53 protein-coding genes (1 of these 53 running past the window's edge) are annotated in these 57671 nt (G+C 62.6%); 44 read left to right on the top strand and 9 right to left on the bottom strand.

All coding sequences use genetic code 11. The features are described from left to right. The 6 genes from hpaR to C0Z18_RS21420 all read left to right on the top strand — a co-directional run. On the top strand, positions 1-135 hold the 3' portion of the coding sequence (hpaR, locus tag C0Z18_RS21445; protein ID WP_233217417.1) for a homoprotocatechuate degradation operon regulator HpaR. Its footprint begins 312 nt before the window's first position; 135 of the gene's 447 nt are visible here — the last part of the coding sequence; its start codon lies beyond the left edge, outside the window; its stop codon occupies positions 133-135. 130 nt (positions 136-265) lie between these two features. Then, positions 266-1165, top strand: a complete 900-nt coding sequence (locus tag C0Z18_RS21440) for a LysR substrate-binding domain-containing protein (protein WP_102647449.1) — start codon at positions 266-268, stop codon at positions 1163-1165. A gap of 248 nt (positions 1166-1413) precedes the next feature. Then, positions 1414-2277: a fumarylacetoacetate hydrolase family protein gene (locus tag C0Z18_RS21435; RefSeq protein ID WP_102647448.1), complete on the top strand. Its 864-nt coding sequence runs from the start codon at positions 1414-1416 to the stop codon at positions 2275-2277. Beyond that, the gene (locus C0Z18_RS21430; RefSeq protein ID WP_102647447.1) at positions 2274-3026 is read left to right on the top strand and encodes an SDR family NAD(P)-dependent oxidoreductase; all 753 of its coding nucleotides are present in this window, start codon (positions 2274-2276) and stop codon (positions 3024-3026) included. The genes C0Z18_RS21435 and C0Z18_RS21430 overlap by 4 nt, the downstream gene beginning before the upstream one ends. Before the next feature lie 49 nt (positions 3027-3075). Then, the gene (rhmD, locus tag C0Z18_RS21425) at positions 3076-4254 is read left to right on the top strand and encodes an L-rhamnonate dehydratase (protein ID WP_102647446.1); all 1179 of its coding nucleotides are present in this window, start codon (positions 3076-3078) and stop codon (positions 4252-4254) included. Between the two features lie 22 nt (positions 4255-4276). Beyond that, positions 4277-5059, top strand: coding sequence for an SDR family NAD(P)-dependent oxidoreductase (locus C0Z18_RS21420; RefSeq protein ID WP_102647528.1), 783 nt, complete (start codon positions 4277-4279; stop codon positions 5057-5059). Here the strand turns inward: C0Z18_RS21420 and C0Z18_RS21415 are convergent. After that, on the bottom strand, positions 5053-6018 hold the full coding sequence (locus tag C0Z18_RS21415) for a LysR family transcriptional regulator (RefSeq protein WP_102647527.1): 966 nt from the start codon (positions 6016-6018) through the stop codon (positions 5053-5055). The genes C0Z18_RS21420 and C0Z18_RS21415 overlap by 7 nt on opposite strands. Before the next feature lie 151 nt (positions 6019-6169). Between C0Z18_RS21415 and C0Z18_RS21410 the strand changes: the two genes are divergently transcribed. The 8 genes from C0Z18_RS21410 to C0Z18_RS21375 all read left to right on the top strand — a co-directional run bounded on the left by C0Z18_RS21410 (position 6170) and on the right by C0Z18_RS21375 (position 14751). Further along, positions 6170-7066: an amidohydrolase family protein gene (locus tag C0Z18_RS21410; RefSeq protein ID WP_102647445.1), complete on the top strand. Its 897-nt coding sequence runs from the start codon at positions 6170-6172 to the stop codon at positions 7064-7066. Positions 7067-7119: 53 nt separating this feature from the next. After that, positions 7120-8655, top strand: coding sequence for a sugar ABC transporter ATP-binding protein (locus C0Z18_RS21405; protein WP_102647526.1), 1536 nt, complete (start codon positions 7120-7122; stop codon positions 8653-8655). Further along, entirely contained in the window at positions 8652-9695 is a 1044-nt protein-coding gene (locus tag C0Z18_RS21400) for an ABC transporter permease (protein ID WP_102647444.1), read from the top strand. Before C0Z18_RS21405 ends, C0Z18_RS21400 begins: the two co-directional genes overlap by 4 nt. A 55-nt stretch (positions 9696-9750) precedes the next feature. Beyond that, positions 9751-10695 carry an ABC transporter permease gene (locus C0Z18_RS21395; RefSeq protein WP_408647087.1) on the top strand — a complete coding sequence of 315 codons (945 nt, stop codon included), beginning with the start codon at positions 9751-9753 and terminating at the stop codon, positions 10693-10695. Between the two features lie 94 nt (positions 10696-10789). After that, positions 10790-11797 carry a rhamnose ABC transporter substrate-binding protein gene (gene rhaS / locus C0Z18_RS21390; protein WP_102647525.1) on the top strand — a complete coding sequence of 336 codons (1008 nt, stop codon included), beginning with the start codon at positions 10790-10792 and terminating at the stop codon, positions 11795-11797. 380 nt (positions 11798-12177) lie between these two features. Beyond that, positions 12178-13023 (top strand): oxidoreductase, encoded by an 846-nt coding sequence (locus C0Z18_RS21385; protein WP_102647442.1) that lies wholly within the window; start codon positions 12178-12180, stop codon positions 13021-13023. 163 nt (positions 13024-13186) lie between these two features. Further along, positions 13187-13630: a DUF3331 domain-containing protein gene (locus C0Z18_RS21380; RefSeq protein WP_158244271.1), complete on the top strand. Its 444-nt coding sequence runs from the start codon at positions 13187-13189 to the stop codon at positions 13628-13630. Positions 13631-13707: 77 nt separating this feature from the next. Beyond that, positions 13708-14751 (top strand): alpha/beta fold hydrolase, encoded by a 1044-nt coding sequence (locus tag C0Z18_RS21375; protein WP_102647440.1) that lies wholly within the window; start codon positions 13708-13710, stop codon positions 14749-14751. 54 nt (positions 14752-14805) lie between these two features. Here the strand turns inward: C0Z18_RS21375 and C0Z18_RS21370 are convergent, their stop codons facing one another. Continuing rightward, positions 14806-15354 (bottom strand): thioredoxin family protein, encoded by a 549-nt coding sequence (locus C0Z18_RS21370; protein WP_102647439.1) that lies wholly within the window; start codon positions 15352-15354, stop codon positions 14806-14808. 326 nt (positions 15355-15680) lie between these two features. On the opposite strand from C0Z18_RS21370, the gene C0Z18_RS21365 reads away from it, so the two are divergent. The 5 genes from C0Z18_RS21365 (at position 15681) to C0Z18_RS21345 (ending at position 21005) form a co-directional block, all read left to right on the top strand. Further along, the gene (locus C0Z18_RS21365) at positions 15681-17441 is read left to right on the top strand and encodes a cytochrome c biogenesis protein DipZ (RefSeq protein ID WP_102647524.1); all 1761 of its coding nucleotides are present in this window, start codon (positions 15681-15683) and stop codon (positions 17439-17441) included. Between the two features lie 77 nt (positions 17442-17518). After that, a complete protein-coding gene (locus C0Z18_RS21360) occupies positions 17519-18310 on the top strand; it encodes an alpha/beta fold hydrolase (protein WP_102647523.1) in 792 nt (263 codons plus the stop codon). A gap of 115 nt (positions 18311-18425) precedes the next feature. Next, positions 18426-18800 carry a GFA family protein gene (locus C0Z18_RS21355; RefSeq protein WP_102647438.1) on the top strand — a complete coding sequence of 125 codons (375 nt, stop codon included), beginning with the start codon at positions 18426-18428 and terminating at the stop codon, positions 18798-18800. 124 nt (positions 18801-18924) lie between these two features. Further along, positions 18925-19668, top strand: a complete 744-nt coding sequence (locus C0Z18_RS21350; RefSeq protein WP_102647437.1) for a response regulator — start codon at positions 18925-18927, stop codon at positions 19666-19668. After that, positions 19665-21005: an ATP-binding protein gene (locus C0Z18_RS21345; RefSeq protein ID WP_102647436.1), complete on the top strand. Its 1341-nt coding sequence runs from the start codon at positions 19665-19667 to the stop codon at positions 21003-21005. The genes C0Z18_RS21350 and C0Z18_RS21345 overlap by 4 nt, the downstream gene beginning before the upstream one ends. A gap of 19 nt (positions 21006-21024) precedes the next feature. Here the strand turns inward: C0Z18_RS21345 and C0Z18_RS21340 are convergent, their stop codons facing one another. Then, positions 21025-22044: a hypothetical protein gene (locus C0Z18_RS21340; RefSeq protein WP_102647435.1), complete on the bottom strand. Its 1020-nt coding sequence runs from the start codon at positions 22042-22044 to the stop codon at positions 21025-21027. Positions 22045-22516: 472 nt separating this feature from the next. Between C0Z18_RS21340 and C0Z18_RS21335 the strand changes: the two genes are divergently transcribed. From C0Z18_RS21335 to C0Z18_RS21295, 9 genes are all read left to right on the top strand, one after another. Further along, positions 22517-23107 (top strand): EboA domain-containing protein, encoded by a 591-nt coding sequence (locus C0Z18_RS21335; RefSeq protein ID WP_146014065.1) that lies wholly within the window; start codon positions 22517-22519, stop codon positions 23105-23107. Then, complete coding sequence (locus C0Z18_RS21330; protein ID WP_199189513.1) at positions 23104-24000, top strand: TatD family hydrolase; 897 nt, start codon at positions 23104-23106, stop codon at positions 23998-24000. Before C0Z18_RS21335 ends, C0Z18_RS21330 begins: the two co-directional genes overlap by 4 nt. Before the next feature lie 58 nt (positions 24001-24058). After that, positions 24059-25267 (top strand): 3-dehydroquinate synthase, encoded by a 1209-nt coding sequence (locus C0Z18_RS21325; RefSeq protein WP_102647432.1) that lies wholly within the window; start codon positions 24059-24061, stop codon positions 25265-25267. Beyond that, positions 25264-26388, top strand: coding sequence for a metabolite traffic protein EboE (eboE, locus tag C0Z18_RS21320; protein WP_102647522.1), 1125 nt, complete (start codon positions 25264-25266; stop codon positions 26386-26388). The genes C0Z18_RS21325 and eboE overlap by 4 nt, the downstream gene beginning before the upstream one ends. Next, positions 26366-27733: an alkaline phosphatase family protein gene (locus C0Z18_RS21315; RefSeq protein WP_102647431.1), complete on the top strand. Its 1368-nt coding sequence runs from the start codon at positions 26366-26368 to the stop codon at positions 27731-27733. Before eboE ends, C0Z18_RS21315 begins: the two co-directional genes overlap by 23 nt. Then, positions 27730-28467 carry a UbiA family prenyltransferase gene (locus C0Z18_RS21310; RefSeq protein WP_102647430.1) on the top strand — a complete coding sequence of 246 codons (738 nt, stop codon included), beginning with the start codon at positions 27730-27732 and terminating at the stop codon, positions 28465-28467. The genes C0Z18_RS21315 and C0Z18_RS21310 overlap by 4 nt, the downstream gene beginning before the upstream one ends. 92 nt (positions 28468-28559) lie before the next feature. Continuing rightward, positions 28560-29354, top strand: a complete 795-nt coding sequence (locus C0Z18_RS21305) for an antibiotic biosynthesis monooxygenase (protein ID WP_102647429.1) — start codon at positions 28560-28562, stop codon at positions 29352-29354. A 91-nt stretch (positions 29355-29445) separates the two neighbouring features. After that, positions 29446-31431 carry a hypothetical protein gene (locus tag C0Z18_RS21300; RefSeq protein ID WP_102647428.1) on the top strand — a complete coding sequence of 662 codons (1986 nt, stop codon included), beginning with the start codon at positions 29446-29448 and terminating at the stop codon, positions 31429-31431. 50 nt (positions 31432-31481) lie between these two features. Continuing rightward, positions 31482-32579: a ferritin-like domain-containing protein gene (locus C0Z18_RS21295; RefSeq protein WP_158244270.1), complete on the top strand. Its 1098-nt coding sequence runs from the start codon at positions 31482-31484 to the stop codon at positions 32577-32579. Between the two features lie 53 nt (positions 32580-32632). Here C0Z18_RS21295 and C0Z18_RS21290 read toward each other — a convergent pair whose 3' ends face one another. After that, positions 32633-33748, bottom strand: coding sequence for a succinylglutamate desuccinylase/aspartoacylase family protein (locus C0Z18_RS21290; RefSeq protein ID WP_102647426.1), 1116 nt, complete (start codon positions 33746-33748; stop codon positions 32633-32635). Between the two features lie 162 nt (positions 33749-33910). On the opposite strand from C0Z18_RS21290, the gene C0Z18_RS33245 reads away from it, so the two are divergent. The 3 genes from C0Z18_RS33245 to C0Z18_RS33795 all read left to right on the top strand — a co-directional run bounded on the left by C0Z18_RS33245 (position 33911) and on the right by C0Z18_RS33795 (position 37423). After that, positions 33911-36502, top strand: coding sequence for an EndoU domain-containing protein (locus C0Z18_RS33245; protein WP_199189512.1), 2592 nt, complete (start codon positions 33911-33913; stop codon positions 36500-36502). A 10-nt stretch (positions 36503-36512) separates the two neighbouring features. After that, on the top strand, positions 36513-36899 hold the full coding sequence (locus C0Z18_RS21275; protein ID WP_102647425.1) for a hypothetical protein: 387 nt from the start codon (positions 36513-36515) through the stop codon (positions 36897-36899). A 392-nt stretch (positions 36900-37291) separates the two neighbouring features. Beyond that, the gene (locus C0Z18_RS33795) at positions 37292-37423 is read left to right on the top strand and encodes a hypothetical protein (protein WP_269845327.1); all 132 of its coding nucleotides are present in this window, start codon (positions 37292-37294) and stop codon (positions 37421-37423) included. A gap of 82 nt (positions 37424-37505) precedes the next feature. Here C0Z18_RS33795 and C0Z18_RS21270 read toward each other — a convergent pair whose 3' ends face one another. The 3 genes from C0Z18_RS21270 to gabT all read right to left on the bottom strand — a co-directional run bounded on the left by C0Z18_RS21270 (position 37506) and on the right by gabT (position 41408). Beyond that, the gene (locus tag C0Z18_RS21270; RefSeq protein WP_102647424.1) at positions 37506-38276 is read right to left on the bottom strand and encodes an ABC transporter substrate-binding protein; all 771 of its coding nucleotides are present in this window, start codon (positions 38274-38276) and stop codon (positions 37506-37508) included. A gap of 336 nt (positions 38277-38612) precedes the next feature. Further along, positions 38613-40082 (bottom strand): NAD-dependent succinate-semialdehyde dehydrogenase, encoded by a 1470-nt coding sequence (locus C0Z18_RS21265; RefSeq protein WP_102647423.1) that lies wholly within the window; start codon positions 40080-40082, stop codon positions 38613-38615. Between the two features lie 42 nt (positions 40083-40124). After that, positions 40125-41408, bottom strand: a complete 1284-nt coding sequence (gene gabT / locus C0Z18_RS21260; RefSeq protein WP_102647520.1) for a 4-aminobutyrate--2-oxoglutarate transaminase — start codon at positions 41406-41408, stop codon at positions 40125-40127. Between the two features lie 220 nt (positions 41409-41628). Here gabT and C0Z18_RS21255 point away from each other — a divergent pair, with 220 nt between their 5' ends. The 13 genes from C0Z18_RS21255 to C0Z18_RS21195 all read left to right on the top strand — a co-directional run bounded on the left by C0Z18_RS21255 (position 41629) and on the right by C0Z18_RS21195 (position 56013). Then, on the top strand, positions 41629-42669 hold the full coding sequence (locus C0Z18_RS21255; protein WP_102647422.1) for a M14 family zinc carboxypeptidase: 1041 nt from the start codon (positions 41629-41631) through the stop codon (positions 42667-42669). After that, positions 42666-43454, top strand: coding sequence for an alpha/beta fold hydrolase (locus C0Z18_RS21250; protein ID WP_102647421.1), 789 nt, complete (start codon positions 42666-42668; stop codon positions 43452-43454). Before C0Z18_RS21255 ends, C0Z18_RS21250 begins: the two co-directional genes overlap by 4 nt. A 57-nt stretch (positions 43455-43511) precedes the next feature. Continuing rightward, a complete protein-coding gene (locus C0Z18_RS21245) occupies positions 43512-48371 on the top strand; it encodes an NAD-glutamate dehydrogenase (RefSeq protein WP_102647420.1) in 4860 nt (1619 codons plus the stop codon). Continuing rightward, positions 48368-49441 carry a selenide, water dikinase SelD gene (gene selD / locus C0Z18_RS21240; protein ID WP_102647419.1) on the top strand — a complete coding sequence of 358 codons (1074 nt, stop codon included), beginning with the start codon at positions 48368-48370 and terminating at the stop codon, positions 49439-49441. The genes C0Z18_RS21245 and selD overlap by 4 nt, the downstream gene beginning before the upstream one ends. A 130-nt stretch (positions 49442-49571) precedes the next feature. Continuing rightward, on the top strand, positions 49572-52046 hold the full coding sequence (locus C0Z18_RS21235; protein ID WP_102647418.1) for a mechanosensitive ion channel family protein: 2475 nt from the start codon (positions 49572-49574) through the stop codon (positions 52044-52046). A gap of 103 nt (positions 52047-52149) precedes the next feature. Continuing rightward, entirely contained in the window at positions 52150-53214 is a 1065-nt protein-coding gene (locus C0Z18_RS21230) for a purine-nucleoside phosphorylase (protein WP_102647417.1), read from the top strand. A gap of 137 nt (positions 53215-53351) precedes the next feature. Next, positions 53352-53612 carry a type II toxin-antitoxin system Phd/YefM family antitoxin gene (locus C0Z18_RS21225; protein ID WP_102647416.1) on the top strand — a complete coding sequence of 87 codons (261 nt, stop codon included), beginning with the start codon at positions 53352-53354 and terminating at the stop codon, positions 53610-53612. Beyond that, positions 53609-53875: a Txe/YoeB family addiction module toxin gene (locus tag C0Z18_RS21220; RefSeq protein ID WP_102647415.1), complete on the top strand. Its 267-nt coding sequence runs from the start codon at positions 53609-53611 to the stop codon at positions 53873-53875. The genes C0Z18_RS21225 and C0Z18_RS21220 overlap by 4 nt, the downstream gene beginning before the upstream one ends. Positions 53876-53950: 75 nt before the next feature. Further along, positions 53951-54241, top strand: coding sequence for a nucleotidyltransferase family protein (locus tag C0Z18_RS21215; RefSeq protein ID WP_102647414.1), 291 nt, complete (start codon positions 53951-53953; stop codon positions 54239-54241). Further along, a complete protein-coding gene (locus C0Z18_RS21210) occupies positions 54238-54618 on the top strand; it encodes a HepT-like ribonuclease domain-containing protein (RefSeq protein ID WP_102647413.1) in 381 nt (126 codons plus the stop codon). Before C0Z18_RS21215 ends, C0Z18_RS21210 begins: the two co-directional genes overlap by 4 nt. Before the next feature lie 37 nt (positions 54619-54655). Continuing rightward, positions 54656-55108: a hypothetical protein gene (locus C0Z18_RS21205; RefSeq protein WP_102647412.1), complete on the top strand. Its 453-nt coding sequence runs from the start codon at positions 54656-54658 to the stop codon at positions 55106-55108. A 17-nt stretch (positions 55109-55125) separates the two neighbouring features. Next, a complete protein-coding gene (locus C0Z18_RS21200; RefSeq protein WP_102647411.1) occupies positions 55126-55458 on the top strand; it encodes a DUF2314 domain-containing protein in 333 nt (110 codons plus the stop codon). A gap of 54 nt (positions 55459-55512) precedes the next feature. Beyond that, on the top strand, positions 55513-56013 hold the full coding sequence (locus tag C0Z18_RS21195) for a hypothetical protein (RefSeq protein ID WP_146014064.1): 501 nt from the start codon (positions 55513-55515) through the stop codon (positions 56011-56013). Between the two features lie 171 nt (positions 56014-56184). On the opposite strand, the gene C0Z18_RS21190 is transcribed toward C0Z18_RS21195, so the two are convergent. Next, the gene (locus tag C0Z18_RS21190) at positions 56185-56472 is read right to left on the bottom strand and encodes a PAAR domain-containing protein (RefSeq protein ID WP_102647409.1); all 288 of its coding nucleotides are present in this window, start codon (positions 56470-56472) and stop codon (positions 56185-56187) included. Between the two features lie 12 nt (positions 56473-56484). Then, positions 56485-57522 carry a T6SS immunity protein Tli4 family protein gene (locus tag C0Z18_RS33000; protein WP_332888220.1) on the bottom strand — a complete coding sequence of 346 codons (1038 nt, stop codon included), beginning with the start codon at positions 57520-57522 and terminating at the stop codon, positions 56485-56487. Positions 57523-57671 lie beyond the last annotated feature (149 nt).

The following is a 57671-nucleotide window of genomic DNA, read 5'->3' as shown; positions in this document are numbered from 1 at the left end:
GCGGCGTTGGTGCGTGCGTTGTCGAAAGATCTCGAGCGCCAATACCGGTTGCTCGAGCAACAAGTCGGGCCGGACGTGGTCGCCGCCGTCTATGGCGCCGTCGATGCGCTGCTGGCCGGGCTCGAGAAAGCGTGAGCGGCGCGGCCACGCTCGTTGCCGCGCTTGTGCTCGTAGTATTGTTTCGTTTGCGAATCAGTGAGTTATACGATGAGCCAGCAAGTTACCCACAAGCTTGCTCACAAAATCTGGGGATAACCCTAGCCTCATGCGAAGACTTCCTCCGTTAGGCACCCTTCAGGTATTCGAGGTGGTGGCCCGCCACCGCAGCTTTACACGTGCCGCCGAACAGTTGTGTCTCACGCAAGGGGCCGTCAGCCGGCAGATCCTTGCGCTCGAAGAACACTACAAATGCGCGCTCTTCGTACGCGGGAGCAAAGGGCTGACGTTGACGGTGGAGGGCGAGATCTTGTTGCCCGTCGTCAAGGAGAGCCTGGCCAGGATCGAGGAAGTCTCGCTTCGTTTGACCCGGCAGCGCACCGATCTTGCCCTGAAGGTGCCCACCTGCATCATGCGCTGGATGCTCCCGAAGATCCTGCGCTTTCAGAGCGACCATCCGCAATTGCAGGTCAAGACCACGACGACCTGGCAGCATCACGTCGATTTCACGTCCGAGCCGTTCGATGCCGCGATCATCTACGGATCTTCGCCCGGCGCGCAGGTGCACGCGATCGCGCTGTTCGACGAGCAACTCATTCCGGTTTGCGTGCCCGAATTGATCGAGGAGCGGCCGCTCGAGGCGGTGGACGACTTGGCACACCACACGCTGCTGCATCCGACTCGAGATCATCGGGATTGGAAGCTGTGGCTCGGCCACGCGGGCGCGAACCGAGTCGATCCTGACCTTGGCTTGAGCTTCGAAAGCTTGGATCTAGCGACCAATGCGGCGATGCAAAGGCTCGGTGTCGCGATCAGCGATAAAACGCTCGTGAGCGAAGACATTGCCGCGAAGCGCCTCGCGACGCCGTTCGATAGGGCGGTCGAAACGGGGTTTCGTTATTACTTCGTCTACCCGGACAGCGTGGCGCACCAACCCAAGGTCCAGCTTTTTCGCGATTGGATTACACGGCTGCGCGACAGCGGTTATGCCGAGCCTACCGGGCGGTGAAGCGCACGGTCTTGCCCGGCCGCTGCCAACCTTGTGTTCCCGAGCGCCTTCGCCCGCCAAATCAGTGACTTAGGTCGTTAGCCCGCAAGTTACCCACAAGCTTGCTCACAAAATCTGGGGATAACCCAAAGCTAGGGCGGCTAGCGATTCGCTCTCGATATCGGTCCATGTGAATTTCGAATTGTTCGGCTATCGGATTCGCTTCAAGATCCGATGCACAGACATTTCGACGCGAGAGGAGACGCCGCATGAAGTTGGTACGCTTTGGTGCGCGAGGCCAGGAGCGGCCCGGCATCGTGGATACGCTGGGCCGGATTCGCGACCTGTCCGGTCATGTGGCGGACGTATCGGCCGGCGCGCTGTCCGACGCGACGTTGCGCGCGCTTGCCGCGCTCGATATCGATACATTGCCGCTGGTGCCGGAAGGCACGCGCCTCGGCCCCTGCGTCGGGCGTGTCGGCAAGATGATTTGCGTCGGCCTGAACTACTCCGATCATGCTGCCGAATCGAACATGCCCGTGCCGACCGAGCCCGTCTTGTTCATGAAGGCTACGAGTGCGATCGTCGGCCCCGACGATGACGTCCACATTCCCCCAGGTGCCGAAAAAGTCGATTGGGAAGTCGAGCTTGGCGTGGTCATCGGCCGCGAAGCGCGCTATGTCTCGCGCGAGCGGGCGTTGGAACATGTCGCCGGTTATTGCGTCGTCAACGACGTGTCCGAACGCGCTTATCAACTCGAACGCGGCGGGCAATGGGACAAGGGCAAGGGGTGCGACACGTTCGGCCCTCTGGGCCCGTGGCTCGTGACGCGCGACGAGGTGCCCGATCCGCAAGCGTTGCGGCTATGGCTGGACGTGGACGGTCATCGCTATCAAGACGGCAATACGCGCACGATGATTTTCGACGTCGCCACGCTCGTGGCGTACATCAGCCGGTTCATGAGTTTGCAGCCGGGCGACGTCATCTCCACCGGCACGCCGCCGGGCGTGGGGATGGGCCGCAAGCCCGAGCCCGTCTATCTGCGCGCGGGACAGACCATGCGGCTCGGCATCGACGGGCTCGGCGAACAGCGGCAGCGCGTGGTGGCCGCGACGACGGCGGAGGCGCCATGAATGCCATCGATTTGAGCGGACGCAGCGTCGTCATCACGGGCGGCGCGCGCGGCATCGGCTATGCGGTGGCGCAACGCGCGTTGCGCTCGGGCGCGGCCGTGTCGCTATGGGACGTGGATGCCGAGCGGCTCGCGCGCAGCGAGCGCGAACTCGCCGAACTCGGCACTGTGTCGTCGGTCGTCGTCGAACTGACCGACGAAGGCTCGGTCGATGCGGCCGCGGCTGACACGGTAGCGCGGCACGGCGCCATCGACGTGCTGGTCAACAGCGCCGGCATCACGGGCGGCAACGGCTTCACGTGGGAGTTGAGCCCCGACGTATGGCGCCGCGTGATCGAGGTGAATTTGATCGGTTCGTATCTGACTTGCCGCGCTGTGGTGCCGCGCATGCTCGAGAAAGGTTACGGCCGCATCGTCAACATCGCATCGGTCGCGGGCAAGGAAGGCAATCCGAACGCCTCCCACTACAGCGCTTCGAAGGCCGGCCTGATCGGGCTGACCAAGTCGCTCGGGAAGGAACTCGCCACGCGCGGCATCCTCGTGAACGCAGTGACGCCCGCGGCGGCGAAGACGGAAATTTTCGATTCGATGTCGCAACAGCACATCGACTACATGCTCGCGAAGATCCCGATGAATCGTTTTTTACTGCCGGACGAAGCGGCATCGATGATTCTCTGGCTCGCATCCGAGGATTGCGCATTCAGCACGGGCGCCGTATTCGATCTGTCGGGCGGCCGCGCTACCTACTAACGCGCCGGCGCAAGCAGTAACCGAGTCAATCAACGGGAGTTCAATCGTCATGGCCATGCCCAAGATCAAGCATGTGCGCGCGTTTACCGTTCGCGGCGGCGGCGCCGACTATCACGACCAGGCGAACGGACACTGGATCGACGATCACATCGCGACGCCCATGGCGCGCTATCCGGAGTATCGGCGCAGCCGGCAATCGTTCGGTATCAACGTGCTTGGCACGCTCGTCGTCGAAATCGAGGCGAGCGACGGGACCGTCGGTTTCGCCGTGACGACGGGCGGCGAAATCGGCGCGTTCATCGTGGAGAAGCACCTCGCGCGATTCTTGGAGGGACAGTGCGTGACCGACATCGAGAAGATGTGGGATCAGATGTATTACGCAACGCTCTACTACGGACGCAAGGGCATCGTGCTGAACACGATCTCCGGTGTCGATCTCGCGCTGTGGGACCTGCTGGCCAAGGTGCGTGCGGAGCCCGTCTATCAGTTGCTCGGCGGGCCGGTGCGCGACGAGCTGCAGTTTTATGCAACGGGCGCACGGCCCGATCTCGCGAAACAGATGGGCTTTATCGGCGGCAAGCTCCCGTTGCAGCACGGACCGGCCGAAGGAGAGGACGGGCTCGCGGCGAACTTGGCCAAGCTGGCCGATATGCGCGCGAAAGTGGGCGAGGACTTCTGGCTCATGTACGACTGCTGGATGAGCCTCGATGTGACGTACGCCAAGCGCTTGGCGCAAGGCGCGGCGCCTCTGGGTTTGAAGTGGATCGAAGAAGCGCTCTCGCCCGACGATTACTGGGGATATGCCGACCTGCGCCGCGCCGTGCCGCCTGGCATGATGGTGTCCACCGGCGAACACGAGGCCACGCGCTGGGGGTTCAGGATGTTGCTCGAGATGCAATGTTGCGACCTGATTCAGCCGGATGTGGGCTGGTGCGGCGGCATCACCGAGCTCATCAAGATCTCCGCATTGGCCGACGCGCACAACGTCATGGTCGTGCCGCACGGCTCGTCCGTTTATAGCTACCACTTCGTCGTCACGCGTCACAACTCGCCGTTTGCGGAGTTCTTGATGATGGCGCCGAACGCCGACGAGGTCGTGCCGATGTTCACGCCGCTTTTGCTCGACGAGCCGATCCCGGTCAACGGCCGCATGAAGGTGCCCGATCGGCCCGGCTTCGGCGTGCGGCTCAATCCCGAATGCGCGCTCGTTCGTCCGTACACGCACTGAGCGCAAGGTGAGGAGAACCGAAGTGTTGCTCAACGACAAAGTAGCGATCGTGACCGGCGGCTCGCGCGGGATCGGGCGCGCGATTGCGGTGGCCTGCGCCCGCGAAGGCGCCGACGTGGTCATCAACTACTGGGGCGAGAACGACGCATCGTACGGCCGCCGGTCGGCGATCGACGAGGTGCTCGCGCAGATCGAATGGCACGGGCGCCGGGCGATCGCCGTCGAAGGCAACGTCGCGCTGCCGCAAACGGGCATCGATCTCGTGCGTCACGCCGTCGATGCGTTCGGGAAAGTAGACGTACTGGCGAGCAACGCGGGAATTTGCCCGTTTCACGCGTTCCTCGACATGCCGCCCTCGGTATTGGAGCGCACGGTCGGCGTGAACTTGAACGGCGCGTTTTATGTGACGCAGGCGGTCGCGAGACAGATGAAAGAGCAGGGAACGGGCGGGGCGATCGTCGCGACGAGTTCGATCAGCGCGCTGGTGGGCGGCGGCATGCAAACGCATTACACCCCGACCAAAGCCGGGGTGCATTCGCTCATGCAGTCATGCGCGATTGCGCTCGGCCCGTATGGCATTCGCTGCAATTCGGTGATGCCGGGCACGATCGCCACCGATCTGAATGCGCAAGATCTGGCCGACGGGGAGAAGCGCGCCTATTTCGAGCGCCGCATCCCGCTCGGCCGGTTAGGCGCACCGGAGGACGTGGCCGACTGCGTGGTGTTCCTCGCGTCGGACATGGCGCGCTATGTGACGGGCGCCGCGCTGCTCGTGGATGGGGGCTTGTTCGTCAACCTTCAGTGACGCGCCCGAGCGGGGATGTCCGCAATCGGTTGGGAGAAACGGCGCAGCAGCCCGACGAAGTGATGCGCCGCCTCGGGAAGCGGCTCCTCTTTGCGCGTCACGATGCCATAGCCGGGCAGGCTTTTGCCGATCTCGAGCGGCAACTCGACGAGAAGTTTTCCGCGAACGTGATCGCGTACGACCGATTCGGGCAGCATCGCGATCGCATCGTAGGTTTCGATGAGCTGCAGGGTCGCGAAGATGGAGCCGCACTCGATCATGTTGGCCGGCGTATTGAGCCCGGCTCGCGCGAGTTCTTCCTCGAACAGGACACGCGCTGGACTCGTGACCGGTTGCGCGACCCACGGCCATTGAACGAGTTCGGCGAGCGAGACCGACTCGCGGCGCGCAAGCGGATGGTGCGTTCGTACGACGAGAACCAATGTTTCGCGGGCCAGCGGTTCGAAGTGAAAGTCGTTGTGTTGCAGGGACGTGGTGAGCCGGGCCAGCGCGAGATCGATCTCGCGGCGATACAGCAGTTGCACGATTTGGTCGCTCGTCTCGCCGAGGATGCGCACGTTCAAAAGCGGACGCTCCGTCTTCAATGCGGCGACGGCAAGCGCGAGTACGTCGGGCGCGGCGCCCATGATGGCGCCGACCGTCAACTGGCCGTGCCCACCCTTGCGTTTCACGTCGAGATCCTCGGCGAACCGAGTCAGTTCGGCGAGCGCGCGGCGGGCATAGGCCAGTACGACCGCGCCGAGCGTGGTAGGCGTCATGCCGCGGGCGTTGCGTTCGAATAGCTGAAAGCCGAACGCCTCTTCCACGTCGCCGAGCATACGGCTCGCGCTGGGCTGCGCGACGTTGATTTGGTCGGCGGCTTGGTGCACGTTGCGCATGTCGTCGAGTGCCACGAGCAGAGCGAGGTGCTTGAACTTGAGCCGATTGACGAGGGAGAGGACGACGGCTGGTGAAGGCATGAAGTGATTCGCTTTTTGGATCACCCAATGATGATAACGGATTGGTTTGTTATCGCTCGGCGAATTATAGTCGCAGCGACACGCCAACGTAGCGCAAATCAATAGGCTGACAATGAGCGGAGACACGAAGACGGGCCCAAGGAGCGCCACGATGCAAGTGGTCGATCCGCACGTGCATTTCTGGGATCTGCGCACGCATCGGTATCCGTGGCTCGAGCGTCCCGGCACATCGTTCGTCGGTGACGCCATCGCACTGAAGCACGACTATTTGCCGGATACGTTCCTGCACGAGGCCGGTGCGATCGACGTGGTCAAAGTGGTTCATGTCGAAGCCAATCACGATCCGGCCGATCCTGTCGAGGAGACGCGTTGGCTCCAGTCGCTGACGGATCACGCGGCCGGTCCCCGCAAGCTGCCCGACGCGATCGTCGCATGGGCCGACCTGAGCGCACCCGATGCGCACGCGACGCTCGCCGCCCATGCGGCATTCCCCAACACCCGGGGCATTCGGCAAATCTTGAACGTCCATAGCGATCCGCTCTATGGATACGTCGATCGGCATTTCATGCGCGACCCCGTTTGGCTCGAGAATTTTGGATTGCTCGCGCGATACGGTTTCTCCTTCGATCTCCAACTCTATCCGTCGCAGATGCGGGAAGCGGCGCAGCTTGCGCAACGGTATCCGGACGTGCAGTTCGTGCTCAATCACGCCGGAATGTTCGTCGATCGCGACAGCCCCGCCGGGTACCGCGCTTGGCGCGATGGGCTGCGCCTGCTTTCTTCGTGTCCGAACGTCGCGGTGAAAATCAGCGGCCTCGCCATGTTCGATCATGCATGGACCGTCGAGAGCTTGAGGCCCTACGTGTTGGAGACGATCGACGCGTTCGGCGTCGAGCGCGCGATGTTCGCCTCGAATTTTCCCGTCGATCGCTTGTTTGGCGGTTACGAGGCGCTATGGCGTGCGTATGCGCGCGTCGTCGCGGGCACCAGCGAGGCGGAGCGGACGGCGCTCATGCGCGGCAACGCCGAGCGCATCTATCGCATATAGACGCGGCTTTGCGCGAACCATCGACGATTCGAACCATGGAGACGAACTTGAGTATGGACAGGGACACCGCCTCGCCGCGCATGCCGCGTCTCGCCTTGCTTGGTGCGAGCAAGTCGTTCGGACAGGTGCGCGCGCTGATCGACGGCAATCTCGAACTGATGCCGGGCGAAGTGCATGCGCTGCTCGGCGAAAACGGCGCGGGTAAATCGACGCTGGTCAAAATCCTGGCCGGCGTCCATGCACCCGATAGCGGCGAGTTGAAAGTGGATGGCGTCGCGCGACGCTTCTCGTCGCCTGCCGACGCGCGCGATGCCGGCATTGCGGTGATCTATCAAGAGCCGACGCTGTTCTTCGATTTGTCGATTGCCGAGAACATTTACATGGGTCGGCAGCCCGTGGATCGAATCGGCCGCATCGACTACGAGACGATGCATCGCGAGGTGGCGGATCTGCTCGAATCGCTCGGTGTCGATTTGAAGCCTCGGCAACTGGTGCGTGGTTTGTCGATCGCCGATCAACAGGTGATCGAAATCGCGAAGGCGCTCTCGTTGAACGCGAACGTGCTGATTATGGACGAGCCCACGGCGGCGCTGTCGCTGCCCGAAGTGGAGCGCTTGTTTGCAATCGTGCGCGCGTTGCGAGAACGCGGTGCGGCGATCCTGTTCATCACGCATCGGCTCGAAGAGGTATTCGCGTTGACGCAGCACGTGACCATCATGCGCGACGGCGCCAAGGTGTGCGACGCTCCCACCACCGAGATGACGACGGCTGCATTGGTCGCCAAGATGGTCGGTCGGGACCTCGAAACGTTTTATCCAAAGGCGGAGGTGGTGCCCGGCGAGATCAAGCTTTCGGTGCGAGGCCTGACTCGTACCGGCGTATTCAAGGACATCTCGTTCGATGTGCGCGCGGGGGAGATCGTCGCGCTCGCCGGGCTGGTCGGTGCCGGGCGCAGTGAGGTGGCGCGCGCGATCTTCGGCATCGATCGCCCCGACGCGGGCGAAGTGCGCGTGGCGGGCCGGCGGCTCGCGCCGGGCCGCCCGGCCCTGGCGGTCAAGGCCGGCCTCGCGATGGTGCCGGAAGACCGGCGTCAGCAAGGGCTCGCGCTCGAGCTCAGCATTGCCCGCAATGCCTCGATGACGGTGCTTGGCCGCCTGACGCGCTTCGGCCTCATCTCGGGCGCGCGCGAAGCGGCGCTGGCTCGCGATTGGGGCGCGCGTTTGCGGCTGAAAGCCGGCGATATGGGCGCGGCCGTCGGCACGCTCTCCGGCGGCAATCAACAGAAAGTCGTGCTCGGTAAATGGCTGGCGACGGGCCCGCAGGTGCTCATCATCGACGAGCCGACGCGCGGTATCGACGTGGGCGCGAAGGCCGAGGTCTACGCGGCGCTATCGGATCTCGTGCGCGAAGGGATGGCGGTCTTGATGATATCGAGCGAGATGCCGGAAGTGCTCGGCATGGCCGATCGCGTGCTCGTGATGCACGAGGGGCGGATCAGCGCCGAAATCGATCGGGCGCACGCGAGCGAGCAGCGCATCATGAGCGCGGCGCTCGGGCAAGCGGACATACACCTGGGGCAAGCAGCATGACGACGCGCGCCGATACGATCCGCCACCCTACCGCCGCGGCCGCCCCCGCCATTCCGGGCTGGCTTGCGCATTTGGCCCGGCGCCGTGAAACGGCATTGTTCCTTGTGTTGATCGTGCTCGTCGTAGGTACGGGACTCGCCCGTCCGCAATTTCTGAACCTGCAGAACTTGCGCGACGTCTTGCTCAACGTCTCGATCGTCGGCTTGCTGACGGCAGGGATGACGGTCGTCATGCTGATGCGGCACATCGATCTGTCCATCGGATCGGTGCTCGGCGTGAGCGCCTATGGGGTGGGGTGTCTGTACGTCGCGTTTCCGCACATGCCTGTTCCCTTGGCGCTGGCGGCGGGCGTAGCGATCGGGCTTGCCGGGGGCTTCATCAATGCGGTACTCGTCGCACTCGGGCGCGTCCCCTCGCTCGTCGCGACGCTCTCCACGCTGTACGTATTCCGCGGCGCGGACTACGCGTGGGTCAACGGCGGCCAGATCAACGCGAGCAGCCTACCCGAAGCCTTTTCGCGGCTCGCGACGGGCTCGGTCTTCGGCATTCCGACGCTCGTCTCGATCGCCGTGTTCGTTCTCGCCGGCCTCGGCTGGTATTTGAAGTCGTTCCGCGGCGGCCGCGAGCACTATGCGATCGGCTCCAATCCGGAGGCTGCGCGCCTGGCCGGCATTCAGGTCGAACGCCGCGTGATGGCCGGCTTTTTGATCTCGGGGGCCATCGCCGGCCTCGCGGGCGGGTTGTGGCTAGCCCGCTTCGGCACCGTCGATGCGAGCACGGCCAAAGGCATCGAGCTGCAGGTCGTGGCCGCAGCCGTCGTGGGCAGCGTGGCCATCAACGGCGGCGCCGGCACGATTCTCGGTGCGACGCTCGGTGCGCTCGTGCTGGGGGTGATCAATATCGCGCTGGTGGTATTGCGCATCTCTCCGTTCTGGGAGCAAGCCATTCAAGGTGCGCTGATCGTCGCGGCCGTGGCTGCCGATACGCTGCTTGCCCGTTCCTTCGCTAAACGCATGATGAGAAAGCGCGACCATGGCTGATACCGTTCCGTCGGCAGTGCCTCGCAGACGCCCCGTTCACGTGGGCTGGGAGACGATGCTCGCCGTCATTCTCGCGGGTTCGATCGCATTGGGACGCCTGTTGTCTCCCGTGTTCCTCCAGACTGACAACCTCAGCAACATCTTGCTCGATATCACCGAGATCTCGCTGATGGCGCTGCCGATGACGCTCATCATCGTAACGGGAGAAATCGATCTATCGGTGGCATCTGTGCTCGGTGCATCGAGCGCGTTGATGGGCGTGGTCTGGCACGCGGGCTTGCCGATGCCGCTCGTCATCGCGCTCGTCGTTGCGGGCGGCGCCGCGGCCGGCGCGCTGAACGGATGGCTCGTGGTGGGGCTGGAGCTACCCTCGCTGGCCGTCACCATCGGCACGCTCGCGCTCTTTCGCGGCCTCGCCTACGTCTTGCTCGGCGATCAGGCCGTGGCCGATTTCCCGGCTTCCTATACGGCGTTCGGCATGAGTACGCTCGGCGCCACCTTCGTGCCCGAACCGTTTGCGATCGTCATCGTCGGCGCCGTGCTGTTCGCCGTCGTGCTGCATGCTACGCCGTTCGGACGCAGCTTGTACGCGATTGGCGCCAACGCGTCGGCGGCGCGCTTCTCGGGCATCGACGTGCGCAACGCCAAGTTCCGGCTGTTCGTGCTGTCGGGGCTCGTCAGCGCCGTCGCCGGGATTATTTTTACGCTGCGCTTCACGAGTGCGCGCGGCGACAACGGCGAAGGCTTCGAGCTAGCCGTCATCGCGGCGGTGCTGTTCGGCGGCGTCAGCATCTTCGGCGGACGCGGTTCGCTCTACGGCGTCTTGCTGTCGCTCGCGATCGTCGGCGTGCTCCGAAACGCGCTGACGCTCGTGGATGTATCGAGCGAAACGCTGACTATCGTGACCGGCTTGCTGTTGCTGTCGTCCGTCCTGATCCCGAATCTGTTGACGGGCTGGCGCGCGCGGCGGGAGAAGCGGCTCGTCGTGGCCAGGCGCTGAGCGCGCCGCGTTCGTATCGGTAAGCGGCGTTGATCGAAGCGGCCGGATGCGCTGTCCGGTCATTTAAGTGAAAGAAGTCATGAGGAGACAAACGATGCGCGCAACGTTACGCGCCGCGGTCGCGGCGACCTATGTCGGCTTGCTGTTCGGACTCGCGTCCACGGCAGGCGCGGCGGATATCAAGGACGGTTTGAAAATCGCATTCGTGCCCAAGCAGATCAACAACCCCTACGAGGTGACGGCGGACAACGGCGGATTGGCGGCAATCAAGGATTTCAAGGGCGACGGTAAGGTGGTCGGCCCATCGGATGCCGGGGCGTCCTCGCAAGTCCAATACATCAACACGCTGACGACGCAGCACGTCGATGCGATCGTGATTGCCGCGAACGATCCCAATGCGCTCGTTCCGTATCTGAAGCGCGCGATGGCGCGCGGCATCAAGGTGGTGACGTTCGATTCGGATACCGCGCCGGCGGGCCGGCAAATCTTCGTGAATCAAACGAACGCGGAAAATATCGGCCGTGGGCAAATCCAATTGGCGGCCAGTATGATCGGAAACGAGGGCGAATTCGCGATCTTGTCGGCCACGCCGAACGCGACGAATCAGAACACGTGGATCGGCTGGATGAAGGAGGAACTGAAGAAGCCCGAGTACGCGAAGATGAAGCTCGTGAAGATCGCTTACGGCAACGACGACGATCAACAATCGTTCGTGGAAACGCAAGGGCTGCTGCAAGCGTATCCGAACTTGAAGGCGATCATCGCCCCGACCTCCGTCGGGCTCGCGGCGGCGGCCCGGTATATCTCGTCGTCGCCGAGCAAGGGCAAGGTCGTGGTGACGGGCTTGGGTACGCCGAATCAGATGCGAGAGTTCGTCAAGAACGGCACCGTGAAGGCGTTCCAACTGTGGGACCCGGGCCAACTCGGGTATCTCGCGGCTTACGCTGCGGCGAACCTCGCATCGGGGGCGATCAGCGGTAAGCCCGGGGAGACGTTCTCGGCGGGCAAGCTCGGCTCGCGCACGATCGGTAAGGATGGGGAGGTCATTCTCGGGCCGCCTCAAACCTTTAACGCCGGCAATATCGATCAATTCAACTTCTAAGCGGTTCATCCGGCGCGCGGTGGCGGATCGAGGTTGCCGCCCTAGCGCGCCCGCGCATTTTCACCTTCCGAATCAGCGCCTTAGCTCGCAAGTTCCCAGGTTACCCACAACCTTGCCAACAAAATCTGGGGATAACCGGCCGGGCCAACCGGCGTTCGAGGCCCCTTCGCGAGCCGGCCCGAAGCCCATCTCCATTCCGTCGCATTGCTACAACTCGATACATAGCGGAAACAAGCACGATACGTGTGCGGTTTCAAATCGTCCCTGGCTGCTGACCGCGCATACGTTGCGTCGCGCTTGGCGCCGAGCGGGGCCGGGCGAGCCGGCTTGCTTGGAGCCGACCGTGGACGCGGAACCCCGTTCGATGTGGAGAGTTGAAAATGAGCGATCGAAAGACTTGGTTGATATCAGGATGTTCAGGTGGGTTGGGGCGCGCACTCGCGCATGCCGTGCTGCAAAGCGGCGACCGGCTCGTGGCTGCCGCGCGCGACGCATCGCGCCTTGCCGATCTGGTTCAAGCTCACGGCGAGGCCGTTCGCACGATCGCGCTCGATGTGGCCGACCCGCATGCCGCGCGCGAGGCGGCCGCGTACGCGGCGAGGGAGTTCGGCTCGCTGGACGTCCTCGTCAACAACGCGGGCTACGCCGACGTTGCCTCGATCGAAGACATGACCGAGCGCGCGTTTCGCGACCAGATCGACATCAACTTCTTCGGCGTGGTCAATCTGACGCGTGCGGCATTGCCGATCATGCGTGCTCAAGGCTCCGGCCACATCATCCAAATTTCGTCGGTGGGAGGCCGCGTCGGCGGCCCGGGATTGAGCGCTTACCAGAGTGCGAAGTGGGCCGTCGGCGGGTTTTCCGAGGTATTGGCGAAAGAGGTGCGCGGTTTCGGCATCCGAGTGACCGTGGCGGAGCCTGGCGGCATGCGCACGCACTGGGCCGGCGCCTCGATGACGATTCCCGAAATCAGCGAGCCGTACCGGCGCGTCATCGAGCCGGTCGTGCGGCGCATGCGCGAAGCGGACGGCAAGCAACCGGGCGATCCGGCCCGCATCGCTCGCGTGCTGCTTGACGTTGCGGCATCGCCCACGCCCCCGTTGCGCCTGCTCCTGGGCAGCGACGCGGTGGCCGTGGCGCGGGAAGCGGTGAAAGTGCGTGCCGAGGAGGACGCCCAATGGCGCGAGGTCAGCGAATCGACCGCGTACCGGGCGGACGAAGCATAGCTTGGCGCCGCTCGCTCTCATACCTAGGTATGAGTCCCTCATCACAACGCGCGAGTCGACTAGCCGCTGAGCGGATATGGCGGATGAGCGCTTCTCCTTAAGCTTTACGCATTGCCAATAAGGCGACACGTCGATGGTGGTTGCCTTCAACGGGAGAGTGGTCATGGTGAACGTCGATTCGCACAACGCACTGCCGGTCCGGCCGGAGAACGCGTGGACGCATCTGGTTCGCGATCTTCTTTGCGGCCCGTCCGCCGAGCGCAAAGTGTTTCGCTCCGCTCGCGCGCGCCGCTCGCTCGGCGATTACCGGCCCGTGCAAGACGGCACGTCGCCGAACGTCACCGTCACGATCGAGGAACGTTTGGCGAGCCGGCTCATCGCGGTGACCTGGAGCGATTCGACCTGCTGTAGCTATCGCGGTCAACTTTGGCGATATGCGATAGCGAAGCAGACGGGCAAATGCGCGCTCTCCGGTGAGTCCATTAAAAGAGGCGACGCTGTGTTCCGGCCGAGGACGCGTGCACGCAACATCCCTTTGAACCGAGACGCGATGATCCTCGTCGCGTCGATCGACGCACGCTGCGCCGCCTCGGCGGAGCGTGCGTGATGAAGCCATTGCCGGGCGAGGCCCCAGTCTCCCTGCGCAGGCAAAACCGATTCATTTTCTTTCTTGGAGATACGAGTATGTCCGATCAAATCAACGAACGCCGCCGCCGCATGCTGGGTACCGGCATCGCGGGAATCGCGCTATTGGGCTCGGGCCTGAGCGAAATCGTCCACGCGCAATCATTGCCTGCCGCAACCGGCTCGGCAACGGGCGAACGCGCGAAATCGTTCGGCACGCTGCGTCAGGTTCAAGCCAATGGGCTCAGCATCGGATACGTCGAAGCGGGGGCGCCCGATGCGCCACCCGTCATCTTGCTGCACGGCTGGCCCTACGACGTCTACAGCTTTGCCGAAGTCGCGCCGTTGCTGGTATCGGCCGGCTATCGCGTGCTCGTGCCTTACCTGCGCGGCTACGGTCCCACGCGCCTTCTCTCTGCGGATGCGCCGCGCAACGGTCAGCAAGCCGTGGTCGCCGTGGACGTCATCGCGTTCATGGATGCGTTGAAGATCAAGCAGGCGGTGATCGGCGGCTTCGATTGGGGCGCGCGCACGGCCGATATCGTCGCGGCGCTCTGGCCCGAGCGCTGCAAGGCGCTCGTCTCGGTCAGCGGCTATCTGATCGGCAGCCAAGAGGCGAACAAAAAGCCGCTGCCGCCGCAGGCCGAATTGGCTTGGTGGTATCAGTTCTACTTCGCGACGGACCGCGGCGAGGTGGGCTATACGGCGAACCGGTTCGAATTCAACAAGTTGATCTGGCGGCTGGCGTCGCCGCAGTGGCGCTTCGACGATGCGACGTATGCGCGTTCGGCCGAATCGTTCGACAACCCCGATCACGTGGCGATCGTCATTCACAACTATCGGTGGCGCCTAGGCCTCGCTCAAGGCGAGCCGCAATACGACGATCTGGAAAAGAAGCTCGCCATGTCGCCCGATATCTCGGTGGCGACGATCACGATGGAAGGCGATGCGAACGGTGCGCCGCATCCGCAGCCCGCTGCTTACGCCAAGAAGTTCAAGGGCGCGTATCAGCATCGCAACATCGGCGGCGGTATCGGTCACAACTTGCCGCAAGAGGCGCCGAAAGCGTTCGCCGACGCCATCGTTCAAGTTCAAAAGCTCTAAATCGCATGTACGTCCGCTGCGGCCGAGGGCGCGCAGCGGATGGCGGCGAAGGCGCTAAGACAGGCCGAGCAACGTTCGAACCTGCGCCTCGGTTTCGGCATAGCTGCCTTCTCCGAAGTGGCTATAGACGAGGTTGCCCTTTTTGTCGAGCAGATAAACGGCCGGCCAGTATTGGTTGCCGTAGGCATTCCACGTGGCGTACTGGTTGTCTTGCGCGACGGGGTAGGTGATGCCGTAGCGTTTGATCGCGTCCGTCAGGTTCTTCGTGTCGCGCTCGAATGCATATTCGGGCGTATGTACACCGATGACGACGAGCCCCTTGTCGCGATACTTCTCGTACAAGCTTTCCACATGGGGCAGCGTATGCACGCAATTGATGCAATCGAAGGTCCAAAAGTCGACTAACACCACCTTGCCGCGCAATTGCCGAAGACTCGTGGGTGGGCCGTTCAGCCAACGTTCGATGCCGGCGAACTCGGGCGCGGGCGCGCCGGTGGCGATCGCCGCGGCACCGGGTGACGACATGCCTGCCGAGGCGTAGGCAACGAGCGCGGCCGCGGCGACGCTGGCAAAGACGGTTGCGATCTTGATCCGTTTCAACATGGTTACACCTCCAAGGAATGGGCTTCAGGTGTATTTGAGCGCCGCGACGTATGCGGCATTTGTCGGAACAAGCGGCATGCGAATCGGCGTGTATCTGAGCTTACGGCGGATACGTTCGAATACAAAACGATTCGCGGCCCGACCCGTTGTGATGGACGTGTATCGCTATGTATCCACGCGTTCGCCCGACACGTTGTGTTGCTAATCGTCGGTTTTATGAAATCTATCGGATACCTAAGGCCGTTCAAATGTGCAGGTGGCCATCAAGGCCGTTGCCATCCCGGCATCGGGCCGGGGCAACCATCGATACGCTCTAGGAGTCAATGATGCTGTTCGTCGTCATCGGGTTCTTGGGCGGGGTGCTGACCATCGCGAGTCCGTGCATCTTGCCCGTCGTACCGTTCGTGTTCGCGCGTTCGGATCGGCCGTTTTTCACGAGCCGGCTGCCGCTTTTGATCGGTCTTGCATGCACCTTCGCGCTCGTCACCGGGATCGGTATCGCTGGCGTGAGCGGCGCCGCGCAACTGGATCGCTACGGGCGGTGGGTATCGCTTGCGCTATTCGCGGTGTTCGGCGCCTCGCTCGTGTTTCCGAAGCTGGCCGCGCGATTTTCCGGGCCGTTCATCCGCGTCGGCAATCGTCTGCTCGCGCTGTCGAACGCAGGCGGCGGCCGTCATCAAGTGCTCTCGGCGCTCGTGCTGGGCGCGGCAACGGGCATGCTCTGGGCGCCGTGCGCCGGCCCGATTCTCGGCGCCATTCTCGCCGGGGCGGCGCTGCACGGGGCGAGCTGGCGAACCGCGGCCGCGCTGTGCGCCTACGCCGCCGGTGCGGCGACATCGCTTGCCGTCGTCTCTCTCGTGCAAGGCAAGGTGCTCAAGCGGATGCGTCACGTCGCGAGCGTGGGCGAGCCGGTTCGGCGCGCGATGGGCGTGCTCGTCTTGGCCGCGGTCGCCGCGATCGCATTCGGATTCGACGGCGTCGCGCTCGCGCATGTCCCATCGGCGCCGACCAACGGTATCGAAAGCAGGCTCGTTGGATGGCTCGCATCGAACGATACTCGCCGTTCGGGTTCGGCAGCGCCGCTTGCCGCCCGTGCCGAAGCGCCCACGCCGGCGCCCTTGCCGGTGGAAGGCCGCTTGCCCTCGCTCGGCGGCGCCGACGCCTGGCTCAATTCGCCGGCAATCGCGAGCGACGATTTGCGAGGCAAAGTGGTGCTCGTCAACTTTTGGACGTATTCGTGCATCAACTGCTTGCGAACGTTGCCGTATTTAAAAGCCTGGGAGAACCGCTACGCCCGCGAGGGGCTCGTGGTGATCGGCGTGCATACCCCGGAGTTCGGCTTCGAGCATGAGGCATCGAACGTCAAACGGGCGGCAGGCGATTTGGGACTTCATTACCCCATCGCGATCGACAATGGCTACCGCATTTGGCAAGCATTCGGCAATCAATATTGGCCGGCTTTCTATATCGCCGATGCGCAGGGCCGGGTTCGCTACCACCATTTTGGCGAAGGCGACTACGAGACGGCGGAGCGCCTGATTCGACAACTGCTCGCACAGGCGAACGGCGCCGAGCCGGCGCCCGGACGCGCGACGCTCGATGCAACGGGCGCGCTCGCGGCGGCGGATCAAGCCGATATCGGCTCGGGCGAAACGTATCTCGGCTATCGGGAGGGTACGGGCTTCGCGTCGCCCGAAGGCGTGAAGCAAGACACGTTGGCCGCGTACTCCGTTCCTCGGGAACTTGCGCTCGATACGTGGGCTTTCGGCGGAACGTGGAAGATCGGCGCCGAGGCCGCCGTCTCGGGGCAGGCGCATGCGCGCATCGCCTACCAGTTCCATGCAAGGGACTTGCATCTCGTGCTGGCTCCGAGTTCGAACGGAAAGCCGGTGAGGTTTCGCATTTCCATCGACGGTAAGCCGCCCGGCGCCGCGCATGGCAGCAATACGACGGCCGATGGTGACGGCACCGTGACCAGCGCGCGTCTGTATCAACTCGTGCGGCAAAGCGCGCCGGTCGAGACGCATACGTTCACGATCGAATTTATCGACCCGGGCGTCCAGGCTTATACGTTCACGTTCGGTTGATACAGGCCGGCGTTTCTCGGCAAACGAACAAAGGTTTGTTCGCTCATTTTTCCAACCCAAACGAAGGTATTCAAACCATGTCCAAGTTCCTGAACCGTCTGCTGGCGTCCACGTTGCTGACAGCCGCGGCCGCGCTCGCACCGACGGCGCACGCCGCGGCGAACGACAAGGCCGGTAACACGACGGTCGTGCTGACGCACGGCGCATTCGCCGACGGCTCGAGCTGGAGCCGCGTGATTCCGCTGCTCGAAGCGAAAGGCCTGCACGTCGTCGCCGTGCAAAACCCGTTGAGCTCGTTGAACGACGACGTGGCCGCGACCCGACGCGTGATCGAACAGCAAACGGGCCCCGTGGTGCTGGTCGGTCATTCGTGGGCCGGTGTGGTCATCAGCGAAGCGGGTAACGACGAGAAGGTGAAGGCGCTCGTCTACGTGTCGGCGTTTGCGCCGGACGCGAATCAGTCGATCGGCGACCTGATCAAAGATGCGCCGCCCGCGCCGTGGAGCCACGAATTGCAAAAGGACAGCGCAGGATTTTTGAGGCTCTCCGATAAGGCGATTCACCAGTATTTCGCCCCCGACGTATCGCCGGCCGAACAGGAGGTCATCGCGGCCGCGCAAGGTCCGTGGTTCTCCGGTTGCATCGACGAAAAGGTGACCCACGCCGCTTGGCACGATCGGCCCTCGTATTTCGTCGTCAGCACGCAAGACCGGATGATCGACCCGGCGTTGCAAGAGCGCATGGCCAAGAACATCGGCGCTACGATTACGCGTGTTCAAGGCAGTCACGTCGCACTCGTCAGCCATCCGCAAGCCGTCGCCAACGCGATCGTCGAAGCTGCGGCGCGCGTGCAACGGCAAGCCCAATAGCCGCGATTGCAATGTTTTTTGTCGGCCTCGCCCCCGGATACATTGAGACACATAAGGGGCGGGGCTTTGAGGTATAAAGCCGTTATCGTTTGAATATATTTGCAGAGGAGCCGAAATGACTGCCGCCGTATGGAAAGGATCTTGCCACTGCGGAGCCGTGAAGTTCGAAGTCCGCGCGCCTTTGTCGCCTTCGCTGCGATGCAATTGCAGCCTGTGCCGCCGCAAGGGCGCACTGATGACGCCGCCGGTACCCGTCGAGGAGTTGAACATCGTCGAAGGTCGCGAGGCGCTGACGCTCTATCAGTTCAACACCGGTGTGGCGAAGCACTATTTCTGCAGGCATTGCGGCATCCACCCGTTTCATCAGACGCTTAGGGACCCTAAGCTCTGGCGAGTGAATATCAGCTGTCTCGAGGGCGTGGACCCTTACTCGCTCGAATACTCCGTGATCGATGGGGCGAGCCTTCCCGTGGTTCAGCCGAGCCTATGAAACGGCTCATCGCTATTCTCGCTTTTGCGGTCGGCGGCCTCGCGGCCGAGCTCGCGCATCCGATCCAATGTTCGCTGCTCGCGCCAAGCGGCGTATCGGCCAGGCGCCGAAAAGGTGAGCGCGGATGAAGGACACGCTCGATCACATCCTCGTCGTCGATGACGATCGCGGGATTCGGGAATTGGTTGGGGCCTACCTCGAAAAGAACGGGATGCGGGTGTCCCTGGCGGCCAACGGTCGAGAGATGCGCGCCGCGCTGCAGTACGCCGTGCCCGATCTGATCGTGCTCGACTTGATGATGCCGGGGGACGACGGTCTCGTGCTGTGCCGCGAACTTCGCGCGGGGAAATACCGTACGGTGCCGGTCGTGATGCTGACCGCGCGCGGCGACGAAACCGATCGAATCGTCGGGCTCGAGATGGGTGCCGACGATTACGTCGCAAAGCCGTTCGCCGTGCGCGAGCTCTTCGCCCGCATTCGTTCGGTATTGCGTCGCGCGCGGATGTTGCCGCCCGGCATGCAAGTCACCGAGGTGGCGCAGATGCTGGCCTTCGGCGACTGGCGCCTCGATACGACCGCGCGCCACCTTCTCGACGAACAGGGCACCATGGTCGCGTTGAGCGGCGCCGAGTACCGCCTGCTTCGTGTCTTCGTCGATCATCCGCAACGCGTGCTGACGCGCGACCAATTGCTGAACCTGACACAAGGCCGGCAGGCCGATTCGTTCGACAGATCGATCGATTTGCTCGTGAGCCGGCTGCGTCAGCGTTTGCGCGATGGTGCGCGCGAGCCGCGCTACATCAAGACGTTGCGTAACGAAGGCTACGTTTTTTCGGCTGCGGTTACCGTGATCGAGGCATCGCAATGACATTAGGGTCGCGCTGGCATTGGCCGCGCAGCTTATTCGTGCGGCTGGCCGTCATCTTCTGCGTGGGATTGGCGGTTGCGCAGGCGATTTCGTTTTGGATCGCGGTGACCGAGCGCGACGAAGCGACGGTCGACTTGATGACGGGCTACGTCGAGCGCGAGGTTGCCAGTTCCGTGGCGCTGCTCGATCATCTGCCGCCCGGCGAACGCGAGCGGTGGCTACCCCGGCTCGCCCGGCGTAGTTACCAATTCATCCTAGGGCCGGGCGAGCCCGGCACCCCGGTCGACGCGGCACTCGCTGAGCGCTTCGCACGCTCGATCACGGACGGCCTGGCGCGAACTCACACGGTCACGACGAACGCGATCGCGGGCAGCCGCGACCACTTTCAGGCTCATTTGAAGCTGACCGACGGCACACCGCTGACGATCGATTTCCAGCCGATGTCGGGCATCCCGTTGTCGCGGTGGCTGCCGCTCGTACTGGTTTTGCAATTCGCGCTGCTGATCGGCTGTTGCTGGCTCGTGGTGCGGCTGGCGACGCGGCCGCTCGATCAATTGGCGCAAGCAGCCGATTTGCTGGGCCCCGATTTGAAGGGGGCACGCGTGCCGGAGGCCGGCCCGTCGGAAGTGATGCGCGCGGCGCGCGCGTTCAACGCCATGCAGGATCGCATCGCCACGTATACGGCGGAGCGCGTGCAAATCCTCGCGGCCATCTCGCACGATTTGCAGACGCCGATCACGCGGATGCGGCTGCGCGTCGACGTGATGGACGATACCGACGAGACGGCCAAGCTGCGCCAGGATCTGCTGGAAATGGAAAATCTCGTCAAAGAGGGCGTGACCTATGCGCGTAGCTTGCACGGTGCCAGCGAGCCCCCGTGCCGCGTCGATCTCGACGCGCTGCTCGACTCGCTCGTGTGCGATTACGCCGATGCCGGCAAAGACGTCGCGCTCGTCGAACACGTTGCGATTGCCGTGATGGCGCGCCCGCGCGCCTTGCGCCGAGTGATCGGCAATCTGGTCGACAACGCGTTGAAATTCGGCGGCGCGGCGACGATCGAGGCCACACCGTGCGCCGATGGCGGCGCGATCGTCTACGTGCGCGACAACGGCCCGGGCATTCCGCAAGCGTTGCTGGAAACCGTCTTCGAGCCGTTCTATCGCATCGAAACTTCGCGTAACCGCAGTACGGGCGGGACCGGCCTCGGGCTTGCGATTTGCCGTCAACTCGCTCAGTCGATGGACGCCGCGCTGACGCTGCGAAACCTCAGCGGCGGCGGGTTGGAGGCGATACTGACGCTCGCCGGGCGAACGCACGGTAACGCGCGGCTAGGATAGGGCGTGACGCCCGGTCTTCCTAGCTGAGCCTCAAATCGACCGAACCCAGTTCGATCAAACTCTGCATCTCGTCGGCGCCGCCGTTCGCTGCCGGTACGCGATACTGGCCGATCACATCGCTTTCCTTTTCGACGAGCTCGGGTGACTGCGCCGCGGTGGAGGGTATCTGGTAGTAGGAAAAGACGAAGTAGGCGAGGGGCGAGAACGGTTTGCCGTCCGGGGTGCTGAAGGTAAACGCCATCGTCATCAAAGGCGTGCCGTTTCCGACGTTTTTGGGTACCGTGAGGTACGTAGCGGCCGTATTGCTCGACGAGAAGGTGCCGTGATCCTTGAACGCGCCGCCCGGCAACCGGCTGTCCGTACACTGCGCTTTCCAATGCGTTTGCGGCGGGATATTGTATCCGGTGACCGTGAACAAGAAGTTGCTCGGAATGGGGTTGGCGTTGCCGAAGGTCAAGTACTCGGTGATGTCGGCATTCGAACCGGGGCGGTGCTCGATATTGCGCTGGGCAACGTTCGGATGGTACCGAACCCACTTCACGAAATCCGCGTTACTGTCGAATCGTTGCGGCACGCCGAAGGGGACGTTGTTGTTGTTGACGACGGCAATGAAGCAAAAATGCACACCCTCTTCTAGACGGTTCAACAGAAACGGCGCCTGCACCAAAGCGATGGCGCCTTCCGCAATCTGCGTGCTGCCGAAGCGGGAAACGAATGGATTGTTTGGGTTGGGCCTATCTATCTGGACCCAGGTGCTGGGCAGCAAAAACAACGATGCGTTCGCGTAGTACAGGTTGACGTTGCCGCGCATCGTCTCGTTCGAAATGTTCTTGCAGCGAACGTAGATGTTGTTGTTCAAGTTGTTGACGATCGGCTTGCCGATATCGGGCCCGCTATACGTTTCTGCGGCCCGTTCGTAGCTCAGCACGTCTTGCCCGTAGGGAATGATATCCGGCGCGGTCCAGTGGCACTCCGGTGCCGGGATCGCGCCGGTGTCGCCGAACGCCGTGCGAACCAACAACCCTTCGTATGTAGCCATGTCTCTTCTCCCGATAGTTTGATGGCCGGTGGCGGTTTTTCGCCTCTTGGCGAGCGGTGGCGGCGATACGATGCCGCTCCGCCCACACCTGTCGCCCTTGATTAATAGGGCATATGATCGAATTGTCATCTATCAAACAAGATAGGTAACTATTTGCGATAGCGGTATCGAGCGAGTTGCGAACAATCGTCATCGTCGCGGTTATGTCGTGCATTTGATTTTTGCAAACAATCGTTAAAGGGGTGAGTATCTACCAATTTTTGTAGTGTCTTATGCGAAGAAATATGGCCTAGGATGAAACGCATCAATTCAAGAAAATTGATTTAGGGGACGATGCATGAAATCTTCGCCGGACGAAGCCGCCGTTGCGGCGCTCACATGGCTTCTTGGCTTTCGTCTGACCGAGGACGGGCGCGCTTTCTTAGCCGCGGCGTCCGATGAGATTGGCAATGGCGCCTCAATGAGACGCCTGATGCAATTGCTTTCGCTTGCCAGTCGCCATGTTGGTGCCAGCATTCCGCTCAATCTAGAGCGCGATGAGATTCGCCTATTTAGGCTAAAGATCGGAGATTGCAATCCGGAGCGCTGGAGCTTGCTTGAAACGTTGCGCATTGCGTTGTTGCTTTCATTTCCCTATCTAGCGGAAGAACGTTTTGCGGCGCTATTCGAGCAGTGTTTTCGAGTCGCGGATCACGGCGAATCTTGCGCGCTGTACCGCGCGTTGCCGCTGCTGCCTCACGCCGAGCGGTTCGTCGCCCGCGCCAAGGAAGGATGCCGGTCCAACATGCGCACGATATTCGAAGCGGTCGCCTGTGACTCCGGCTTTCCGGCTCGCTACTTCGACGACATCGCGTGGCGCCAGCTCGTTCTCAAGGCCGTATTCATCGACGTGCCGCTCGCCCGCATCGTGTCGTTCGACACGAGACGCTCGCCCGAGCTTGCGCGCATGGCGCTCGATTTCGCCGACGAGCGCCGCAGCGCGGGCCGTCCGGTGCCTGCGCAGTTATGGATGTGCATCGGCGCGTCTCCTTCCCAGCCCACTCAGATGAGGACACTGTCGTGAGATTCTTCGACCCGCATATCCACATGACCTCGCGCACGACCGACGATTTGCAGGCAATGGCCGCGGCGGGTATTCGCGCCGTGATCGAGCCGGCATTCTGGCTGGGCCAGCCGCGTACGAACGTCGGCAGCTTCATCGACTATTTCTCGAGCCTCGTAGGCTGGGAGCGCTTTCGTTGCGCGCAATTCGGTGTCGCTCACTATTGTGCGATAGGCCTGAATTCGAAGGAAGCGAACAACGAAGGGTTGGCACGCGACGTTCTCGACTTGATTCCGGAGTTCGCGCTGAAGCAAGGCGTCGTAGCGATCGGAGAGATCGGCTATGACGAGATCACGGAGGCCGAGGACTTTGCTTACCGCGCACAGCTCGATTTCGCGCGCGAGCATGACATGGTCGTCATGGTGCACACGCCTCATCGCGACAAGAAGCGCGGGACGCAGCGCTCGATCGCGGTTGCGAGCGAACACGGCATACCCATGGAGAAGTTGATCGTGGATCACAACAACGAAGAGACGATCCGGGACGTGCTCGACGCGGGGGCCTGGGCCGCATTCACGATTTATCCGAACACGAAGATGAGTTCGGCGCGCATGGTCGAGATCGTTCGGCAGTATGGGCCGGAGCGGCTCATCGTCGATAGTTCGGCGGATTGGGGCGTCAGCGATCCGCTCGCGGTCCCGAAAACCGCGCGGCTGATGCTGGAGCGCGGCATCGCGCGCGCCGATGTCGAAGCCGTGACATGGGGCAATGCGCTCGCGGCTTATGGACAGTCGCAGCAAATCGACCTCGACGAACTTGCGCGTGAGCCCAGTCCCGACCAGCGGCAATTGTTCGCCGACAACTCCGTGTTGCGAGGACAGACGCCGCGTGTCGGCGAATCCGTTTCGAATTGATCGATCCGACCGGCGCAATAAATGGCTGGGGACAGGAATCGGTCGCCTTCGACCATGAATGAGTTATGCGGGAGCGCACATGCTCGAGCATCGCATCGAACAGACTTTCGACGTTCGCTATAGCTACCCGGTGTGCTTTACGCGGGGGGCTTTCTCGCCGGAGAACGCGACGCTGGCGGGACTGATGCGAACGGCGGCGCCGGGCGCGAAACCACGCGCGCTGTTCGTCGTCGATTCGGGCGTGGCGAGTGCTCGCACCGCCTGTATCGAATCGATCGAGCGTTACGCCCGCGAGCACGGCGATACGTTCGACCTCGCTCATCCGCCCGTGCTGATGCCCGGCGGCGAGGCGGCGAAGCATGGATTGGATGAAGTGCAGGCAATTTACGACCTCGTGCGCGAGCTGCGGTTGTGCCGCCATAGTTATGTCGTGGCCGTCGGTGGCGGCGCGGTACTCGACGCAGCGGGCTACGCGGCCACGACGGCTCACCGCGGTATCCGCTTGATTCGGATGCCGTCCACGGTGCTTGGCCAGGACGATGCCGGTATCGGCGTGAAGAACGGAGTCAACTGGTTCGGACGCAAAAACTTCGTCGGGACGTTTGCCCCGCCGTTCGCTGTCGTCAACGATTTCGATTTGCTCTCTAGCGCCCCGGCCGCCGTGCGGCGCGCCGGAATCGCCGAAGCGCTCAAGGTGGCGCTGATCCGCGACGAAACGTTTTTCCGCCAGCTTCACCGGCAACGCTTCGAGCTTGCCATGCTCGCGCCCCATGCGATCGAGCCGATGATCGTTCGCTGCGCGCAACTGCATCTCGCGCAGATCCGCGACGGCGGCGATCCATTCGAACGCGGCAGTGCGCGCCCGCTCGATTTCGGGCATTGGTCGGCCCACAAGCTGGAAGAGCTATCGAACCACCGGTTGCTGCACGGCGAGGCGGTGGCGATCGGCATTGCGCTCGATACGCTGTATTCGCGGCGGATCGGGCTCATCGACGGCGCGGCCGCGGCGCTCGTTTTCGAAGCGATACGCGACATAGGCTTCACGCTCGACGATGCCGCGCTCGATGCGCTCGACGTGGATCGCGCGCTCGACGAGTTTCGCGAACATCTCGGCGGTCAGCTATGCATCACGCTGCTCGATCGTCTCGGTGAGGGGGTGGAAGTCGACCGTATCGATACGTCGCTCATGCGCGATTGCATCGTCCAATTGCGCGAGACACGCGCGGCCGGTCAAACGGTGCCGCCGGCGTGGGAGATATCGGCGTGAACGACGATTTCCCACTGACCTACTGCACGAACATCCATCCCGGCGACGCATGGGTCGACGTGCTACGCAATCTCGACGAACACGCGTTGGAGGTCAAACGCGCTTGCTCGCCGGAGCGCAGTTTCCCGCTGGGCCTGCGCCTTTCGGCCCAGGCGGCCCGAGAACTCGACGACACGAAAATTCGTGACTTCGGCGATTGGTGTCATCGGCATGGCTGTCATGTGCTGACGCTCAACGGCTTTCCATACGGGGCGTTTCACGGCACGCGCATCAAGGAGGCCGTCTATCGGCCCGATTGGCGCGATGCGAGGCGAGTGGCCTATACGAAACGGCTCGCGGACATCCTGGTTCAATGGACCCCCAACAGCCAAGAAAGCTCGATTTCGACGGTGCCGGTCGCATGGCGCGACGGGTTTTCCGCTGAGCATTGGCCGCTGGTTAGAACACATTTACTAGACATGCTCTCGCATCTTGCGCGCGTGCGCGATCGCAGCGGGGCGCTGATCCGCCTCGCGCTCGAACCCGAGCCGCACTGCATGCTCGAAACGATCGACGAGACGGTCGGCTTTTTCGAACGCATGGCTTTTCCGGCATCGCTCTCGGAACATATCGCGGTGTGTTTCGATTGCTGTCACCAAGCCGTCGAGTTCGAGGGCCCGGCCGAGTGCCTCGCGCGGCTGGCCAGCGCAGGCATTCGCGTGGCGAAGGTACAAGTGTCTTCCGCGCTACGCGCACACGGCGCGCGGATCGCCGGCCTTTTGAAGTTCGACGAGCCGACTTATCTGCATCAAGCCGTGGGCCGCCGTCGTGACGGACAGCTACTGCGTTTCGCGGATTTGCCCGATCTGGGCCGCTGGCTCGAGAGGGGCGAGCCGCTCGAAGAATGCCGCGTTCATTTCCATGTCCCGGTGTTTCTCGCGGAATTGGGCGAAGTCGATACGACGCGTTTCTTCCTCGAAGACTGTATCCCGCGGCTGGACCGGGGCACGCCGCTCGAGGTCGAAACATACAGTTTCGGCGTATTGCCCGAATCGTTGCGCTTGGATTCGGTCGCCCGCTCCGTCGTGCGGGAGTTGAACTGGGTCCGGGAGACGCTCGATGCAGCGCACTGCTGTCATTGATGTCGTCGGGCTCACGAAACGGCTCCTGGGCCCGCACACGCCGAATTTGTCCGCGTTTAGCGACGAAGTGGCCGTCATCGATGCGGCGATGCCGGCCCTCACGTGTTCCGCGCAGACGACCTACTTGACCGGCAAGCTGCCGGCCGAGCACGGCATCGTCGGCAACGGCTGGTATTTTCGCGAACTGGATCAGGTGTGGCTGTGGCGGCAAAGCAATCGGCTCGTGCAGGCGCCGCGCATCTGGCATATCGCGCGAGAGCGCGATCCATTGTTCACGTGCGCCAATACGTTTTGGTGGTACGCGATGGCCACCGATGCCGACATCACGTTGACGCCGCGGCCGCTGTATTGCGCCGATGGACTGAAGCTGCCCGACTTCTACGCTCAGCCGGCGGCCCTGCGCTCATCGCTGCGCGAGCAACTCGGCCCATTTCCGCTGTTTCAATTCTGGGGGCCGGGCGCATCGATTCGCTCGAGCCAATGGATCGCCGACGCGGCGCTGGCCGTCGAGATGCAATTCATGCCGACGCTCAATTTGATCTATTTGCCGCATCTCGACTATTGCCTGCAACGCGTCGGCCCGGACGCCGATATCGCTGCCGAGCTGCGCGCGATCGATGCGGTGTGCGGCGAATTGATCGACGCGTTGCGGCATCGCGGCGTTCGCGTGGTGGTGCTCTCCGAGTACGGCATCACCCCGGTCTCACGGCCCGTGCATATCAACCGCGCGCTGCGCGAAGCCGGCTTCGTGAGTATCAAGCAAGACCTCGGCCGCGAGTATCTCGATACCGGCGCCTCGCTTGCGTTCGCCGTCGCGGATCACCAGGTCGCGCATGTGTACGTGCGCGATCGGCGCGATCTAGCGGAGGTCCGGCGGGTGTGCGAGCGACTGCCGGGCGTCGGCGAAGTGCTCGACGAGACGGGGAGACGCCATCACGGACTCGGGCACCCACGCGCCGGCGAACTCGTTTTGTTGGCCGAGCCCAATAGCTGGTTTACGTACTACTTCTGGTTCGACGACAAGGCGGCCCCCGATTACGCGCGCACCGTCGATATCCATAACAAGCCAGGCTACGACCCGGTCGAATTGTTCATCGACCCCGGCATCCGTTTTCCGAAGCTGAAGATCGGCGCGACGCTCGCTCGCAAGGCGCTCGGCATGCGCTACACCATGGACGTGATCCCGCTCGATGCATCGCTCGTGCGCGGCTCGCATGGTATTCGCCCGCTCGCGGACGCCGACGCGCCGATCCTCATGAGCTCCGAACGCAACCGGATCACGCGTGGCAAGGTGCCGGCTACCGGCGTTTGCTCCGTGCTGCTCGACCACGTTTTTACGCCATGAGCACGCTCGCACTCAATAGCCGGCTCGGCGCGGCTTTGGCCCTTTGCCGCGTCAGCAACCTGCCGACGGTTTGGATGAACGTGCTGACGGCTGCCTTTCTGTCCGATCCTGCCGGGAGCGCGCCATACGCCGCGCCCGTGCTCTTGCTGGCGTTCTCGCTGTCGTGCTTCTACTGCGGCGGCATGGCGCAAAACGATCTCTACGATCTCGATCACGATCGCGTGCATCAGCCGTTTCGTCCTATCGCCGTCGGCGCCATCGCGCTTGGCGCCGCGCGCGCGTTGACGCTCGCGTCGTTCGCGATGGGCTTTGCGTGTCTGCTGCTCGCGCCGCATCGTGCGGGCGCGTACGCCGCCGTTGCACTCGTCATCGTCATCTGGACGTACAACCGTTTTCACAAGCGTCATCCGTCGACGATGTTCGCGATGGCCGGCGCACGGCTGCTCGTTTATATCGTGACGGCCTTGGCGCTGACAGGCCGTGTGTCGGCGCGCGTGGAGGTGGCGGCGCTCGCGCAAGCGAGCTACGTGCTGGCATTGACCGCCGTGGCGCGTGCGGAGCGCCATACCGCCGCGCAGCGCTATCGATGGCCCGTCGTGCCATGGATGCTTGCCGCGATGCCGATGGTCGATGGCGTCGTCCTCGCCGTGCTGTTCACCCCTGTCTGGTTGTTCGTGGGTGCCGCGGGTTCCGCGTTGGCGCGGGCGGGACAACGCCGCATCCGGGGCGACTGACGATTCGACGGTTCGACGATGTCCCACCGCACGCGATCGTATCGAGCGGGGCGTGCCGCTTATGTCATCACCACTAAGACGCGAGGAGAGCCATGACATCCCAATCTGCCGAGCCTGTCAGCCTGACGTCCCGCTGGTTCATGAAGCCCGGCTGCGAGCAAGCCGCCGGCGCCGCCCTGCGCCAACTTGCGAGCGACGTCGAGCGCGACGAACCCGACACCCTGACGTATCTCGTGCATCGACCGTACCTTGCGGACAGCCGCCTGCAATCGCTACCGCCGGCCGAACCGCGCACGGTGCTGTTCTTCGAGACATACCGCAACGCCGATGCGTTCTTGAGACATGTCAATGGGCCCGTGTTCGGCGCGTTCATCGAGCGGCATCGCGAGCTCTTCGTGGCAGCCAACGGCAAGCCGTTCACGTTCGTCGAATTTCTAGAGACGCTTACGGGGTTCGTTCGCGCGGGCGCATCTAGCGCGGATGCAAACGCCGATGCCGAACCCGTGCGGGCCGGTTGGAACGGCAATCAGCACCCTAGCGTCATGTTCGAAGTGATGGCGCGCGACCAGGTGAAGCTCAAGCAGTTTTTCAGCGACGTGTTCGACTGGCGTTACGACGTGGGCAAAGAAAGCGGCTTCGCCTACGTGCCGTTCCCGGTACAGCGCACGGCGCTTCTCGGCGGCATCGGGCAGGCCGATCAATCGTCCGGATACAACGCCGGTACGAACTTCTATCTACGGGTGGACGATCTCGAAGGCGCCATTACGCGCGCGATCGATCACGGCGGTAGTTGTCTGGTCGATCCCGTTTCGGTCGACGGGTACACCTTCGCGATGATCAAGGACCCGGAGGGTAATGCGATAGGGCTGATCAAGCCATTCGGATGAACGCCCTGCGATGCGGTGGTGATAGGGAAACGTCCCCGGCAAGGAGGGCGTTTTAAAGCATGGAACACGGAAGTGCCTTCGAGGAGCAGATATGAGCTACTTGCAATTTCCCAGACTCGCATTCTTTGGTGATTTTCAAGCCGACGCTTCCACGGTCAACAACGATCCGCGTCACTTCGACGTGGGCACGTTCGATCCTTCGTATCAGCAATTCCGCGAGCACGGGACCAATAAGGACGGCTACTACCTCTACAACAACGGTTGGTGGAACCCGCGCGGCACGGGGATCATGCGTTTCAGAGAGTGCTACGTCAAAAGCCTGCGCGATCAGTCGGGCAATTTCATCGGCAGTTCCGCCCTCGATCCTTTGGTCGGATGCAAGGTCGGTAACGCGCTCGATAGCCCATCGGGGAAGATCGTCGATCTCGATCCCGACTGGCAATTCGCATCCAACCTGTACGGCCTCGTCGTTTCGATCACCGACACGGACGGCTCGCCGATCCTGGTGGGGGACTTCGAGCCCAATCCCTTTCGCGATCTGTGGTTTGCGCGCGGCGCCGGCAATCCGTCCAACGAGAACGCTTCGGCCATGTTTCAATCGAGATTGCGGCTGAGGCCCTATTCTCTCTCCGCTATCAAAAGCCCCTTTCTGAAGGAGCTGCTTTCCGCAACGGAAGACGGTTACTTGTCGATTCGATTGACGACCTACGCATTCGAGGGGAATGTCAACCTAGCCGGCAACCTCGACAACGCGCTCAACCCAAGATTCGGTTATGGGAAGTTGATCGGTTCGATTGGGCCGTCGCGCAGCGACCAGCCTCGCTCGTTCATTCTCGGCCGCCGGTTTCTCCCCACGACGTCGAACGCGGCCGGCGATCTGGCGAGCAAAAACGGGATCGGGTGCTTTTCGTCGTTCGTTGACGACGAGCAAAATTACTTCCATGTCGATCTGAGCAACGCGTTGCCGCTGAATCCGACATCGGGCTACCGTATCGCGAACCAGGGAAATCTTGCATTCGCGGTGTTGCATAGCGAATCGATCAAGCAAGACGATTCGATCGAGAGCGATCAATACACCAAGCTTGGCCTCGTCGATCAAACCGATCAACTGCAAGAGAACGAGGGCGGTATTTATTCGTTGCGGTTGAACCCGGGGCAACAAAAAGCCATGCAGGGTAGGCCGCTCGCGATCGTCAAGCTCGAAGGGTTTTTGGGAAATGCAACGGTTTGCGTGCGCGAGGTACCCAATGGTATAGAGGTGCGGCCCGACACGTTCGCCTTCAAGCTCGATCCGAACGACGGCGGGGAAAATTCCAAGAAGATCGTTTTATACGCCACCGTTTACGGTGAGCCTCTCAAGAATCGAACGCTCAGTCTTTCGGTTGGTCCGAAGACGCCCGATACCGATAACACTCCGTCCAATACCCCGTCCACTACGTCGCCTCCCGCGCCGATCCCGATCTACAACGAGCCTCAGGACGGCGCGCAAATCTCGCCTGCGACGCCGCAAACGGACCAATTCGGTCGAGCGCAGGTGACCCTATCCGGCCCGACGCTCATGGGCACGCCGCGCGGGTATATCGATGGTCAGCTCTACGTGATCTTCTATAAGCTCGCCGGGGGCGGTCCGTTGCCTCAGCAGCCGCTGGACCAGATCGCCGTGGTTGTCTACAGCACGTTTCCTTCCCCGTTCGCGAATCAGCGGATCGACGTCGACAATCCGACGTGGGCCGACGTCCAGCCCATCTTGCAACAGTACGCCAATCTCTATCCGGTGATGAGCCAAGGGCTATTCGATTTCTCGAAGCAACCGGTGGCCGACTCGGCTGCGTTCGCCATGAAATTCGTCTTCGACAAGGACATCAACGATCCGGATCACATGCCCGTAACGCGCGATCTATCCGCCTCGAAGCGGCGGATTCTCATCAACTATTTCGACAATGTCATCAAGAACACAGGCAAGAACATAGACAGCCAGATCGCGTTCGGAAAGCGTTGCCCCATGCGTCATTTCATGGACTCCGAGCAGACCCAAAGCGTGACGGACGTCGCTCTGACACTAGGCAAAAAGCGTTGATGCCTGATGCAGCTACCGAATATCGACCATCAATCTGGGATGACTACATCATGTTGAAAGTACGAAGAGAGATCATCGATAAGTTGAACGCCGCGGCCGATGCCGGGCCGGTTCAAGAATCGTTGAAGGCCGCCGTGCAGACGGAGTTGATGACCATTCCGCCTTATCTGACCGCGCTGTTTTCGATCCGTGACGAAAATTTCGAGGCCCGCAAGCTCGTCCATTCGGTCGTGGTCGAGGAAATGCTGCATATGACGCTGGCCGCCAACACGCTGATCGCGATCGGGGGAGACGTGCCGATCGTCGCGCTCGGGTCGAGCATCCGCTATCCGTCCACGTTCCCCTTGGATGTGGACGATGGCTTGGTGGTCGGTTTGGCTTCGTTGACCCGGCCGCAGATACATGACGTGTTCATGGCGATCGAGCGGCCCGATACCACGGCGACACTCCCGGGCGAGGGCGGTTCGGTACCGCCGATCGGCCCGGGGTCGGGATATGGGTCGCTCGGCGATTTTTATAACGCGGTGATCGAAGCGCTCAAACGATTGGGACCCAGCGTGTTTGCTCAACCGCGGCTCGAGCGTCAGGTCGTGATCACCGATTGGTTCAATTACGAAATCGAAGGCGCCCCGGACGGCCGAGTGAGTTCGTTCGAATCCGCGCAGGCGGTTCTCGAGAAGATCATCGCGCAAGGCGAGGGGCTTCAGATCAGGCAGGACCAAATCGATCCGAAGGACGGCGACAAAACCTACGCGCACTATTTCAAGTTCGGCGAAATCTATTACGGCAAGCTCCTCGTGCCTGACGACAAGGCGATTTCCGGCTGGTCGTACACGGGCGGCGATGTGCCGCTGGACACGGGGCTCATCGTCACGCTGCAGAACAACGCCGCGCTGTCCGATTACCCGCCGGACAGCGGCGCCCATATCGCAGGCTCGGCATTTTATGGAGCGTATTGCCGCTTACTGCGTGCCTTGGAGGAAACGTTCAACGGCAGCCCGGCCAAACTCGATTCGGCCTTGGGCATCATGTTCGAACTGAAGCTGGTGGCCCAGCAAGTCATGCAGTTTGCCGTATCGGAGAACGCGTACGCGGCACCGCCTTTCATGCCCGACCATTCGCGCATGGAGCCGGTCGTTCGTCTTTGATGCGCCTTTGCCCGGCCCGTTCGCATCCTGCGAGCGGGCGCCGGGCGTGTCGCTTAGGCCGACAGCAGCGAGCCGCTGCGATAGGGCGTCGCACCGGCAATGCGGGCCACCTCCATGCCGGCCGTGGCGAAGCGGGTTCGGTGCCGCGCATACAAGACACCCGACGTGCCCGCTTTGACCGTTTCGACTCGATCGGTCAACGGATCGACGATATCGGCCACCTCCTGTCCCTTCTCGATCCAGATGCCGGCCGGCGTGCGGAACACGAGTACGCCGGAGATCGGGGCGTGCAGCGGCTCGGTGCCGGCCAGCGGCGTGGCGGGGAACGCGAGCGGCGGCATGTGCGCCGGCGTTCCCTCGATGAGCCCGCGCTGCGTCAAGAATTCGACGATGGCTTGCGAGTCGTGCTCCGCATGCGCGTAGGAAACGTCCGCCTGGCCGCGCAGCTCTACCGTCACGGAGATCGAGCCGTTCGGGATCGGGAAGCGCTCGCCAAAACGCGCGCGCAACTCCGACCAGCAGAAGCTGTGAATTTCGTCGAACGGATTGCCGACCGAATTGAGCGCCAAGAGCGAGGCCTTCGCATCGAGGTAGCGCGCGAGCGGTTCGACGTCGGCCCACAACTCGGGATTCGTGTACAGGTGCATCGCGCCTTCGAAGTCGCAGTGCAGATCGAGCACGACGTCGGCATCGAACGAGAGGCGCTGCAAGGCGAGTCGCTGCGATTCCAGTTCAGTGCGCGGCGTTTGCCCATCGAGCGCCTCGCGCATGGCAAGCCGCACCGCGCGCAGGTTCGCCTCGGCGTCGCCCGTCAGGCGCGCTTCGATGCGCGGCATGACGAGCCCGGCCAGATCGTAGAAGTTGCGGTTGAAGTTCGTGGCCGTGTTCGTTTCGAAGCGGCCGATCATTTGTCCGAGCACATGCTGGCTGAGACCGATCGGGTTCGGGACCGGCACGACGACGATCTCTGCGCGCAGCTTGCCGGCGGCTTCGAGCGCGGCGAGCTTGCGGCGTAGTTCCCAGGCGACGAGCATCCCCGGCAACTCGTCGGCATGCAAAGACGATTGCACATACACCTTGTGCCCGCCTTGCGGCCCGTAGTGGAAGCTCGTCAAGGCGCGCTCGGTACCGAGCGAAGGGGAAATCAGCGGATGAAACTTCTTTTGCATAGCGATTTTCTGCGCCGCTCCTCTGGAGAGCGGCGCGACGAGTCGGCGATGTTTGATTGTACGTCGGTGGGGGAGTGAGTGGTGTGCCGGTACGACGCTGCCGGTCAACGCGTCGGAGCCTCCTACGACGGTCATGGCAACTACACCGGGGCCGATCAGGGCATGGTGACGCACACGCAGCAACGAGATTCGGCCAACCCTGCTGTGGTCGATACCGCGACCGGCTATGTCTGGTGGGATCAGGCAGAGCAAAGCACGATACAAGTGCGTGGGACGGATGCAACGAACCCGAGCTCATGGCGCTGGGGCACCGGGTTGTCGGACTTCCGTTACGACGGCAACCGGATCGGCGATGTGAGCAACGACGGCCCTTCCGCGGTGTCGTACGCGGAAGAGCTGGCACAGGCGGACAAGCAGAAGGGCTATGGGCAGTTCCGCTACGGGCACCCGGTGACCTCGGCCGACTTCGATCAAAACTATGAACCGATCAACGCGGAATATCCGGGCAAGACGCCGACTCGTTATACGGTGCAAGACGGCGACACGCTGAACTCGATTGCACGAGCGCTGTGGGGGGATGCGTCGCTGTGGTACGTGATCGCCGATGCCAACGGCCTGAGCAGGGAGAGCCATCTGAGCGCGGGACAGATCTTGTCGATCCCGAACAAGGTGGCCAATTTCCACAACAATGCGTCGACGTTCAAGGTCTACAACGCAGGGGAGGCGATCGGCGACGCGATGCCGACGTTGCCCACGGAGCCTTTGCCGCCGCCTCCGCCGGAGCATCAGGGGGCCTGCGGGGGCTACGATGAAGTGCTGGCGATGGTAGTGGCCATTGTGGTGACGTATGTGACCGATGGCCTGGCGGCGCCGTACATGAGCCCGATGATGGCCGGGGCGACAGCGGGCGCGGCGGGTGCGGCCGCCTCGCAGGGGGTGTTGATTGCCTCCGGGGACCAGCACGGTTTCCAGTGGACGGGCGTGGTGATCGGAGCCATTGGCGGAGCGGTGGGTGCGGGCGTGGGGGAATACGGCCCGTCATTGCAAGGGGTAGACGACCTTTCGCGGTTTGCGCGCGGAGTGGCGCAAGCCGCGCTGAGTAACTCGATTAGTCAGGGTGTGGATGTCGCGACGGGCTTGCAGCATCACTTCGACTGGCGCGGGCTTGCGGCCAGCGCGATAGCCGGGGGCGTGAATAATGAAGTAAGCCAAACGAGCATTGGAAAGAACCCTGAGTTTGGCCGGATCGTAAGCGGGGTGGTGTCGCAAACGGCGGGCGCCACGGTGCTGGGCGGGAGCATGCGGGACCGATTGCCGAGGATGATCGGCTCAATCGCGGGCAATACGATCGGCAGTGAACTCGAAGAGCAGATGCAGTCGCAGTCGCAATCGACGGGAACGAGTGCGCTGTATGGTCCGAGGGGCAACGTTGACGATCTCGTCGCGCAATCGGGTTATGCCCCCGATCCGGGTAAGCAGTTTGCGTGGTCGGCGAATGCGGGGATGGGCTGGGATAACGGGGGCGCGACGGTTGGCTCGCCGTACTCGCCGGATGTGAACGGTTATGCCGTGCCGTATCCGGCGATTGCCGTGTCGGCCTTGCCGGAACAGATGGGCAGCATGGGTGTCCAGACGGCGGCGGTAGCGGATGGGCTTGAGGCTGGAGCGGGGTATTCGTTTTATCCGGTAGGGGCGGATGGGATCGTCCATATGCCGACGATCGTGGTGAGGCCAACGCCCGAGATGGGAACGGTGAGCGCCCTGAGCGGGTTCAAGGCGTTCGAAGCGTTCAATCCGGTGGGGCAAGCGCTAAGCGGTGGCATTGACCGGTTGAGCGATATGGCGGCGGGCGTGTGGCATGTCGTGTCGCATCCGTTCGATACTGCGGAGGCGATTGGCGCTCACTATGCCAATGCGTATGACGCTGGCCAGCTTGGCGACACGATTCTGAGCGATGTGGGCAATGCAGTAACGGGAGCGGTGAGGTCCTCGCCGCTCGGCGTATTGAACGCACTTTATCGGCAAGATGAAGCGGGCGCGGCGTATCGCTTTGGCGGATCGGTTGTGGATACGGCGATGTCTGCCGCGCCCAGTGCCGCAGGGCCGATGTTGGATGCGGGGAAAGTTGGGTTGACCGCGTTAGGGCGCTGGGTGGCGCCGATGGCACGCGATGCAATTGAGTCGCACCTGCAACGCACCGGTGGGATACTCTTTGCGATGCCGCGGGGTATGGGAATCTCGGCGGTTGGCGTGGATGGCGCGACAGAGAGTGGTCGGACCGTGACGCCGTATAGTGGTGACCCGCTATCGCCAGACTTCGTGGGGCCGCTTGATCTCAATACTCAGGCGACTCGCGATGTTGGAAATGTGACGGCGCCCATTGATTTCGATGGTCACATTCTCAGCGGTGAGGTGAAGGCTAACGGCAGCGTGGTGGGCGGACACTCAACGGCATCTGGAAATGTTCAAATCATTCCGGGAACTGAATCTGCGCCGAACGCCCAAGGCGTTTATAAAGCGCAGATCGCGGTTCCCGATCCTGCGAATCCTGGGCAGTGGTTGCCGAAGACCAACAACGGTGGCGTATCGACACTATTCCCTGACTCCTGGACCGCGGATCGCATTAAAGTCGAAGTGGATGCTGCGTATCAGAACCGTGTTATCACCGGTAATAAATGGACAGGTATCACGCCAAGCGGCGTTAGAGTGCAAGGTTGGTTGATGCCGAAGACTACTGTCTACCCAATCTTCTAGGACACAAGTGATGAAATTGACGTTTTCATGGCAGGATGCAGCAGGGAGGGAAACTCCTTGCTGTAGCTCGGTTATTGTCAATAAGGACGGTGTTAGCCTTCTTGCTTGCCTGCTAATGGATGACGGTGGGCAAGGATACCTTGGTACCGTTCCATGGATCGACGAAGGGATAGCCAAAGTTGATGCCGTCCTAGGAGGCGAAATCACCGAGGGGAACTGGGACCGAGACGACTGGGGTGCGAAGCTGAAGTCTGACGAAGCAGTGATCTACTCTTTGAACGACGAGGACTACAAGGAAGTGATTGACCTTACGGTACTCCGTCGAGCACTCGTGGCGTGGCGCGAGTTCGTACAATCAGTCCCTGACACGAATATCAAGAAGGAGGTGGAGATCTAACGAGCGACTGAGACGCGGCTGGTGCGTCAAATACTATAGACACAGTTGGCCAGAGTGGCGGTGGTGGCATTGGCAGCTCGCGGTTCCCACGTACTGAGGGGCTGGGTACGCATCTTGCGGCTCAGCGGACAAAGGATACGGCTGCACAACCCCGGGCCTCTGGAAGGCGAAAAGCGGGGGGAAGCTCACGGCCGCATTTATTTCTTCCACTTGGATACCTTTGGCGGAGCGACGATTCAGCCTGAGATTAAGCTCAACGATAAAGTCGTAGGGCGTTCCGTTCCGGGCGGATTCTTCTTTGTCGATGAAGAGCCCGGCGAATGTACGGTATCGACTTCGACCGAAGTGAAGTGAGATGTCAAGTTCGCACTGCACGCCGGGATACGAAATCCGTGCGGACGTCCATGAGCATGGGGCTGCTGGTCGATCACGTCACGCCGACGCTGCATGACTCCAAAACGGCGCAGCAGGAAGTCGAGACGCTGAAGTACGCGGGCACGCCGATTAGCGCGGCGGCGAAGTAAGCGATTGTGGCGGTGAGCGTTCGATGGCCTTTGCTCACCGCCAAATCACCGGGCGTCACCGCCCGGTCCACGATCCTAACGATCAGCCCTTCGGCGCAACGTCGAAGTCGAAGTACTTCTTCTCGATCTTCTTGTAGGTGCCGTCCTTCATGATGCCGTCGATCGCCTTGTCGACGTCGGCCTTCAGGTCCGCATCTTCCTTGCGCAGACCCATCGCGGCAGCGCCGCTCGGGATCGAATCGCCGACTTGCTGGAATTGCGCGCCGCGCGGTTGCTTCAGGAAGCCGAGGTCGGCTTGCACCTTGTCTTGCAACGCTGCGTCGAGGCGGCCCGAGATCAAGTCTTGATAGACCTGGTCCTGGTTTTGGTAGGGAACGACCTTCACGCCCTTCGCTTCCCAGTTTTGCTTGGCGTAGGTTTCTTGGATCGTGCCTTGTTCGACGCCGACCGACTTGCCCTTGAGCGAATCGGCGGACGGCAGAATGCCCGAACCCTTCTTCGCGACGAGCGCCGTCGGCGTCTCGAACAGCGGCTTCGAGAAGGCGATTTGCTTCTCGCGCTCAGGCGTGATCGTCATCGACGACAGCACGCCGTCGAACTTCTTGGCTTTCAAACCGGGAATCATGCCGTCGAAGTCGTTTTCGACCCAAACGCATTTGGCATGCAGGCGTTTGCAGATCTCGTTGCCGAGATCGATGTCGAAGCCGACGAGCTTACCGTCCGCAGCTTTCGATTCGAAGGGGGCGTAGCTCGCGTCGACACCGATACGAATTTGCTTCCAGTCTTTCGCTTGCGCCACACCCGCCGATGCGGCGAGCGTAGCGATGGTCACGGCGGCTAACAATTTTTTCACGTTGACTCCTCGAGTGGTTCGATCGACCCCAATGCGGCAGCTATCGGATGCAGCTACCGCAAAGAGGCGCCGTTCTGCGCATCGCAGGCGGCCGGTGGTTGTCCCAGGCTGCCGTAGGCCGGCAGCGCGGCGCACAGCATACCGCGCCAAAATAACGGCGCTGCTAGTAAAACACCGGATGGCGAGCGAATGCAACATCTCGAAATACACTGGGCGCGCATGGAGTTGCGTGCGCGACATTGCGTCGCCATCGCAAAACAGTTAATCGAAGCGCAGTCGGCCGGTCGTTTTGTTGCGTATTCCGAAATAAATCAACGTGTTAAATCGCGATTACTGTCAAATACCCATGCACAGATACTTGACCACGACGTATTCGTCGATGCCGTAGTGCGATCCTTCCCGCCCGAGGCCCGATTGCTTGACGCCGCCGAACGGTGCGACTTCGTTCGAGATGAGGCCCGTATTGATGCCGACCATGCCGTATTCGAGCGCTTCGGCCACGCGCCAGACGCGGCCGATATCGCGGCTATAGAAGTAGGCGGCGAGGCCGAACTCGGTATCGTTGGCCAAGCGCACTACTTCGTCGTCGCCGGCGAACTTGAAGAGCGGCGCCACCGGGCCGAACGTCTCTTCCTTCGCGATCTGCATGGCCGACGTGACGCCGGTCAGAATGGTCGGTTCGAAAAAGTTATGGCCGAGCGCGTGGCGCTTACCGCCGATCGCCACCCGCGCGCCTTTCGACACGGCATCGGCAATGTGCGTTTCCACCTTCAGCAAGGCGGCTTCGTTGATGAGCGGACCCTGGGTCACGCCAGGTTCGGTGCCGCGACCGACCTTCAGTTGCTGCTCGACGGCCGCTTGCAGCTTCGCGGCGAAGGCGTCGTAGACCTTTTCGTGTACGTAAAAACGGTTGGCGCAGACGCAAGTCTGGCCGCTATTGCGGTACTTCGAGGCGATCGCGCCGGCGACCGCCGCATCGAGATCGGCATCGTCGAAGACGATGAAGGGCGCGTTGCCGCCGAGTTCGAGCGAGAGCTTTTTGACCGTGGCGGCGCACTGCGACATCAACAGCCGGCCCACGCCCGTCGAACCCGTGAACGAGAGCTTGCGCACGAGCGCATTGCTTGTCATTTCGGCACCGATCGCTTTCGGATCGCCCGTCACGACGCTCAGCACCCCGGCCGGCACGCCCGCGCGCTCGGCCAGCACGGCCAGCGCGAGCGCCGATAGCGGCGTCGCCTCGGCCGGTTTGACGACGATCGGGCAGCCGGCCGCCAGCGCCGGGCCGACTTTGCGCGTGATCATCGCGGCCGGGAAATTCCACGGCGTAATGGCGGCGCATACGCCGACCGGTTCCTTGACGACGACGAGCCGCTTGTCGGCCGTGGGGCTCGGAATCGTGTCGCCGTAGACGCGCTTCGCCTCTTCGCCGAACCACTCGAGGAACGAGGCCGCGTACTGGATTTCGCCCTTCGCCTCGGCGAGCGGTTTGCCTTGCTCGGCCGTCATGATGGCGGCCAGATCGTCGGCATTGGCGAGCATGAGGTCGTACCACTTGCGCAGCACGGCGGCGCGCGCTTTCGCCGGCTGTGCGCGCCAGGCGCCCCAAGCCGCGTTGGCCGCTTCGATGGCGCGGCGCGTTTCGGCCGCGCCCATTTGCGGGACTTGCGCGAGCACCCGGCCCGTGGCCGGATTGCGTACTTCGAATGTGGCGCTGCCCTCGGCGTCTTCCCACTTGCCGGCGATGAATGCCTTCGTCGCGAGCAGCGACGGGTCCTTCAAATCGATCGTTTCGATGTTCTGCATGTCAACTCCAACGGCGTGAATCGAAAATGCGAAAGGATCAGCTTACGCCATCGCGCCGACGCATTCCTTCAATGCTTGTTCGAGCAGACCGAGCGCTTCGTCGAAGACGGCCGTCTCGATGGTGAGCGGAAACAGGAAGCGAATGACGTTGCCGTGAGTGCCGCACACGAGCAGCAGCAAGCCGAGTTCGAGCGCGCGCGCTTGGACCCGCTTGACGAACGCCGCGTCGGGCGTGCGCGTGCCGGGTTGCAGGAATTCGGCCGCAACCATCGCGCCCGGACCGCGGATGTCCGCCAGTTGCGGGATCTCGGCGCGCAGCGCTTCGAGGCGGGCCTTGAGCGTGTCGCCTAATTGCACGGCGCGCTCGCACAGACGCTCCTCGTCGATGACGTCGAGCACGGCGTGCGCCGAAGCCAGCGCCAGCGGGTTGCCGGCGTAGGTGCCGCCGAGCCCGCCCGGCGCCGCGGCATCCATCAGATCGGCCCGGCCGACGACACCCGACAGCGGCATGCCGCCGGCCAAGCTCTTGGCCATCGTGATCAAATCGGCGGCGACGTCGTAGTGTTCCATCGCGAACAGCTTGCCGGTGCGGGCGAAGCCCGTTTGAACTTCGTCGGCGATCAGCACGATGCCGTATTCGTCGCAGATGCGGCGCAGACCGCGCACGAACTCGGGCGGCGCGACGTTGAAGCCGCCTTCGCCTTGCACCGGCTCGAAAATGATCGCGGCCACGCGCGCCGGTTCGATATCGGCTTTCAACAGGGTTTCGATGGCGGCCAGCGAATCGGCCGTCGTCACGCCGTGCACCCGGTTCGGAAACGGGGCGTGATACACGTCGGTCGGGAACGGGCCGAAGCCGATCTTATACGGCGCGACCTTGCCGGTCAGCGCCATGCCCATCAGCGTACGGCCGTGAAAGCCGCCCGCAAACGCGATGACGCCCGGGCGTCCCGTGGCGGCCCGGGCGATCTTCACGGCGTTTTCGACGGCTTCGGCGCCCGTCGTGAAGAACGCGGTCTTCTTCGGATGCGCGCCCGGCGCGCGGGCGTTGATTTTCTCGGCAAGCTCGACATACGATGCGTACGGCACGATCTGATAGGCCGTATGCGTGAAGCGCTCCAACTGTTCCTGGATCGCGGCGACGAGACGCGGATGGCGGTGGCCCGTGTTCAAGACGGCGATGCCCGCGGCGAAATCGATGAAGCGACGGCCCTCGACGTCCCACAGCTCGGCGTTTTGAGCGCGCGCCGCGTAGAAATCGCACATGACGCCGACGCCACGCGGGGTGGCGGCATTCTTGCGGGCTTGCAAATCGGAATTCTTCACGCTGTTCTCCTGTCTCGCCGGATCGATGGGGGCTTCGTCGGCGCTCGGTTCGGCCGACACGGTACGGCGACTATAGCTAGCTTTGGCTCTTAGCCTCAGAGCCATTTCTGCGAAGACGATGGAGCCGCTTTCGATCCCGCGGCCGCAAAACGGCCTATATTGAAGAACTCGTCCGCTTGCCGCGGCCCCACTTTTACGATCGACGCCCGGGTTGCAAGCGATGACCGCCTCTCTTCCCTCGTTGCCCGAGACCACGTTTCCCGAATACGAAGAACTCAAAGCGATTCTGGACGTGGGCGGCCCGCGGCTGGCCGTGCGGATGGTTTCCCAGGTGAGTACGCGCGGGGGCGAGTTTCCCATCTATGTCGTCACGCTCGGCTCGCCCGATCCGCAGGCGCCCGCGATCGGCTTTTTCGCCGGTATCCATGGGCTGGAGCGGATCGGCACCCAATTGCTGCTCGATTACATGCGGTGCCTCGTGGCGCGGCTCGAATGGGATGCGCTCTTGCAAGACGAGCTGCGTACGATCCGGCTCGTGTTCATGCCGATCGTCAATCCCGGCGGCATGTGGGCTATGACGCGCTCCAATCCGAACGGCGTCGACCTCATGCGCAATGCGCCGCAAAACGCCGAAGGCCGGGTGCCGTTTTTGGCGGGCGGCCAGCGCATCGGCGCATGGCTGCCCTGGTATCGCGGCGCCAGCGGTGCGCCGATGGAGGTCGAAGCCGCGACGATGCTGCGCGTGGTGGAGGAAGAGCTGTTGTCGCGGCCGCTCAGTTTCGCGCTCGATTGCCACTCGGGCTACGGCTTTCGCGACAGCATCTGGTTTCCTTACGCGAAATCGACACGGCATATCGTGCACTTGCCGGAAATGTTCATGCTCAAGGCGATGTTCGAGCAGGCCCACCCGCATCATGGCTATCAGTTCGAGCCGCAGAGCATGCAATACCTTGCCCACGGCGATCTGTGGGATTACGCGTACGACCGGCGGCCCGCGCGGTCGATCTTTTTGCCGCTGACGCTCGAACTCGGCTCGTGGCTCTGGATCAAGAAGAACCCGCTGCAGCTTTTGCACCGCGAGGGCATGTTTCATCCGATCAAGGCGCATCGAACCGAACGCGTGCTGCGCCGGCATACGAACCTACTCGACTTCCTCGCGCGCGCCGCCTATGCGTCGCAGCGCTGGCTGCCGTGCGGCACGAGCCGCGACGCGTTGATGACGCGCGCGGTGGAGTACTGGTATAGGAGGCCGACGATATGAGCGCCTGGATCTTGCTGCGCGGGCTGGCGCGCGAAGCGAGACACTGGGCTCGACTGCCCGATCGGTTGCGCTCGCGAGGCTTGATGGGCGAGATCGTATGCGCGGACTTGCCGGGTACCGGTGAGCATGTGCGCGAGCGTGCGCCGGCGAGCATCGCTGCGACCACCGATTTCGTGCGAGCGCGGCTCGCGGCGCTCGGGCATGCGCCGCCGTATCGGGTCGTTGCGCTTTCGCTGGGCGCGATGGTGGCGGTGGATTGGGCGCAGCGCTTTCCGTTGGAGCTCGAGCGTCTCGTGCTCATCAATACGAGCCTGCGCCGCTACAACGATCCCTTCGAGCGGTTGCGGCCGAGCGCATGGCCGCTGCTTTTGCGTGCGGCCTGGTGTTGGGACGCGCGCGCGCGGCGGCGCGCCGAATCGGCGATTCATACCTTGACGTGCCGCCGGGCGGACGAGCGCGACGCCGATCTGGCCGCTTGGACGGCGATCTATCAAAGCGCGCCGCCGAGCCGGGCCAATGCGTTCAGGCAAGTGCTGGCGGCAGCGCGTTTCGAGGGCGCCGCGTCGGCGCCGTGTTGTCCCACGCTCGTGCTGGCCTCGCGCAACGACGCGCTCGTGGATCGCGCTTGTTCGGCCAAGCTTGCCGCGGTGTGGGGGGCGACATTGATCGAGCATCCGTGGGCCGGCCACGATCTACCTCATGACGACGGCGCATGGCTCGCCGATACGATCGCGGCCTGGGCCGGGAATGCCTTGACTGTCGCGCTGCCGTCTACCAGCGCATAATCGCGCTCAGCGGGCCTAGCCTAGCTTGAACGCCGATCATCGCCACCCGGAGGCTGCATGCCGTCGAACAACGAAGAAGCCGTCGCTCATTTGCTCACGGACGTCGTCGAATACGCGCGAGGACGATGGTCCGAGCCCGCCTTCGCACCGATCGAATCGTTCTTGACCTTTTACTACGAACTCGTCGATGCGCAAGACCTGAAAAGCCGCGGCATCGCCGATCTTTACGGCGCCGCGATGGCGCATTGGCAGACGGCCCAACGATTCGCATCGGGCACGGCCGTGCTGCGCGTTTATAACCCCGTGCTCGACGAGCACGGCTGGCATTCCGATCACACCGTCATCGAGATCGTCAACGACGACATGCCGTTCCTCGTCGATTCGGTGACGATGGAGGTGAACCGCTGCGGTCTGACGCTGCATTCGGCGATTCATCCCGTGTATCGCGTTTGGCGCGACGCCCAAGGCGCGATCGCGCGGATCGAGCCGGGCGGCGCGGCGAACGGGGAGGGGGACGCGACGACTCGTTCGCGGCTCGAATCGTTTATCCACTTCGAGATCGACCGTTGCAGCGAAGCCTCGAAATTGGCGGAGTTGCGGGCCAACATCGCGCGCGTGCTGGGCGACGTGCGCGCCGCCGTCGAGGACTGGCCGAAGATGCAGGCGGTCGCCAAGGAAACGATCGTCGGTTTGGCGGCGCGCGCGGGCGGCGACGAAGCGCTCGAAGCGCGCGCATTTCTCGAATGGATGGCGGCCGATCATTTCACGTTCTTGGGCCTGCGCGATTACGCGCTCGTGCCGCACGAGTCGGGCTTCGCGCTGCGCGGCGTGGAGGGGACCGGCGCGGGCATCTTGCGCGAGAGTTTGCGGCGTGCCGATGCCCCCGATATCACGCCGCTGCCGCGCTCGGCGGCCGCCGTTGCCGGCGAGCCTTCGCCGATCTTCCTGACCAAGGCCAATTCGCGCTCCACCGTGCATCGGCCCGGCTATCTCGACTACGTGGGCGTCAAGCTGTTCGGCCCCGACGGCAAGCTGATCGGCGAGCGCCGCATGCTGGGCTTGTACACGTCCACGGCCTATACCGGCTCGATCGCCGACATCCCGATCGTGCGGCGCAAATGCGCGAACGTCATGCGGCGCGCGGGGTTTCTCGCGAAGGGGCATCTGCACAAATCGTTGGTGACGGTGCTCGAGCAATACCCGCGCGACGAGCTGTTTCAAGCGAACGAGGATGAACTCTACGACATCGGTCTCGGCATATTGCGCCTGCAAGAGCATCAGCGTACGCGTATGTTCGTACGGCGCGACCGGTTCGAGCGATTCGTCTCCTGCTTGATCTTCGTCGCGCGCGAAAAATACAACACCGATCTGCGGCAACGCATCGCGAAGCTCTTGGCCGATGCGTTCAACGGCACGAGCGTGGAGTTCACGCCGCTGCTGTCGGAGTCTCCGCTCGCGCGCATTCATATCGTCGTGCGAACCAATACGGGTGTACTGCCCGAGGTCGATACGCAGGAACTCGAAGCGCGGCTCGTTCAAGCGACGCGCCGCTGGCAGGACGATCTGGCCGACGCGCTGCTCGAGCGCTTCGGGGAGGAGCAGGGCAATCGCTTGCTGCAGCGCTACGGCGATTCGTTCCCGGCCGGATACCGGGAAGACTACGCCGCGCGCACGGCCGTGCGCGACATCGAACTCGTCGAGGCGGCCCATGCCAACGAGACGCTTTCGATGAACCTGTACCGGCCCATCGAGGCGGCGCCGCGCGCGTTTCGCTTCAAGGTGTATCGCGTCGGGCAATCGATCGCGCTCTCGCGCAGCTTGCCGATGCTGGAGCACCTGGGCGTGCGCGTGGACGAAGAGCGTCCTTACCTCATCGAGCCCGCGGGGTCGATGCCGGCATGGGTGCACGACTTCGGTCTGGAATTGACCGACGATGTCGAGTTCGATATCGAGCAGGTCAAGGCGCTGTTCGAACAGGCGTTCGCGCGCGTATGGGCCGGCGAGGTCGAGAACGACGACTTCAATCGGCTCGTGTTGCGCGCTCAACTCGCCGCGCGCGAAGTATCCATTCTGCGGGCCTATGCGAAGTATCTGCGGCAAGTGGGCTCGACGTTCAGCGATGCCTATATCGAACGCGCGGTCACGGGCAATCCGGCGCTGGCAAGAGGGCTCGTCGATCTGTTTCTCGCGCGCTTCGATCCCGCGCTGGGACCGGCGCGCACGGCGCGTACCGATGCGCTGCTCAAAGGCATCGAGACGGCGCTCGATCAAGTGCCCAACCTCGACGAAGACCGCATCTTGCGTCAGTTCCTCGGCGTCATCAACGCGACAATCCGCACGAATTACTTTCGTCGCGATGCCCGGGGCGAGCCGTTGCCGTACCTGTCGTTCAAGCTCGATCCCTCGTGCGTGCCCGGCCTGCCCGAGCCGAAACCGATGTTCGAAATCTGGGTGTATTCGCCGCGCGTGGAGGGCGTGCATTTGCGCGGGGGCCGCGTGGCGCGCGGCGGTTTGCGCTGGTCGGATCGGCGCGAGGACTTTCGTACCGAAGTACTCGGGCTCATGAAGGCGCAGATGGTCAAGAACACCGTCATCGTGCCGGTGGGTTCGAAAGGCGGTTTCGTCGTCAAGAATCCGCCCTTGGGAGGCGATCGCGAAGCGATCATGCGCGAGGGCATCGCTTGCTATCAGACGTTCCTGCGCGGTTTGCTCGACGTGACCGACAACCGCCAAGCCGATGCGATCGTCGCACCGCCCGACGTCGTGCGCCACGATAGCGACGATCCCTATCTCGTCGTTGCTGCCGATAAAGGCACGGCCACGTTCTCAGATTACGCGAACGCGATCGCGCGCGAATACGGCTTTTGGCTCGACGATGCGTTCGCCTCGGGCGGATCGGTCGGGTACGACCACAAGAAGATGGGCATCACGGCGCGCGGGGCATGGGAATCGGTCAAGCGCCATTTCCGTCAAATGGGCGTCGATACGCAGACGACCGATTTTACGGTGGTCGGCATCGGCGATATGTCGGGCGACGTGTTCGGCAACGGCATGCTGTTGTCGCGCCATATTCGGCTCGTTGCCGCGTTCGATCATCGCCATATCTTCCTCGATCCGCAGCCCGATCCCGAAACGAGCTTCTTGGAGCGCGAGCGCATGTTCGGGCTCGAGCGTTCGAGTTGGGCCGATTACGACCACACGAAGATTTCTCCGGGCGGCGGCGTCTTCGCGCGTACGGCCAAAGCGATACCGATTTCGCCGGCCATGCAGGCCGTGCTCGGCATCACGGCCGCGGCGCTGGCTCCGAGCGAACTCATCCGCGCGATCTTGCTCGCGCCCGTGGATTTGCTCTACAACGGGGGGATCGGCACGTACGTCAAAGCGACCCGCGAAACGCACGCCCAAGCGGGCGACCGCGCCAATGACGCCGTGCGCGTGAACGGCGAGCAGTTGCGCGCGAAAGTCGTGGCCGAGGGCGGCAATCTGGGGCTGACGCAGTTGGGCCGGATCGAATACGCGCAAAAGGGCGGCCGCATCAACACCGATGCAATCGACAATTCGGCCGGGGTCGATTGTTCCGACCATGAAGTCAACATCAAGATCCTGCTCGGGCTCGTCGTCGCCGACGGCGAAATGACGGAGAAGCAGCGCAACGTATTGCTCGCGGAAATGACCGACGAGGTGGGATCGCTCGTATTGCGCGACAACTACCAGCAGACGCAGGCGCTCGCTATCGGCGGACGCTATGCTGCCGAATCGTTCGAGTCGGAAGTGCGCCTCATGCGCTCGCTCGAGCGCAGCGGCCGTCTGAATCGGACGATCGAGTTCCTGCCGAACGATGAGGAGATCGCCGAGCGGCAAGCGGCCAAAACCGGGCTGACCTCTCCCGAACGCGCCGTATTGCTGGCGTACAGCAAGATGTGGCTTTACGACGCGTTGCTCGAATCCGATTTGCCCGAGGACCCGCTCGTCGCCGACATGCTGCGCGATTACTTCCCGAAACCGTTGCCGACGCGTTTCGCCGACGCGGCCGCCCGCCATCCGCTCAAGCGCGAAATTCTCGCGACGCATCTGGCCAACGCGCTCGTCAACCGTGTCGGCTGTGCATTCGTGCATCGCCTGCAAGAGGAGACCGATGCCAAGCCCGGCGACATCGTGCGCGCTTGCATGATGGCGCGCGACGTGTTCGATATCGACGATGTCTGGTGCAATATCGACGCGCTCGACAATCACGTGGCCGACGACGTGCAAGCCGCGATGTTCGTGGACGTTGCCCGGCTGATGGAACGCGCGGCGCTTTGGTTCTTGCGGCAGTTGCAAGCCGAGCCGCGTGCGCGCGAACCCGAGAACGTCCGCGCCCTGATCGAGCGTAGTCGCGAGGCCGCCGCGCGGCTGGCCCCGCGTATGTCGACGCTGTTGCCGAGTGCGGAGCTGCAAGCGCTCGACGAGCGGCGCCAGGCACTCGAGCTAGCCGGCGTCGACACGGAATTGGCCAGACGCGTGGTCAGCGGCGAAATCTCCGTGGCGGTGCTCGACGTGGCCGAGGTGGCGGCGAACGTGGCGAAGCCGCTCGAACTCGTGGCGGGTGTCTATTTCGCGCTCGGCACGCTGCTCGATTATGGTTTCATCGGCGAGCGCGCGAGTGCTTTGCCCACGCACACGCATTGGGACATGCTCGCGCGCGCCGCCGCGCTCGCCGAGTTGGCCAGGCTCAAGCGCGCGCTGACCGTCAGCGCGCTGGCCCATGCGCCGGAACGAGCGAGCGCCGAGGCGATCGCGGCGGTTTGGCGCGACGAGCGCGCGCCGCAACTCGCGCGCTTCGCGCAATTGATCGCGGAACAACGCGCGTCGGGCGGGGCGAGTCTATCGATGCTGCTCGTGCTCGTGCGCGAAATGACGGTATTGGAGCGAGGATGAACGACCAGTCCAATGCGAACGATGAGGCGCCGCGACTGACCAGCCTCTCGCATGGCGGCGGCTGCGGTTGCAAAATCGCACCCGGCGTCTTGGCGCAATTGCTGGCGACGCAGACGTTGCCGTTTTCCGCCGGGGCGTTTCCCGATCTGCTCGTCGGCCGCGAAACGGCCGACGATGCGGCCGTCTACCGGCTCAACGACGAACAGGCGATCGTGGCCACGACGGACTTTTTCATGCCGATCGTCGACGATCCCTATGACTTCGGGCGCATCGCCGCCACCAATGCCCTGTCGGATTTGTACGCGATGGGCGCGCGGCCCCTGCTCGCGCTTGCCCTGGTGGGCATGCCGATCAACGTGCTGCCGCGCGAGACGATCGCAGCGATATTGCGCGGCGGGGAGAGCGTGTGCGCGCAGGCCGGCATTCCGGTGGCGGGCGGACATTCGATCGATTCCGTCGAGCCGATCTACGGACTGGCCGCGCTCGGCGTCGTGCATCCGGCGCGCGTGAAGCGCAACTCCACCGCGCGCGCCGGGGATCTGCTCGTGCTCGGCAAGCCGCTCGGCGTCGGCGTGTTGTCGGCCGCGCTCAAGAAGCAGGTGCTCGACGCCGCGGGGTACGCGGAGATGATCGACGCCACGACACGGCTGAACCGGCCGGGCATCGCCCTCGCGCAGATGCCGCAGGTGCATGCGTTGACCGACGTGACCGGCTTCGGCCTACTGGGCCACGCGTTGGAGCTGGCGCGCGGGGCGCGTTGCGGTATACGTCTAAACTATCGCGACTTGCCTTGGCTCGCCAACGTGCAGGCGTTGGCCTCGCGCGGCGTCGTGACCGGTGCCTCGGCGCGCAATTGGGCATCGTACGGCGATGAAGTCGAACTCGGTCCCGATCTACCCGAGGTGGCACGCACTTTGCTCACCGATCCCCAGACCTCGGGCGGCTTGCTCGTAGCATGCGCGCCGGAAGTGCAGGGCGACGTGCTCGCGTGCTTTCATGCCGAGGGTTTCTCACGTGCCGCGGCGATCGGAGAGGTGATCGCAGGCGAGCCGCGCATCGTCGTGGCTTGACCTGCGGCGATCGGCGAGGGCACGCTTTCCGGAATCGTTCGGTGAGAACGGAGTCAGATTGGGATGGCGCGAGCCGCGGATTGTCCGCGGCTCGCGCGCCCGGTCTTTGGCGTTTCTTCCTCACGTCCCTATGCGTACAATTTTCCACGTCGTCCTGCTGCTTTTATCGTTTTGCGTTTTGTCCGCGCATGCCGCTCCGGCCTCCAGTCCCGCGGCGGCGCAGCCCGTCTCCAATCCATCCACTGTCGTTTTGACGCCCGATCAGGCCAAGCACGCATTGCAAGTGCTGGCCGATCCGAAGTCGCGCGGGCAGATGGAAGACACGCTGCGCGCCATTGCGGCCGCCGGCGCGCTGTCGACGCCTGTCGCGAGCGCACCCGCGGCCGCATCGGCGACGGGCGCCTCGGGTGTCTTGTCGGCGATCGCGTCGAACGGGCTCGTGTCGCAATTGGCGCATGGGGCCGTGCGAGCGATCCGGTCGATCGCCCTGTCGTTGCGTCATTCCGCGGGGGCGTTGCTCGACGTGCGCTCGGTCCGCGCATGGTGGGGCTACGAGATGACGAGCACTCAGGGCCGCGCGCAACTGGAACAGTTGGCCTGGACGCTCGTGGCGACGTTCGTCCCCGCGTGGCTCGCGAGTTGGCTGTTCTCGTGGCTGCTACGAAGGCGCGTAGCCGCGCTGGCCTTCGGCAAGGATGCAGTGCAAGGCGGCGCCGGCGCGGACGGGCATGCCGAGAATGCGAACGCGCAGGCGGACCACGAGGTGCGCACGCTGAACGCGAACGTGCCGGCCACGAGCATCGACGAGAATGCCCTACGGGCGGCGCGCAACCAGCGCAACGCGGTTCACGCGGTCAAGCATTGGTCCCTGTTGCAGCGCCTGCCTTATGCGCTGTTGCATACGCTGCTGAAAGCGATTCCGCTCGCCGTGTTCATCGGCGTGGCGATCGTCGCCATGTCGCTGCTCACCGACGACGGGACGCCCGAGGCGGATGTCGTCGAGACGCTCATCGAAATCTATGCCGTTGCGCGCGCGATCGTGTTGGCCAGCGGGTTCTTGTTCGCGGCGGGGGCGCCACGCCTGCGCATGCTGCCGCTCGGCGATAGTTGGGCCGCGTTCAGCGAACGCTGGGTGCTGCGGCTCGTCGTCGTGCTTGGCGTGGGCGTGGCCTTGGCCGAAACCCCGGTGCCCCTCGGGCTCACGCAACAGGCGCATCTAGGCATCGCGAAAGCCGTGGCGCTGGCCGGGCACGTGATGATCGCGGTGCTGATCCTGCAAATTCGCCGCCCCGTCGCCGCTTGGATTCGCTCGAAGTGTGCCAACTCGGGTGTGTTGCGTTTCTTCGCCAATTGGCTGGCCGATACCTGGGCGGCCGTCGCCGTCTTTTTCGTGATGGCGTTGTGGTTCATCTGGGCGCTCGACGTGCGCAACGGCTACCAGACCTTGCTCGAGCACGGTGGGCTCTCGCTCTTGGTCCTGGTGTGCGCGCGGGTGGTCGTGATCGTGACGTTCGGCGTGCTGGGGCGGATCTTCAACACGCGGGAGGGCACCTCGCCGTCGATCGCGTTGCAGCGCGCTCAGCGCTACTACCCGTGGCTGCGCCGTTTCATCGGGCTCGCGATACTGCTGGCGGCGGCCGTGCTGGTTCTGCGGGTATGGGACGTCCACGTCTGGCGCATGTTCACCGGCAACTTCGTCGGCCGCCGCCTGATTTCCGCTTGCGTGACGATTGCCGTCGCGGGTGTCATCGCGCTGCTCGTGTGGGAATCGATCAACGTATCGATCGAGCGCCGGCTCCATCGCTGGACCGATGCGGGCGACCTCATGCGGGCCGCGCGCCTGCGCACGCTGCTGCCGATGTTGCGCACGGCGCTGTTCGTGGGTATCGCGCTCGTCGTCGGCCTCACGGGCTTGAGCGAGATCGGCGTCAACATCGGGCCGTTGCTCGCGGGGGCCAGCATCTTCGGCGTGGCCCTCGGCTTCGGTTCGCAAAAGCTCGTTCAGGATTTCATCACGGGTATGTTCCTGCTGATGGAAAACGCGATGCAGGTCGGCGATTGGGTGACGCTCGCGGGCGTCTCGGGAACGGTCGAATATCTATCGATCCGTACCGTGCGTCTGCGTGGCGGAGACGGCGCGCTCCATACCGTGCCGTTCAGCTCGGTCTCCACCGTGACGAATTCGAACCGGGGGCTCGGCAACGCGGCGGTCAAGATCAGCATCGCCTATGGGCAGGACATCGAACTCGCGATCCAGACGCTCGCTGAAATCGGCGCCGAGTTGCGCGACGACCCGAAATTCAAGGACGGCATCGTCAACGACTTTAGTTTCTGGGGCGTCGATCAGGTGGACGGCTCCATGGTGACGTTGCTCGGCCAGCTTCAATGCCGCGATACCGCGCGCTGGCCGACCCAGCGCGAGTTCAACCGGCGCATTGCCGAGCGCTTCGCCGAGCGCGGCATCGTGATCGCCAATCCGTTGCGCAACGTACTCGTGCCGCCGCCCAATGGCAACGCCAAGGCTGCCGACGACGATCGAGCGAAGGCGGTGCAAGACGCCCCATCGGAAAAGCCGGAGGGCGCGGCACCGCCCTCGCATGAGTGACGGCGACGGGGGCGTGCCTCTATACTGACGCGCGCGGTGCCGAGAGAGCACCTGCGTCAGCGAGCGGTTCTCCCAAACAAATCACGAAATCAAAGGAACGCCCATGCTTACTCGCACTATCGTCTCGATCGGCGCCATTGCGCTGACCGCTTGCGCGGCCACGGCCTCGAACGCGCAAGACAACGACGCCAGCTTTGCCGCCGGTTACGGCTCGCACGGTCGTCACGTCAAGGTGATGATTATTTCGATGTTCGCGCCGGAAGGACAGGTCTGGCTAGATCATCTCGGCCCGTGGGAATCGATCCCCGTCGCCGGTTTGTCGCCGGACTATCCGGACGTTCACTGCAACAAGCAGGATATTTGCGTCATGACGACGGGCATGGGACACGCGAACGCCGCGGCTTCCACGATGGCGTTGACGTTCTCTCCACGCTTCGATCTGCGGCATACGTACTTTTTGATTGCCGGGATTGCCGGTATCGATCCGGCGCAAGGGACGATCGGCTCGGCGGCGTGGTCGAAATACCTCGTGGATTTCGGCATCCAGTGGGAACTCGATGGGCGCGAGATTCCCGCGGGCTGGAATACGGGTTATCTCGGGATCAATACGACCAACCCCAATCAAAAGCCGCCGCTCGACTATAAGACCGAGGTTTTTCAACTCAATGCGAAGCTGACGGATGCGGCTTACGCGCTTTCGCGCAACGCCGTGCTGACCGACAGCGCGCAGGCGCAAGCGGCGCGCGCGAAGTTCAGCTACGCGCCCGCGAATCAGCCGCCGGCCGTGATCCAGTGCGACACGCTGGCAGGCGATACGTGGTTCTCGGGTACGGATATCGGCCAACGCGCGCGCGATTGGACGAAGATCTTGACTGACGGCAAGGGTACATACTGCACCACGCAGCAAGAGGACAACGCGACGTTCGAGGCGTTGACGCGTGCGGCGAATGCGCATCGTGTCGATCTCTCGCGCGTGGCCGATCTGCGGACTGGGTCGGACTTCGACCGGCCGTATGCGGGACAAACGAGCGCGGACAATCTGCTGAACTACCAGGCGCAAGGCGGCTTCGTGCCCGCGGTGCAGAACCTGTTCGCAGCCGGCAATCCGCTCGTGCAAGAGATTGCGACGCATTGGGGCGAATGGCGGGACGGCGTGCCGCAACGCTGAGGGTGTTGGGCCGCGGCGGTATCTTGCCGCCGCGGCTCGAATGGATTGAGTCGACATGTACAATTATCTGTACATGTTCCTCTGGGTGTGCTAGAGTTGTACCTCTATCGGTACAGGTTAGGCATCAAGGAGGGCATATGCGTACCATCCCGTTCACCGACGCTCGCGCCAATTTGAAGCGCGTCATCGACCAGGTTGTCGATGATGTGGACGTGACGCTCATTACCCGCCGCGACGCACCCAATGCGGTCGTCATGTCACAAGAGCACTACGACAGTTTGATGGAAACGGTCCATCTTCTGCGCTCCCCGGCAAACGTAGCCCATCTGGAGCGCTCCATCGCGCAGGCACGTGCGGGCAAGGTCAAGCCCCGCAAGTTGGTTGACGACACCGAATGAGTGGTGCTCTGAACATTATGTGGACTGCCGAGGCTTGGGACGATTACGTCTATTGGCAGGGGCAGGACGAGAAGACGTTGAGGCGCATCAATCAACTCATTAAGGACGTACAGCGCTCGCCGTTCGAAGGTATCGGTAAGCCGGAGCCGCTGAAGGAAAACCTGACGGGCTTTTGGTCGCGTCGCATTGATGAAACGAACCGCTTGGTCTACGAAGTCGCGAACACGCAGATCAATATCGTTTCGTGCCGCTACCACTACTGACGGTTAGACTGGCCAAAGTGCAGGTGTGCCCCCAAAGAGGGCATATGGTGATGTTATGTTTTTGTGGAGCCTGTCGTGAAACCATCCGTCGCACTGAGTCAGCACCGCGCAGATGTCCTGCGCATCGTCGCGGCCAACCGGGCAGCGAATCCGCGCGTATTCGGTTCCGTCGCGCGCGGCGAAGATGAGGACGGCAGCGACCTCGATCTACTTGTCGATCCCACGCCAGATACAACGCTGTTCGATATTGGCGGGATTCAGTACGAGTTGCAGGAATTGCTCGGTGTTCCGGTGGACGTTCTGACGCCCAAAGCTATTTCCATCAAATTTCGCGCCGACGTTTTGGCTCATGCAGTCCCTGTATGAGCAAAGATACGCTGCGGTTGACCGCGTACCTCGAGCACATCGTCGAGGCGATTCAGAGGATCGAGCGGTATTCGGAGGACATGGACAAATCTATGTTCGAGGCGTCGGAGCTTGTGCAGGACGCGATCATTCGCAATATCGAGGTTGTTGGTGAAGCTGCCAACAATATCTTAAAGCGTTACCCCGATTTTGCAGCGGCGCACTCGGGTCTGCCCTGGGGCAAGGCGTATGGGACGAGGAACGCATTGGCGCACGGCTACTATCAGATAGACCTCGACATAGTTTGGAACACGGTGACGAACATTCTGCCGAGCCTGCGCAACGATATCCAGGCGCTACTTGACGGCATGGGCGATAACGATAAGCCGGCTGCATAGCAGGCCGAGCATTGAGCGGGAAACGGGGAAAAGAACGATGACCAATCTTGCGGTTCTACTACCACAGGTCTTGCCCGGAGCGATCAGTTGGGCGGAGGAACAAGAGCGGCAAGCGCTTGCCACGGGGGCGGCTCTCTCGCCGCAAGGGATCGCTGATGCGCGCACCGTCGGCGTTCTAGCTCCCGAGAAGATTCGCGTGGTAGTCGCGCCAGCTTTGCCGCTGCCTGACGATGAATGGTTGCGGAAGGTCGCGTTAAGTACCGGGCTGCTTGGGCCGAACTTTGCGGGGCTCACGTTGGGATACGCGATCTTTATCGTTCTCGGCCACTCGACGCGCCAACTGCTGACCCACGAATGCCGACACGTTTACCAGTATGAGGTCGCCGGCTCGATAGCTGCGTTTATGCCGACATATCTGGGTCAGATAGCGACAGTCGGCTATAACGATGCGCCCTTCGAAGTCGACGCTCGTCAACACGAGATCCTGTAGCTGTCGGAAAACATCGTATGGCACTTGCCGAAATCAGCCGAGACGGCTGGGAACTCGACGACGCGGAACTGCTCGCTCAAGCTCATCCCGCGACATTCTGGTTACCTGAGCGCGAACGACGCGAGTCGCTTGCTCCAGGCGATACGGTGAAGCTGATCTTTCGTATTCCTACGGTAGGCGAAGCAGGAAGCGAGGCGATTAACGTAGAGTGCATGCGGGTAACGACGCAACGCGTCGAGGGCACTCTCTACTATGGAAATATCGACAACGATGCACTGTGTACGTCTGACATGCGCGCGGGCTTCGCTGTAACGTTCCAGCCGCGCCACGTCATCGGCATCTGGAATTAAAACGGATCGGAAAACGCCGGCGGCGCCGGCACAAGCAGAGAACGAGGAAAGAGGGTGAACACCTCAACATCCCAGCGTCGCTGGTCAAAATGGAAGACGGGCCTGTTGGTGGCTGTGTTAGCGATTTGCGTATTGGTCGCAGCCGGAGTGCGAATTCACTTTGGTTACTTCTCCGATGACAGAGCTGCCGCGATTACAGCAGAGGGCGCAATGATTCGGCACTACAACGCAGAGGACTTCGACGCGATCTATGACGGCGCGGCAGACGCGCTCAAGTCGGGAGTATCGCGTCGGCTAGTGACCGACGCGATGAAGCTGACCTTCGACAAGTTTGGTGTAGTAGTCGACGACAAGGAGGCGGCAACCACGTGCTTTCCCAATCAAGTTCGAATGGTTCGATGGATGAAGTCGGCGAATGGGAGCGAACTCACGGCACTAGTAACCTGGTTTGTGCCTGACGGCAAGAATGCGAAACTAGTTTCAGCACAGATCAGCCCGGGCCACGCTTCCTTCGATCCAGCAATCGTGCGCGCCCATTCCTGCACTCATCGATAGCAATTCCAACAGGAAAACAAGATGCGCGTCGACGTGTCAAGAGCGAGTGTATCGGCGGGAGACGACTGCGATGCGCCTCACTTACGGACCTGCGACGCCGCTAACGACTCCTCCATCGAAAGTATGATTTCGGTCATCCTCAGGACGTCATCATCATTTCCTTTTTTTGATTTAGACCTCGATATACGATACTGTCTGCGACGCGACCAGCCGAGGCGGCGTTGGGCATTGGCAGACGCAGAGGTCGTCGCTTAACGCTGCCTGTCGCCCGTCCGGCCCGGTTGTTGAAATCCGCTGACCATCGCAGACAATCTTGCCCATCGCTTTGCACGCGGGGCACCAAACGGGATCGTTCTCGTAGGCCTGCTCGCGATCGCCGATCAAATCTTTACCATCGCCGGCCTGCACGATGCCGCCGACGGTGGTGGCGTCGCCCTTGACAATGTCGTACCGGCGCATAGGCAACTCCCTTTACACCGCGCCGGGGCGCAGATGCAAGCTGTTCAGCAACGTGTCCCACACTTGAAGTGCACCCGCTTCATCGACAGGGGCGGTTGCCTGTTCCGGCGTCAAATCGGGACTGCTTGCGCCGAGCAATAGTTGAATAGCCGTGTGAGGTTTCGCCAGCGTGTCCGGATCGCCCGGCGCGAGCAGGTAGAACCGATATGAGGTGATCCCGCCGTCTTTAATCTCGAATAGCACTTCCTCTGCATCCATGCCGGCAACCGTGCGCTTACCTTCGCGCAGAATGCGGTAGTGTCCCGGCAGGCGGTTCAACTGCGCCCGTAGTTCCGGCAGAGTTTTCGTCAGCGGCTCGTTTTGATCGCCATCTATCGAGTTGCGCATCTTGATCAGGAACAGAGCAGGCCTTCCAGGCATCAGCGCGAACGACTGGCTGACCTCCTCGCCATATGGCGAAGAGCCTGTTACGATTCCGCCGTCAAAGCAAAAGCCCGATTCCGAAGGCACTGCCGCATTGTTACGCGCCTTGATTCGCCGGTAAGTGTCGTTATAAATCTCGTCTACCCTATCAATCGCGGCGGACCCAATCCAACCGGTGGTATGAAACAGCGTCCCTTCTGCAAAAATGTACCCTTCTGTGTCAAAGGGCAACTTCGCAGCTTTTGCCACTCCTTCCTGATATACAAAAACCCTCGAATCGCTGGTTGGCGACACTATCTTTTCCAACCACGCGTGTCCGGTTTTTTCGCTTAAATTGACCGGGTTCACGCGCTGGTTCGCGCGCATCGTTTTATCCAACGCATCGATCTTGGAGTGATACGCATCTCGTGACACGTTGTACTGCGTCTCGATGCGATCTCCTCTAACCTCATACCGCTGATTTGAGATCTCGCTCGTCGCAGGCCGGTCGAACACGAAGCGCCCGATGCACCATGGACGCGGGTTGGAAAGCAAGGGATTAGTCATTGTCGGTTCCCCGGAGAATGCAGTCGAGCCGGCAAACATCCCCGCCATAAAAAATAGAATCTTTCCAATGTGCTTCAACATGATGGCTCCGGTGCATCCTGTGTGAATCGCCCCGGGATTCGTGGAGGCTGGTTGGTTTAAGTTGATGCCGGCACGACGACTGAGTTGCAACGTTGCCGGTAGTAGTTTGCCTCAGCTTCCGCGGGCGGGATATAGCCGAGCGGTTCCAT

The sequence above is a fragment of the Trinickia dabaoshanensis genome (assembly GCF_002879885.1).
Lineage (GTDB): Bacteria > Pseudomonadota > Gammaproteobacteria > Burkholderiales > Burkholderiaceae > Trinickia > Trinickia dabaoshanensis.
Note: the sequence above shows the minus strand (reverse complement) of the source record. Positions and strands in the feature narration are given on the sequence as shown.

Coding starts and splice junctions, on each gene's coding strand:
- C0Z18_RS21255 (WP_102647422.1), top strand. CDS start 41,629: ATGACCGCCTCTCTTCCCTCGTTGCCCGAGACCACGTTTCCCGAATAC.
- C0Z18_RS21295 (WP_158244270.1), top strand. CDS start 31,482: ATGTTGAAAGTACGAAGAGAGATCATCGATAAGTTGAACGCCGCGGCC.
- C0Z18_RS21360 (WP_102647523.1), top strand. CDS start 17,519: ATGTCCAAGTTCCTGAACCGTCTGCTGGCGTCCACGTTGCTGACAGCC.
- C0Z18_RS21310 (WP_102647430.1), top strand. CDS start 27,730: ATGAGCACGCTCGCACTCAATAGCCGGCTCGGCGCGGCTTTGGCCCTT.
- C0Z18_RS21370 (WP_102647439.1), bottom strand. CDS start 15,354: ATGTTGAAACGGATCAAGATCGCAACCGTCTTTGCCAGCGTCGCCGCG.
- C0Z18_RS33000 (WP_332888220.1), bottom strand. CDS start 57,522: ATGTTGAAGCACATTGGAAAGATTCTATTTTTTATGGCGGGGATGTTT.
- C0Z18_RS21275 (WP_102647425.1), top strand. CDS start 36,513: ATGAAATTGACGTTTTCATGGCAGGATGCAGCAGGGAGGGAAACTCCT.
- C0Z18_RS21200 (WP_102647411.1), top strand. CDS start 55,126: ATGGCACTTGCCGAAATCAGCCGAGACGGCTGGGAACTCGACGACGCG.
- C0Z18_RS21335 (WP_146014065.1), top strand. CDS start 22,517: ATGCAATTGCTTTCGCTTGCCAGTCGCCATGTTGGTGCCAGCATTCCG.
- C0Z18_RS21230 (WP_102647417.1), top strand. CDS start 52,150: ATGCTTACTCGCACTATCGTCTCGATCGGCGCCATTGCGCTGACCGCT.
- C0Z18_RS21380 (WP_158244271.1), top strand. CDS start 13,187: ATGGTGAACGTCGATTCGCACAACGCACTGCCGGTCCGGCCGGAGAAC.
- C0Z18_RS21235 (WP_102647418.1), top strand. CDS start 49,572: ATGCGTACAATTTTCCACGTCGTCCTGCTGCTTTTATCGTTTTGCGTT.
- C0Z18_RS21205 (WP_102647412.1), top strand. CDS start 54,656: ATGACCAATCTTGCGGTTCTACTACCACAGGTCTTGCCCGGAGCGATC.
- C0Z18_RS21405 (WP_102647526.1), top strand. CDS start 7,120: ATGGACAGGGACACCGCCTCGCCGCGCATGCCGCGTCTCGCCTTGCTT.
- C0Z18_RS21300 (WP_102647428.1), top strand. CDS start 29,446: ATGAGCTACTTGCAATTTCCCAGACTCGCATTCTTTGGTGATTTTCAA.
- C0Z18_RS21440 (WP_102647449.1), top strand. CDS start 266: ATGCGAAGACTTCCTCCGTTAGGCACCCTTCAGGTATTCGAGGTGGTG.
- C0Z18_RS33245 (WP_199189512.1), top strand. CDS start 33,911: ATGGTGACGCACACGCAGCAACGAGATTCGGCCAACCCTGCTGTGGTC.
- C0Z18_RS21410 (WP_102647445.1), top strand. CDS start 6,170: ATGCAAGTGGTCGATCCGCACGTGCATTTCTGGGATCTGCGCACGCAT.
- C0Z18_RS21225 (WP_102647416.1), top strand. CDS start 53,352: ATGCGTACCATCCCGTTCACCGACGCTCGCGCCAATTTGAAGCGCGTC.
- C0Z18_RS21265 (WP_102647423.1), bottom strand. CDS start 40,082: ATGCAGAACATCGAAACGATCGATTTGAAGGACCCGTCGCTGCTCGCG.
- rhaS (WP_102647525.1), top strand. CDS start 10,790: ATGCGCGCAACGTTACGCGCCGCGGTCGCGGCGACCTATGTCGGCTTG.
- C0Z18_RS21430 (WP_102647447.1), top strand. CDS start 2,274: ATGAATGCCATCGATTTGAGCGGACGCAGCGTCGTCATCACGGGCGGC.
- C0Z18_RS21400 (WP_102647444.1), top strand. CDS start 8,652: ATGACGACGCGCGCCGATACGATCCGCCACCCTACCGCCGCGGCCGCC.
- C0Z18_RS21415 (WP_102647527.1), bottom strand. CDS start 6,018: ATGCCTTCACCAGCCGTCGTCCTCTCCCTCGTCAATCGGCTCAAGTTC.
- C0Z18_RS21315 (WP_102647431.1), top strand. CDS start 26,366: ATGCAGCGCACTGCTGTCATTGATGTCGTCGGGCTCACGAAACGGCTC.
- C0Z18_RS21305 (WP_102647429.1), top strand. CDS start 28,560: ATGACATCCCAATCTGCCGAGCCTGTCAGCCTGACGTCCCGCTGGTTC.
- C0Z18_RS21245 (WP_102647420.1), top strand. CDS start 43,512: ATGCCGTCGAACAACGAAGAAGCCGTCGCTCATTTGCTCACGGACGTC.
- C0Z18_RS21290 (WP_102647426.1), bottom strand. CDS start 33,748: ATGCAAAAGAAGTTTCATCCGCTGATTTCCCCTTCGCTCGGTACCGAG.
- C0Z18_RS21365 (WP_102647524.1), top strand. CDS start 15,681: ATGCTGTTCGTCGTCATCGGGTTCTTGGGCGGGGTGCTGACCATCGCG.
- C0Z18_RS21190 (WP_102647409.1), bottom strand. CDS start 56,472: ATGCGCCGGTACGACATTGTCAAGGGCGACGCCACCACCGTCGGCGGC.
- C0Z18_RS21355 (WP_102647438.1), top strand. CDS start 18,426: ATGACTGCCGCCGTATGGAAAGGATCTTGCCACTGCGGAGCCGTGAAG.
- selD (WP_102647419.1), top strand. CDS start 48,368: ATGAACGACCAGTCCAATGCGAACGATGAGGCGCCGCGACTGACCAGC.
- C0Z18_RS21250 (WP_102647421.1), top strand. CDS start 42,666: ATGAGCGCCTGGATCTTGCTGCGCGGGCTGGCGCGCGAAGCGAGACAC.
- C0Z18_RS21340 (WP_102647435.1), bottom strand. CDS start 22,044: ATGGCTACATACGAAGGGTTGTTGGTTCGCACGGCGTTCGGCGACACC.
- C0Z18_RS21220 (WP_102647415.1), top strand. CDS start 53,609: ATGAGTGGTGCTCTGAACATTATGTGGACTGCCGAGGCTTGGGACGAT.
- C0Z18_RS21395 (WP_408647087.1), top strand. CDS start 9,751: ATGCTCGCCGTCATTCTCGCGGGTTCGATCGCATTGGGACGCCTGTTG.
- C0Z18_RS21350 (WP_102647437.1), top strand. CDS start 18,925: ATGAAGGACACGCTCGATCACATCCTCGTCGTCGATGACGATCGCGGG.
- C0Z18_RS21325 (WP_102647432.1), top strand. CDS start 24,059: ATGAGTTATGCGGGAGCGCACATGCTCGAGCATCGCATCGAACAGACT.
- C0Z18_RS21435 (WP_102647448.1), top strand. CDS start 1,414: ATGAAGTTGGTACGCTTTGGTGCGCGAGGCCAGGAGCGGCCCGGCATC.
- C0Z18_RS21385 (WP_102647442.1), top strand. CDS start 12,178: ATGAGCGATCGAAAGACTTGGTTGATATCAGGATGTTCAGGTGGGTTG.
- rhmD (WP_102647446.1), top strand. CDS start 3,076: ATGGCCATGCCCAAGATCAAGCATGTGCGCGCGTTTACCGTTCGCGGC.
- C0Z18_RS21375 (WP_102647440.1), top strand. CDS start 13,708: ATGTCCGATCAAATCAACGAACGCCGCCGCCGCATGCTGGGTACCGGC.
- C0Z18_RS21345 (WP_102647436.1), top strand. CDS start 19,665: ATGACATTAGGGTCGCGCTGGCATTGGCCGCGCAGCTTATTCGTGCGG.
- C0Z18_RS21210 (WP_102647413.1), top strand. CDS start 54,238: ATGAGCAAAGATACGCTGCGGTTGACCGCGTACCTCGAGCACATCGTC.